Annotated in this window: 52 protein-coding genes (1 of these 52 running past the window's edge); 37 read left to right on the forward strand and 15 right to left on the reverse strand. The window is 50.9% G+C overall.

Features of this window, described 5'->3' with window-relative positions; all coding sequences use genetic code 11:
• Nucleotides 1-618: 618 nt before the first annotated feature.
• Together groL and D515_RS22495 are read right to left on the reverse strand one after the other, a co-directional pair.
• Nucleotides 619-2,256 (reverse strand): chaperonin GroEL, encoded by a 1,638-nt coding sequence (groL, locus tag D515_RS22490; protein ID WP_002541973.1) that lies wholly within the window; start codon nucleotides 2,254-2,256, stop codon nucleotides 619-621.
• Between the two features lie 45 nt (nucleotides 2,257-2,301).
• The gene (locus tag D515_RS22495) at nucleotides 2,302-2,592 is read right to left on the reverse strand and encodes a co-chaperone GroES (protein WP_002541974.1); all 291 of its coding nucleotides are present in this window, start codon (nucleotides 2,590-2,592) and stop codon (nucleotides 2,302-2,304) included.
• Nucleotides 2,593-2,902: 310 nt separating this feature from the next.
• Here D515_RS22495 and D515_RS22500 point away from each other — a divergent pair, with 310 nt between their 5' ends.
• Entirely contained in the window at nucleotides 2,903-4,252 is a 1,350-nt protein-coding gene (locus tag D515_RS22500) for an MATE family efflux transporter (protein ID WP_039850574.1), read from the forward strand.
• 5 nt (nucleotides 4,253-4,257) lie between these two features.
• Here the strand turns inward: D515_RS22500 and D515_RS22505 are convergent, their stop codons facing one another.
• On the reverse strand, nucleotides 4,258-4,728 hold the full coding sequence (locus D515_RS22505) for a MarR family winged helix-turn-helix transcriptional regulator (RefSeq protein WP_002541976.1): 471 nt from the start codon (nucleotides 4,726-4,728) through the stop codon (nucleotides 4,258-4,260).
• A 157-nt stretch (nucleotides 4,729-4,885) separates the two neighbouring features.
• On the opposite strand from D515_RS22505, the gene D515_RS22510 reads away from it, so the two are divergent.
• Genes D515_RS22510 through D515_RS22525 form a run of 4 tightly spaced genes read left to right on the forward strand, consistent with a single transcriptional unit; the run spans nucleotide 4,886 to nucleotide 9,637 of the window.
• Nucleotides 4,886-6,025 carry a homogentisate 1,2-dioxygenase gene (locus D515_RS22510; RefSeq protein ID WP_002541977.1) on the forward strand — a complete coding sequence of 380 codons (1,140 nt, stop codon included), beginning with the start codon at nucleotides 4,886-4,888 and terminating at the stop codon, nucleotides 6,023-6,025.
• Between the two features lie 29 nt (nucleotides 6,026-6,054).
• Nucleotides 6,055-7,035 (forward strand): fumarylacetoacetate hydrolase family protein, encoded by a 981-nt coding sequence (locus D515_RS22515; RefSeq protein WP_002541978.1) that lies wholly within the window; start codon nucleotides 6,055-6,057, stop codon nucleotides 7,033-7,035.
• A 17-nt stretch (nucleotides 7,036-7,052) separates the two neighbouring features.
• Nucleotides 7,053-7,673, forward strand: coding sequence for a maleylacetoacetate isomerase (maiA, locus tag D515_RS22520; RefSeq protein ID WP_002541979.1), 621 nt, complete (start codon nucleotides 7,053-7,055; stop codon nucleotides 7,671-7,673).
• Nucleotides 7,674-7,681: 8 nt separating this feature from the next.
• A complete protein-coding gene (locus D515_RS22525) occupies nucleotides 7,682-9,637 on the forward strand; it encodes an acetoacetate--CoA ligase (protein WP_002541980.1) in 1,956 nt (651 codons plus the stop codon).
• Between the two features lie 61 nt (nucleotides 9,638-9,698).
• On the opposite strand, the gene D515_RS22530 is transcribed toward D515_RS22525, so the two are convergent.
• Nucleotides 9,699-10,211, reverse strand: coding sequence for an FxsA family protein (locus D515_RS22530; RefSeq protein WP_002541981.1), 513 nt, complete (start codon nucleotides 10,209-10,211; stop codon nucleotides 9,699-9,701).
• 418 nt (nucleotides 10,212-10,629) lie between these two features.
• Here D515_RS22530 and aspA point away from each other — a divergent pair, with 418 nt between their 5' ends.
• The 8 genes from aspA to D515_RS22570 all read left to right on the forward strand — a co-directional run bounded on the left by aspA (nucleotide 10,630) and on the right by D515_RS22570 (nucleotide 19,932).
• A complete protein-coding gene (gene aspA, locus D515_RS22535) occupies nucleotides 10,630-12,090 on the forward strand; it encodes an aspartate ammonia-lyase (RefSeq protein WP_002541982.1) in 1,461 nt (486 codons plus the stop codon).
• Nucleotides 12,091-12,302: 212 nt separating this feature from the next.
• The gene (locus tag D515_RS22540; RefSeq protein ID WP_002541983.1) at nucleotides 12,303-13,610 is read left to right on the forward strand and encodes an anaerobic C4-dicarboxylate transporter; all 1,308 of its coding nucleotides are present in this window, start codon (nucleotides 12,303-12,305) and stop codon (nucleotides 13,608-13,610) included.
• A 128-nt stretch (nucleotides 13,611-13,738) separates the two neighbouring features.
• The gene (locus tag D515_RS22545; protein ID WP_002541984.1) at nucleotides 13,739-15,553 is read left to right on the forward strand and encodes a protein-disulfide reductase DsbD; all 1,815 of its coding nucleotides are present in this window, start codon (nucleotides 13,739-13,741) and stop codon (nucleotides 15,551-15,553) included.
• Nucleotides 15,554-15,688: 135 nt separating this feature from the next.
• Nucleotides 15,689-16,327: a response regulator transcription factor gene (locus D515_RS22550; RefSeq protein WP_002541985.1), complete on the forward strand. Its 639-nt coding sequence runs from the start codon at nucleotides 15,689-15,691 to the stop codon at nucleotides 16,325-16,327.
• A 138-nt stretch (nucleotides 16,328-16,465) separates the two neighbouring features.
• Complete coding sequence (locus D515_RS22555) at nucleotides 16,466-17,098, forward strand: MarC family protein (RefSeq protein WP_002541986.1); 633 nt, start codon at nucleotides 16,466-16,468, stop codon at nucleotides 17,096-17,098.
• Between the two features lie 191 nt (nucleotides 17,099-17,289).
• The gene (locus D515_RS22560) at nucleotides 17,290-17,562 is read left to right on the forward strand and encodes a DUF4212 domain-containing protein (RefSeq protein ID WP_002541987.1); all 273 of its coding nucleotides are present in this window, start codon (nucleotides 17,290-17,292) and stop codon (nucleotides 17,560-17,562) included.
• Nucleotides 17,563-17,574: 12 nt separating this feature from the next.
• Nucleotides 17,575-19,302: a sodium:solute symporter family protein gene (locus tag D515_RS22565; RefSeq protein WP_002541988.1), complete on the forward strand. Its 1,728-nt coding sequence runs from the start codon at nucleotides 17,575-17,577 to the stop codon at nucleotides 19,300-19,302.
• 138 nt (nucleotides 19,303-19,440) lie between these two features.
• A complete protein-coding gene (locus D515_RS22570) occupies nucleotides 19,441-19,932 on the forward strand; it encodes a hypothetical protein (RefSeq protein ID WP_002541989.1) in 492 nt (163 codons plus the stop codon).
• Nucleotides 19,933-19,959: 27 nt separating this feature from the next.
• On the opposite strand, the gene D515_RS22575 is transcribed toward D515_RS22570, so the two are convergent.
• The 3 genes from D515_RS22575 to D515_RS22585 all read right to left on the reverse strand — a co-directional run bounded on the left by D515_RS22575 (nucleotide 19,960) and on the right by D515_RS22585 (nucleotide 24,905).
• Complete coding sequence (locus tag D515_RS22575; RefSeq protein WP_002541990.1) at nucleotides 19,960-20,178, reverse strand: hypothetical protein; 219 nt, start codon at nucleotides 20,176-20,178, stop codon at nucleotides 19,960-19,962.
• A 1-nt stretch (nucleotide 20,179) separates the two neighbouring features.
• Nucleotides 20,180-23,629, reverse strand: coding sequence for a hybrid sensor histidine kinase/response regulator (locus D515_RS22580; RefSeq protein WP_002541992.1), 3,450 nt, complete (start codon nucleotides 23,627-23,629; stop codon nucleotides 20,180-20,182).
• A 109-nt stretch (nucleotides 23,630-23,738) separates the two neighbouring features.
• Nucleotides 23,739-24,905, reverse strand: a complete 1,167-nt coding sequence (locus tag D515_RS22585) for a 3-phenylpropionate MFS transporter (protein WP_002541993.1) — start codon at nucleotides 24,903-24,905, stop codon at nucleotides 23,739-23,741.
• A 183-nt stretch (nucleotides 24,906-25,088) separates the two neighbouring features.
• Here D515_RS22585 and D515_RS22590 point away from each other — a divergent pair, with 183 nt between their 5' ends.
• From D515_RS22590 to acs, 3 genes are all read left to right on the forward strand, one after another.
• The gene (locus D515_RS22590; protein ID WP_002541994.1) at nucleotides 25,089-26,891 is read left to right on the forward strand and encodes a DUF294 nucleotidyltransferase-like domain-containing protein; all 1,803 of its coding nucleotides are present in this window, start codon (nucleotides 25,089-25,091) and stop codon (nucleotides 26,889-26,891) included.
• 1 nt (nucleotide 26,892) lies between these two features.
• Nucleotides 26,893-27,513, forward strand: a complete 621-nt coding sequence (locus D515_RS22595; RefSeq protein ID WP_002541995.1) for a 3'-5' exonuclease — start codon at nucleotides 26,893-26,895, stop codon at nucleotides 27,511-27,513.
• Between the two features lie 236 nt (nucleotides 27,514-27,749).
• Nucleotides 27,750-29,699: an acetate--CoA ligase gene (gene acs / locus D515_RS22600; protein WP_002541996.1), complete on the forward strand. Its 1,950-nt coding sequence runs from the start codon at nucleotides 27,750-27,752 to the stop codon at nucleotides 29,697-29,699.
• A 27-nt stretch (nucleotides 29,700-29,726) separates the two neighbouring features.
• Here acs and D515_RS22605 read toward each other — a convergent pair whose 3' ends face one another.
• A complete protein-coding gene (locus D515_RS22605) occupies nucleotides 29,727-30,287 on the reverse strand; it encodes a cytochrome b (RefSeq protein WP_039850566.1) in 561 nt (186 codons plus the stop codon).
• A gap of 640 nt (nucleotides 30,288-30,927) precedes the next feature.
• On the opposite strand from D515_RS22605, the gene aroQ reads away from it, so the two are divergent.
• The 9 genes from aroQ to D515_RS22650 all read left to right on the forward strand — a co-directional run bounded on the left by aroQ (nucleotide 30,928) and on the right by D515_RS22650 (nucleotide 38,872).
• Nucleotides 30,928-31,383 carry a type II 3-dehydroquinate dehydratase gene (gene aroQ / locus D515_RS22610; protein WP_039850575.1) on the forward strand — a complete coding sequence of 152 codons (456 nt, stop codon included), beginning with the start codon at nucleotides 30,928-30,930 and terminating at the stop codon, nucleotides 31,381-31,383.
• A gap of 26 nt (nucleotides 31,384-31,409) precedes the next feature.
• Entirely contained in the window at nucleotides 31,410-31,871 is a 462-nt protein-coding gene (gene accB, locus D515_RS22615; protein WP_002541999.1) for an acetyl-CoA carboxylase biotin carboxyl carrier protein, read from the forward strand.
• 12 nt (nucleotides 31,872-31,883) lie between these two features.
• Nucleotides 31,884-33,230 carry an acetyl-CoA carboxylase biotin carboxylase subunit gene (accC, locus tag D515_RS22620; RefSeq protein ID WP_002542000.1) on the forward strand — a complete coding sequence of 449 codons (1,347 nt, stop codon included), beginning with the start codon at nucleotides 31,884-31,886 and terminating at the stop codon, nucleotides 33,228-33,230.
• Nucleotides 33,231-33,382: 152 nt separating this feature from the next.
• Nucleotides 33,383-33,664 (forward strand): YhdT family protein, encoded by a 282-nt coding sequence (locus D515_RS22625; RefSeq protein WP_002542002.1) that lies wholly within the window; start codon nucleotides 33,383-33,385, stop codon nucleotides 33,662-33,664.
• Nucleotides 33,657-35,111, forward strand: a complete 1,455-nt coding sequence (gene panF / locus D515_RS22630) for a sodium/pantothenate symporter (RefSeq protein ID WP_002542003.1) — start codon at nucleotides 33,657-33,659, stop codon at nucleotides 35,109-35,111. The genes D515_RS22625 and panF overlap by 8 nt, the downstream gene beginning before the upstream one ends.
• A 134-nt stretch (nucleotides 35,112-35,245) precedes the next feature.
• Nucleotides 35,246-36,130 carry a 50S ribosomal protein L11 methyltransferase gene (prmA, locus tag D515_RS22635; protein ID WP_002542004.1) on the forward strand — a complete coding sequence of 295 codons (885 nt, stop codon included), beginning with the start codon at nucleotides 35,246-35,248 and terminating at the stop codon, nucleotides 36,128-36,130.
• 147 nt (nucleotides 36,131-36,277) lie between these two features.
• Nucleotides 36,278-37,243: a tRNA dihydrouridine synthase DusB gene (dusB, locus tag D515_RS22640; protein WP_039850576.1), complete on the forward strand. Its 966-nt coding sequence runs from the start codon at nucleotides 36,278-36,280 to the stop codon at nucleotides 37,241-37,243.
• A 22-nt stretch (nucleotides 37,244-37,265) separates the two neighbouring features.
• Nucleotides 37,266-37,562, forward strand: a complete 297-nt coding sequence (gene fis / locus D515_RS22645) for a DNA-binding transcriptional regulator Fis (RefSeq protein WP_002542007.1) — start codon at nucleotides 37,266-37,268, stop codon at nucleotides 37,560-37,562.
• A gap of 158 nt (nucleotides 37,563-37,720) precedes the next feature.
• The gene (locus D515_RS22650) at nucleotides 37,721-38,872 is read left to right on the forward strand and encodes a glycosyltransferase family 4 protein (protein ID WP_002542008.1); all 1,152 of its coding nucleotides are present in this window, start codon (nucleotides 37,721-37,723) and stop codon (nucleotides 38,870-38,872) included.
• A gap of 60 nt (nucleotides 38,873-38,932) precedes the next feature.
• Here the strand turns inward: D515_RS22650 and ppnP are convergent, their stop codons facing one another.
• The gene (gene ppnP, locus D515_RS22655) at nucleotides 38,933-39,211 is read right to left on the reverse strand and encodes a pyrimidine/purine nucleoside phosphorylase (RefSeq protein ID WP_002542010.1); all 279 of its coding nucleotides are present in this window, start codon (nucleotides 39,209-39,211) and stop codon (nucleotides 38,933-38,935) included.
• 191 nt (nucleotides 39,212-39,402) lie between these two features.
• Between ppnP and tpx the strand changes: the two genes are divergently transcribed.
• Nucleotides 39,403-39,903 (forward strand): thiol peroxidase, encoded by a 501-nt coding sequence (gene tpx, locus D515_RS22660; RefSeq protein ID WP_002542012.1) that lies wholly within the window; start codon nucleotides 39,403-39,405, stop codon nucleotides 39,901-39,903.
• A 51-nt stretch (nucleotides 39,904-39,954) separates the two neighbouring features.
• Here the strand turns inward: tpx and zntR are convergent, their stop codons facing one another.
• Nucleotides 39,955-40,368 (reverse strand): Zn(2+)-responsive transcriptional regulator, encoded by a 414-nt coding sequence (gene zntR / locus D515_RS22665; RefSeq protein ID WP_039850570.1) that lies wholly within the window; start codon nucleotides 40,366-40,368, stop codon nucleotides 39,955-39,957.
• A gap of 180 nt (nucleotides 40,369-40,548) precedes the next feature.
• Between zntR and purH the strand changes: the two genes are divergently transcribed.
• Nucleotides 40,549-42,141 carry a bifunctional phosphoribosylaminoimidazolecarboxamide formyltransferase/IMP cyclohydrolase gene (purH, locus tag D515_RS22670; RefSeq protein ID WP_039850577.1) on the forward strand — a complete coding sequence of 531 codons (1,593 nt, stop codon included), beginning with the start codon at nucleotides 40,549-40,551 and terminating at the stop codon, nucleotides 42,139-42,141.
• Between the two features lie 53 nt (nucleotides 42,142-42,194).
• The gene (gene purD, locus D515_RS22675) at nucleotides 42,195-43,484 is read left to right on the forward strand and encodes a phosphoribosylamine--glycine ligase (protein ID WP_002542015.1); all 1,290 of its coding nucleotides are present in this window, start codon (nucleotides 42,195-42,197) and stop codon (nucleotides 43,482-43,484) included.
• 78 nt (nucleotides 43,485-43,562) lie between these two features.
• Here purD and D515_RS22680 read toward each other — a convergent pair whose 3' ends face one another.
• Entirely contained in the window at nucleotides 43,563-44,243 is a 681-nt protein-coding gene (locus D515_RS22680; protein WP_002542016.1) for a DUF1481 domain-containing protein, read from the reverse strand.
• A 42-nt stretch (nucleotides 44,244-44,285) separates the two neighbouring features.
• A complete protein-coding gene (hupA, locus tag D515_RS22685; RefSeq protein ID WP_002542017.1) occupies nucleotides 44,286-44,558 on the reverse strand; it encodes a nucleoid-associated protein HU-alpha in 273 nt (90 codons plus the stop codon).
• Nucleotides 44,559-44,793: 235 nt separating this feature from the next.
• Here hupA and D515_RS22690 point away from each other — a divergent pair, with 235 nt between their 5' ends.
• Nucleotides 44,794-45,972, forward strand: a complete 1,179-nt coding sequence (locus D515_RS22690) for a hemolysin family protein (RefSeq protein ID WP_002542018.1) — start codon at nucleotides 44,794-44,796, stop codon at nucleotides 45,970-45,972.
• 61 nt (nucleotides 45,973-46,033) lie between these two features.
• Here D515_RS22690 and D515_RS22695 read toward each other — a convergent pair whose 3' ends face one another.
• A complete protein-coding gene (locus tag D515_RS22695; RefSeq protein WP_002542019.1) occupies nucleotides 46,034-46,621 on the reverse strand; it encodes a YjaG family protein in 588 nt (195 codons plus the stop codon).
• 93 nt (nucleotides 46,622-46,714) lie between these two features.
• On the opposite strand from D515_RS22695, the gene D515_RS22700 reads away from it, so the two are divergent.
• Nucleotides 46,715-47,620 (forward strand): D-2-hydroxyacid dehydrogenase, encoded by a 906-nt coding sequence (locus tag D515_RS22700; RefSeq protein ID WP_002542020.1) that lies wholly within the window; start codon nucleotides 46,715-46,717, stop codon nucleotides 47,618-47,620.
• On the forward strand, nucleotides 47,620-48,204 hold the full coding sequence (locus D515_RS22705) for a uracil-DNA glycosylase family protein (protein ID WP_002542021.1): 585 nt from the start codon (nucleotides 47,620-47,622) through the stop codon (nucleotides 48,202-48,204). The genes D515_RS22700 and D515_RS22705 overlap by 1 nt, the downstream gene beginning before the upstream one ends.
• Before the next feature lie 366 nt (nucleotides 48,205-48,570).
• Here the strand turns inward: D515_RS22705 and hemE are convergent, their stop codons facing one another.
• On the reverse strand, nucleotides 48,571-49,635 hold the full coding sequence (gene hemE, locus D515_RS22710; protein WP_002542022.1) for a uroporphyrinogen decarboxylase: 1,065 nt from the start codon (nucleotides 49,633-49,635) through the stop codon (nucleotides 48,571-48,573).
• Nucleotides 49,636-50,018: 383 nt separating this feature from the next.
• Between hemE and D515_RS22715 the strand changes: the two genes are divergently transcribed.
• The 3 genes from D515_RS22715 to D515_RS22725 are packed head-to-tail and all read left to right on the forward strand — an operon-like array spanning nucleotide 50,019 to nucleotide 52,960.
• Nucleotides 50,019-51,683 (forward strand): pyrroloquinoline quinone-dependent dehydrogenase, encoded by a 1,665-nt coding sequence (locus D515_RS22715; RefSeq protein WP_002542023.1) that lies wholly within the window; start codon nucleotides 50,019-50,021, stop codon nucleotides 51,681-51,683.
• A 12-nt stretch (nucleotides 51,684-51,695) separates the two neighbouring features.
• Nucleotides 51,696-52,094, forward strand: a complete 399-nt coding sequence (locus tag D515_RS22720) for a c-type cytochrome (RefSeq protein WP_051997549.1) — start codon at nucleotides 51,696-51,698, stop codon at nucleotides 52,092-52,094.
• Nucleotides 52,091-52,960 (forward strand): substrate-binding periplasmic protein, encoded by an 870-nt coding sequence (locus D515_RS22725; protein WP_002542025.1) that lies wholly within the window; start codon nucleotides 52,091-52,093, stop codon nucleotides 52,958-52,960. The genes D515_RS22720 and D515_RS22725 overlap by 4 nt, the downstream gene beginning before the upstream one ends.
• 7 nt (nucleotides 52,961-52,967) lie before the next feature.
• On the opposite strand, the gene D515_RS22730 is transcribed toward D515_RS22725, so the two are convergent.
• Nucleotides 52,968-54,875 carry a sigma-54-dependent Fis family transcriptional regulator gene (locus tag D515_RS22730; protein ID WP_002542026.1) on the reverse strand — a complete coding sequence of 636 codons (1,908 nt, stop codon included), beginning with the start codon at nucleotides 54,873-54,875 and terminating at the stop codon, nucleotides 52,968-52,970.
• Between the two features lie 292 nt (nucleotides 54,876-55,167).
• Here D515_RS22730 and D515_RS22735 point away from each other — a divergent pair, with 292 nt between their 5' ends.
• The 3 genes in view from D515_RS22735 to D515_RS22745 are tightly spaced (at most 14 nt apart) and all read left to right on the forward strand, a layout consistent with a single transcriptional unit that may run on beyond the window.
• Nucleotides 55,168-56,226 carry an ATP-NAD kinase family protein gene (locus tag D515_RS22735; RefSeq protein ID WP_002542027.1) on the forward strand — a complete coding sequence of 353 codons (1,059 nt, stop codon included), beginning with the start codon at nucleotides 55,168-55,170 and terminating at the stop codon, nucleotides 56,224-56,226.
• A complete protein-coding gene (locus D515_RS22740) occupies nucleotides 56,223-57,212 on the forward strand; it encodes a thiamine pyrophosphate-dependent dehydrogenase E1 component subunit alpha (protein WP_002542028.1) in 990 nt (329 codons plus the stop codon). Before D515_RS22735 ends, D515_RS22740 begins: the two co-directional genes overlap by 4 nt.
• Nucleotides 57,213-57,226: 14 nt before the next feature.
• Nucleotides 57,227-57,671, forward strand: the start of a protein-coding gene (locus D515_RS22745; RefSeq protein ID WP_039850572.1) for an alpha-ketoacid dehydrogenase subunit beta. The gene runs 569 nt beyond the window's last position; 445 of the gene's 1,014 nt are visible here — the first part of the coding sequence; the start codon lies at nucleotides 57,227-57,229; the stop codon falls past the right edge of the window.

Genomic DNA, 57,671 nt, shown 5'->3' on the forward strand with positions numbered 1-57,671 from the left:
CAAACTCTTCAATTAAAGTTTTTGGCTCGATGAAATACTGTTGTTGTTTTGTCTCCGCTTTTTATAAAAGCAGAAGCAAAACGAATTGACTGTGCCGATATAACCGAAGTTATTTCGTTTGGTCACTCAGTAAACATCGATAAATCTTTTGTCTATCAATCACGAGTGCCCACACAGATTGCATAGGTCAAATTGTTAAAGAACGTTGACTTGGTAGCTTGCTCTGCGAGCCGCTTGCCGTGTCGATGTGGCGCAGTATAGGGACTTCGAAATTTGGCGCAAGTGGTTTTTTGAAAAAAATCACACTTTCGCGTTCAAGTGTTCAAATAACGCCCAAAAACAGCATTTTTGTATAAAAGATAAACAGATTTCTGCAGATCTTTGATGATCAGGATCAGAGGCCACGATCCAGATTTCGACAATATGTCGTTTCAATGACTGTTTTGTTTACCGCAAGACTATTCAGTAAAGCACATGTTGAAGAATCCGCACGGTTATTTTTGACTCATTTCTGTAAGTCGCTAGCCCAGTAAATACGGGGGATGCGTTAAGACACTCTTTAAAAACAAAAAAGCCCGCTTGCGCGGGCTCTTTCTATTTTGCATGGAAACGGGATGATTACATCATACCGCCCATACCACCCATGCCGCCCATGTCAGGCATTGCTGGGGCATCTTGTTTTGGCAGTTCAGTTACCATTGCTTCAGTAGTGATCATCAGACCTGCTACAGAAGCTGCGAACTGAAGTGCTGAACGGGTCACTTTAGTTGGATCCAGGATACCCATTTCAATCATGTCGCCGTATTCGCCAGTCGCTGCGTTGTAGCCGTAGTTGCCTTCACCACCTTTAACTTGGTTAGCTACTACTGAATCTTCGTCGCCTGCGTTCAGTGCGATTTGACGGATAGGAGCTTCCATTGCACGCAGTGCAACGCGAATACCTACGTTTTGTTCTTCGTTGTCACCTTGCAGGTCAACAACTTTGCTTGCCGCGCGGATAAGTGCAACACCACCACCAGCAACCACGCCTTCTTCAACAGCTGCGCGGGTTGCGTGCAGTGCATCTTCTACGCGGTCTTTCTTCTCTTTCATTTCAACTTCAGTTGCTGCGCCAACTTTGATTACCGCAACACCGCCTGCCAGTTTCGCAACGCGCTCTTGCAGTTTCTCTTTGTCGTAGTCTGAAGTTGCATCTTCGATTTGCTGACGGATTTGAGCAACGCGACCTTGGATAGAAGCTTCGTCACCCGCGCCATCGATGATGGTAGTGTTTTCTTTAGTAATAGAAATACGCTTCGCCTGACCCAGATCTTCCAGCGTCACTTTTTCCAGCTCCATACCGATCTCTTCAGAGATAACGGTACCCGCAGTCAGTGTCGCGATGTCTTGCAGCATTGCTTTACGGCGGTCGCCGAAGCCAGGTGCTTTAACCGCTGCAACTTTCACGATGCCACGCATGTTGTTCACAACCAGTGTTGCCAGCGCTTCACCTTCTACGTCTTCTGCAATGATCAGCAGTGGACGTGAAGATTTCGCTACCGCTTCCAACGTAGGGAGCAGTTCGCGGATGTTTGATACTTTCTTATCAACCAACAGGATGAATGGGCTTTCCAGATCAACAGAACCAGACTCTTGGTTGTTGATGAAGTATGGAGACAGGTAGCCACGGTCGAATTGCATACCTTCAACCACATCCAGCTCATCTTGAAGAGACTGACCTTCTTCAACAGTGATAACACCGTCGCGGCCTACTTTTTCCATCGCTTCTGCAATGATGTTACCTACGGTTTCATCAGAGTTAGCAGAGATAGTACCTACCTGTGCGATAGCTTTAGTGTCGTTACACTCAACAGACAGCTCTTTCAGTTGCTCAACGGCAGCGGCTACTGCTTTGTCGATACCACGCTTCAGGTCCATTGGGTTCATGCCTGCTGCAACAGCTTTCAAGCCTTCAGCTACGATTGCCTGCGCCAGTACGGTTGCGGTAGTCGTACCGTCACCCGCTGCGTCGTTTGCTTTAGACGCAACTTCTTTAACCATTTGAGCGCCCATGTTCTGGAATTTGTCTTCCAGTTCGATTTCGCGCGCGACAGACACACCATCTTTAGTGATGGTTGGTGCGCCGAAAGACTTGTCCAGAACAACGTTACGGCCTTTAGGACCAAGGGTCACTTTTACAGCGTTTGCCAGAACGTTTACACCTTCCAGCATTTTAGTGCGTGCATCATTGCCAAATTTAACGTCTTTAGCTGCCATTTCTCTCTTCCTTTTTAAATCTGTTCTTCAGTGATGAAATAGAAATTACTCAACGATAGCCATGATGTCGTTTTCTGACAGGATCAGGACTTCTTTACCGTCGATTTTCTCAGTCTTCGTGCCGTAGCCTTCTGAGAAGATCACAGTGTCGCCAACTTTAACGTCCAGTGGCTGCACATTGCCGTTTTCAAGAATACGGCCCTTACCTACCGCCAGCACAACGCCACGCGTAGATTTTTCTGCAGCAGAACCAGTCAAAACGATGCCACCAGCAGATTTTGATTCAACTTCCTGGCGTTCAACGATTACTCGATCGTGTAGTGGACGAATGTTCATTGGTCGTCTCCTGAATAAATGTAGTGATCCATGTGATAAATGAAGTGGAAGCTGCCACACAATGCAGGTTCCAAATTTCTGAATCCTTGATAGACAGCGTCTCATCAAGGATTAAGTCAATTTGCGTATAAAGTGGGGGTGGGTTATCTCAATCCCAAGGGGCTAAGTGCAAATTTTTTCCATTTTTTTACCCAATACCTTTTGCTCCATCACATTCTATGAATTAGGGTAGCCGTGCCTTAGCAAACATAACGATATGCAACCTTGGCGTATTGTTGACTTCCCAGCGCTACCTCTTATCGAGATTGGAATGAAGGACAAACACGGCCTGCTTTCTGGCCCCATTGACCAAACGCTTAAAAACATGACCATCCCTATGGTGTTTGGTCTTGTCGCAATCCTCGCGTTTAACCTGGTCGATACCTTCTTTATTTCCTTGCTGGGCACAGAAGCATTGGCTGCGGTGAGTTTCACCTTCCCGATCACCTTTGCGGTGAATTGCATCACCATGGGCATTGGTGTGGGTATCTCTACTGGCGTTGCCCGATTACTGGGTCGAAGCGCCCAAATTGATGCCGCCCGTCTTTCAGGGCATGGGTTGATGCTCGCGGTCATTTTGGTGATTGCAGCAAGCGCATTGGGTCTGGCAACGATCAATCCCTTATTCCGGGTGCTTGGTGCGCATGAAAACCTGTTGCCACTGATTCATGACTATATGTCGGTGTGGTATCTCACTATCCCTCTATTAGTTATCCCCATGGCAGGCAACTCCGCCATCCGTGCCACGGGTGACACCAAAACCCCTGCCAAGATCATGATCGTGGCTGGCTTTATTAATGGTCTTCTCGACCCGTTGTTGATTTTCGGGCTGGGCCCAATTCCCGCGCTGGGTGTAAAAGGCGCGGCAATTGCCAGTGCGATCAGTTGGGCTGGCGCGCTGGTTTGCTCGCTGTACGTATTAATAAAGAGAGAGAAACTACTGGCTTGGCCGTCACCAACGAAAATTGTGCAGGATTGGAAAGATATCCTCGCCATTGGCACTCCGGCTGCGCTGTCTAATGCGTTGAACCCAATTTCCGGTGCGATTTTAATGGCCATGCTCGCGGCGCAAGGCACTGCGGCTGTTGCTGCTTATGGTGCGGCGCAACGGGTTGAGTCTTTGCTGTTGATTGTTATGATGGCGCTGACCTCTGCCCTGACGCCTTTGATGGCACAGAATTTCGGCGCCAATAACCCAACACGCTCATTCGAAGCGCTATTCCGGGCGATGCGTTTTTCTATCCTGTTTCAGTTCATCGTGTTTCTGGCCATGGTGCCACTCAGCGTGCCGATTGCGGCTATTTTCAGTCAGGAACCAGCCGTACAAAACAAGCTGTGGCATTACCTGATTGTTGTACCCGTCAGTTACGGCATGCAAGGCGTGATGATGATGCTGGTCAGCGCATTAAACGCAATGAAGAAACCGGTTCATGCCTTCATCATGAACCTGATTCGACTGTTTGTGTTACTGCTTCCTATGGCCTGGCTTGGTAGCCTAATTGATGGTACGGAAGGGATGTTTATTGGCATTGCAGTCGCCAATGGCATCACGGGTATTTTTGCCTACCTTTACGCCGTAACGCTTCGCAAACAGATGAAACTTGAGCCCCTCAAGCACTGACCGGATTAAGGTTCGCGAATGGCTCTTGCCGGATCAGCATCGCTTTTCTCCAACAAAGCATCCAATGTACGAAGAAAACTTTCGTACTCTTTTTCTGAAATGCCATCTAACATCGCACTTTCCCACGCTTTTGCTTTCGGCAATATGGTGAGATACAGCCCTTCCCCTTCCTCTGTTAGATGTAAATAGGCCGCGCGCTGATCGGCTTCATCTTTGACTTTCACCACCAGCCCTTTTTCCTCTAACACCTTTAACGTGCGTGAGACCCGAACCTTATCCATACTGGTTTCCGTCACCAAAGATTTGGCATTGAGACCATCTTTCGCCCCCATTGAGGCGAGTATCCGCCACTCAGGACGACTGATCCCAAACTCAGTTTCATAAATCCGAGCCAAAGAATCCGACACATGGGCAGCAGCTTTTACCAGCTTATAGGGCAAAAAGTCATCCAGATAAAACGGTAGAGGTGACGCCATCAACATACTCCTTCAAACACTTAACTCACTTCCCATGCGCCAGCGCACAAAACACCCACATAAGTTGCCATTTTGTTATCAGTGCAGCTAGACTAAATTTAGTTTCAAATGAAACTATAATTCAATTCCTCACTCATTGCATAGTTCAGGAGGAGAAATGCGAAAGTGGTTTTCATTTCCTATCGTGGAAGGCAAAGCATCACATCAGGCTCACTGTGATTTGCCCGATGGCACCTTTGAGCGTGAATGTGGCAAGGAAGGATTTTTTGGCCCAGCCACCCACATGTATCATCAACATGCCCCGACAGGCTGGACAGAATGGGAAGGCGATCTCCGCCCTCATGCGTTTGATACCAACAAAGTCGAAGATGTGGGTGATAACCCGCTGACTGCGCCACTTTTGCTCTCCAATGCCAATGTGAAAGTCAGGATCTGGCGCTGCGACACAGCGATGGAGTATCTGGTACGAAATGGTGACGGTGACGAGTGCCTGTTTATCCACGAAGGCTCCGGTTCACTCTTTTGTGATTACGGCCACCTGCGTTTTCGCGATGGTGATTACCTGATCTTACCGCGTTCCACCAATTGGCGTATTGAGCCTGACTCTCCCGTTACTGTGCTGATGATTGAAGCCACTCATGGATCCTATATGACAGCTGAACGTGGGATCGTCGGCGATCATGCTGTGTTTGATCCAGCAGTGCTGGAATATGCCAAGATCGACGATGCGTTCATCGCTCAGCAGCAAGAAGAAAAATCGTGGCAGGTATACCTGAAATCCCGTAATGCAATGAACCGCATTACCTATCCATTCAATCCGCTTGATGCTGTGGGCTGGAAAGGGAACCTCACCGTATTCCGGCTCAACTGGCGTGATATCCGACCGCTGATGAGTCATCGCTATCATCTGCCGCCTTCCGCGCACACTACCTTTGTTGCCAATGGCTTTGTGATTTGTACCTTTGTACCACGCCCAATTGAGTCCGATCCCGGCGCGCTCAAGGTGCCCTTCTATCACAACAATGATGACTATGATGAAGTCATCTTCTATCACAAAGGCGAGTTCTTCAGCCGCGACAACATTCACCCCGGCATGGTGACTGTGCATCCTTGCGGCTTCCCGCACGGCCCGCACCCCAAAGCTTTTGCAGCTGGCGCTAAAGCCACCAAAAAAGAAACTGATGAAGTCGCGGTGATGATTGATACCCGAATGCCGCTCGATTTGGGCGAAGCAGCGAAACAAACCGAACTCGATGATTACGTCCTGTCCTGGCGCACGCCGCCCCGTGGCGAATAGATCGCAGACATTAGATTAAGGAGTAGATGATGAAACTGGCTTCCCTAAAACACCGCCGAGACGGAAAACTCATCCTGGTCTCACGCGATCTGACTCAGGCAGTAGACGCTTCTGATATTGCACTCACCCTACAGGATGCACTGGATGAGTGGGATACCCTCTCGCCACTCTTACAGGCTCGTTATGACGCTTTGAATGACAATAATGTCGGCGAACGCTTTCCTTTTAATCCCGCTGACTGCGAGTCACCGCTGCCTCGCGCATTCCAGTGGGCGGACGGCAGCGCTTACGTGAATCATGTCGAGCTGGTGCGTAAAGCCCGCGGCGCAGACATGCCAGAGAGCTTCTGGACAGACCCTTTGATGTATCAGGGTGTTTCTGACAAATTTATCGGCCCGCGCGACAACATTGAGCTTTGTGATGAAGCCTGGGGCTGTGATTTCGAAGCCGAAGTCGCCGTGATCACGGATGATGTCGCCATGGCGACGTCCAGTGAAAAGGCTGGTAGCCACATCAAACTGCTGATGCTGGTGAATGATGTCTCGCTTCGAAACCTGATCCCAAGTGAGCTTGCCAAAGGCTTTGGTTTCTTCCAATCCAAACCGGCCTCTTCATTCTCTCCGGTGGCAGTGACACCTGATGAGCTGGGTGAAAGCTGGCAGGAAAACAAAGTGCATCTGCCACTGGAAGTATTCCTCAATGGCGAACAATTCGGCGCCCCCAATGCAGGCGTGGACATGACGTTTGATTTTGCAGAACTCGTTGCCCACGCAGCCAAAAGTCGTCATTTAGGCGCTGGCACCATTATTGGGTCAGGAACGGTATCAAACCTTGATCGATCAAAGGGTTCCTGTTGCATTGCAGAGAGACGAATGTTGGAAATTCTGGATCTTGGGTCACCGAAAACGCCGTTTCTACTCTATGGTGATAAGGTCAGTATCGAGATGCATGACAAGGAAGGTCGTTCAATCTTTGGCAAGATTGATCAGGAAGTTGTCCCGTATAGGTAATAAAGGGAACGCACGCAGTGAAGCTTTATGACTACAGTAAATCCTCGGCGTCATACCGTGTTCGCATTGCGCTGAATCTCAAGGGGCTGAATTATCAATCACAGGTCGTCTCTTTGCTGGACGGCGATCAACGTGGCGACAATTATCTGGCCCTGAACCCTACCGGGCTGGTACCGACACTGGTTGATAACGGTCAGGTTCTAACCCAGTCGCTGGCTATCATTGAATATCTGGAGGAGGTTTACCCTTCTCCTTCGCTGTTGCCTGCCGACCATGCAGCCCGGGCGAAATGCCGTGCCCTTGCGCTCGACATTGCCTGTGACATCCATCCGCTTAACAACCTTCGGGTACTCAAACACCTCACCGGTTCCATGGGCCACAGCGAGGAAGAAAAACTGGACTGGTATCTGCACTGGCTGAAAGCCGGGCTGGCGGCGGTTGAAAAGAAAGTAGAAAGCTCACAAACGGCTTTCTGCTGTGATGACATTCCCACCCTTGCTGATATTTGTCTGGTTCCTCAACTGTTTAACGCCCGCCGGTTTTCACTCGATCTGACTCCTTACCCGACACTGAAAGAAATAGAACAGCGCTGCCAAGGGTTACCCGCCTTTGAGCAAGCGCACCCAGACAATGTTTAGGAGACAGCATGTCAGAGCAGCCTCTTTGGCGACCCAGCGCATCGCGTATCGCCAATGCCAACCTCACTGACTTTATCAATGAGGTCAACAGACAGTACGCGCTAAGTCTGACCAACTACGACCAGCTTTATGACTGGTCGGTCAAACACAGTGAAGCGTTTTGGGAAACACTGTGGACCTTTGCGAGCGTGGTCGGTGAACGCGGAGAGCGTGTTATCAGCCGCCCGGAAAACGACCCGAATAAAAACAGCATCTGGTTCCCGGATGCTGAAGTCAACTTTGCCGAAAACGTGATGCAATGGGTGAAAGACATGCCCGGAAAAGACGCCATCGTGTTTTCTGGTGAAGACGAATCCGCTATTCGTCTGTCATGGGCAGATATTGAACGTCAGGTCAGCGGCATCGCAGCCTACCTAAAAGAATGCGGTGTGGAAAAAGGCGATGTCGTGGCAGGGTATCTGCCGAACATCGCAGAAACCGTAGTCGCCATGCTGGCGACGTCTTCCCTTGGGGCAATTTGGACCTCGACCTCGCCGGATTTTGGTATCGATAGCGTGCTCGACCGTTTCGGCCAGACTCAACCCAAAGTGCTGTTCACCACCGATGCTTACCACTACAACGGCAAAACCCACGATAACCTAACCAAAGCGCGCGCCGTGCGTGAAGGCGTGGAAAACATCACCCACATGGTGGTGATCCCGTATGTAGGCGGCACTGCTCCCAACAGCGATGAAACCTGCTGGAAAGCCATTGTTTCCAAACCGGCTGAGCCACTGACGTTTACCCGCGTAGGCTTTAACGACCCGATGTACGTGCTGTATTCCTCCGGCACCACAGGCAAACCAAAGTGCATCATCCACAGTGTGGGCGGCATGTTGCTCAACCACCTCAAAGAGCACCAACTCCATTCTGATGTCAAACCGGGCGACAAGGTTTTCTACTTCACGACCTGTGGCTGGATGATGTGGAACTGGCTCGCCAGTGGCCTTTTAAGCGGCGCGACGCTGGTGCTGTTTGACGGTTCACCGTTTTATCCCGATGCCGGCGTACTCTGGCGTTTGACCGATGCACAAAAAGTGACGCTTTTCGGCACGTCCGCCAAATACCTCGAAGCGCTGGAAAAGCAAGAATACAGCCCAATGGACGAGCACAGTCTTTCGTCGCTCCGCGCACTTTGTTCTACTGGCTCAGTACTGGCACCTGAGCAGTTCGACTGGGTCTACAGCCACATCAAACAAGACCTACAATTAAGCTCCATCGCAGGTGGCACAGACATCTGCGGTTGCTTCGTGCTCGGCAGCCCGATTTCCCCTGTTCACCGCGGTCAAAGCCAGGTTAGGGGGCTGGGCCTGGATGTCGAAGTCTTCAACAATGAAGGCAATCCGGTTCAGGGTGAGAAAGGCGAATTGGTGTGCTGTAACAGCTTCCCCAATCAGCCGGTAGGATTTTGGAATGACAACGACGGCACCCGTTACCACAAGGCTTATTGGGACAAGATTGAAGATATCTGGTTCCATGGAGATTATGTCGAACTCACTCACGAAGGCGGAATGGTGTTCTTTGGGCGCTCAGACGCAATCCTCAATCCAGGTGGCGTGCGCATCGGTACCGCAGAGATTTACCGTCATGTGAACCAACTGGATGAAGTACTCGATTCTGTCGTGATTGGGCAGGACTGGATGAAGGATGTCCGTGTGGTTCTGTTTGTGAAACTCAAGCCTGGTGTCGACCTCAACGACAATCTGGAGCGCAAAATTCGCAGCACTATCCGCACCAGTTGTACGCCGCGCCATGTGCCGGCAAAAATTATTCCTATCACAGACATTCCGCGCACCAAATCAGGAAAACTCGCCGAACTGGCAGTTCGCGATGTGGTTCATGGCCGCGCGGTCGCTCAGCTCAGCGCGCTGGATAACCCAGAGTCGCTGGAACAATACAAAGAGCGTCCTGAGCTGCAGGAATAAGAAAAAACCACAACGCAAAACGCCATCCCGAAGGATGGCGTTTTTCATGAATTCCGTAGCATCAGTTCAAGCGATCGCGATCTTCATCTTTTCGCTGATATTCACCTTCGAAGGTGTTGCCACCATCATTCGAACCTTGATGAGGGCCGCGGTTAAACGGGTCCTGTCCGCCAAATGGCCCCTGACCTGGTTGACCACCAAATCCACTTTGAAATCCAGCCACTTTCACCTTACTCATAAACTGTTTTGCCAACCAAGCTCGCGGCCAAGGCAATAACACCGCCATACCCATAGCATCGGTCATAAAGCCGGGAGTCAGAAGCAGCACGCCTGCCACTGCCAGCATCACACCTTCAATGATTTGCTGTGCCGGTAACTCGCCCTGATTCATGCGCTGCTGCACTGTCAGTAAAGTCTGCAGCCCCTGACTGCGCACCAATGAGGCGCCCACCACAGCGGTCAGTAAAATCAGCGCAACCGTCGGCCAAAGTCCCAACACGCCACCGACCTGAATAAACAGAGCAATTTCAATCACAGGGACAGTAATGAACATCAACAGCAAAATTGGAAACACAGCAAAACCTCATATTCGTGTCGAACCATCATAGTAACACTGGACTCAATGATTGCATCGACAGCGTCGTTATTTCCCCTCATTAAAGGAGATCTGTTTGTAGCTTGGTTTTAAACAATGTACGCGGGTATTGTACAGAATTTAACTGTATCAATACTTTTCGGCTGACAGATAAAACAATAGGAAACAAAGACAAACAAGCTGTCTAACGATCTGGATCACAGTTCTATGCAAATCGTTCCGCTTTGCTTTGATTGGTGATCTTTCTCATGTTTTTACCGCAACGGAGGAGTAGAATCATCCAGCATAAACCGGGTGTAAAACATCGATCACCCAGCCAAAATCTCTGATGAATGGACTCTACAGCGAAATTGTTGGCTACAGAATAACCAATATAAATTTCATTTAGGGCCAAATCATGTCTCAGACGATTGATTTCGAAAATAACCTGACCAACCCTCTTTTAGCGACCCGTATCGAAGAAGACTTGCTTGGCGAACGCCATGTGCCGTCTGATGCGTATTACGGTATTCATACCCTTCGCGCTGTTGAGAACTTCAATATCTCCCGTACCACGATTTCTGATGTACCAGAATTTGTGCGTGGCATGGTCTTCACCAAGAAAGCCGCTGCGATGGCGAACAAAGAACTGGGTGTTATCCCAGCTGAAGTGGGCGATTACATCATCAAAGCGTGTGATGCGATTCTGGAAACCGGCAAATGCATGGATCAGTTCCCATCTGACGTTTACCAAGGTGGCGCAGGCACGTCTGTGAACATGAACGCGAACGAAGTGATCGCGAACCTGGCACTGGAACTGATGGGTAAAGAAAAGGGTGACTACGACGTTGTTAACCCTAACGACCATGTGAACAAGAGCCAGTCGACCAATTGTGCTTACCCAACCGGTTTCCGTATTGCGGTTTACAACAGCATCCTGAAGTTGATCGAATCCATCGACTATCTGCAAAACGAATTCGACGGTAAAGCAACCGAATTCAAAGGCGTGCTGAAAATGGGCCGTACCCAGCTTCAGGACGCAGTACCTATGACAGTAGGTCAAGAATTCCACGCATTTGCCGTTCTTCTGAAAGAAGAAGTGAAGAACCTGAAATACACCGCAGAACTACTTCTTGAGGTGAATCTGGGCGCGACCGCTATCGGTACAGGCCTCAACGCTGCAGCAGGTTACCAACAACTGGCGGTTCAGCGTCTGGCAGAAGTGACGGGTCTGAACTGCACCCCTGCGGAAGACTTGATTGAAGCGACTTCTGACTGTGGCGCTTATGTGATGGTTCACGGCGCACTGAAGCGTCTGGCGGTGAAACTCTCGAAGATCTGTAATGACCTGCGTTTGCTGTCTTCTGGTCCTCGCGCTGGCTTCAACGAAATCAACCTGCCGGAAATGCAGGCGGGTTCTTCTATCATGCCAGCGAAAGTAAACCCGGTGATCCCAGAAGTGGTTAATCAAGTGTGCTTTAAGGTGATCGGTAACGACACCACGGTGACCTTCGCGGCAGAAGCCGGTCAACTGCAGCTGAACGTGATGGAGCCAGTAATTGGTCAAGCGCTGTTCGAGTCTATCGAAATCCTGTCTAACGCCTGTGTGAATCTGGGCGAGAAGTGCATCAACGGCATCACAGTCAACAAAGAAATCTGTGAAGCCTTCGTTTACAACTCCATCGGTATCGTCACTTACCTGAACCCGTTCATTGGTCACCACGAAGGTGACATCGTCGGTAAGATTTGTGCCGAAACCGGTAAGAGCGTCCGTGAAGTGGTCTTGGAAAGAGGATTGCTGACGGAAGAGCAACTCGATGATATCTTCTCCGTCGAAAACTTGATGCATCCGCAATATAAAGCGAAGCGCTATAACTAAGCGTTGAAAGAATGGGTACTCACGATGAGTACCCTTTTTTAGTTTTCTGCCCAGCTGTTTTGAACATCTGGGCTTTAAAGCCCAAACGTAGGTACTTTTTTACATTCACTGCGCCCTAAAAACCCTAGTTTTTACAAGGCAATGAACACCTTAAGACAGTGACTCCGTTTGGTTTTTATTTTTTGTATTAATAATCTGAACAGGAGTTACCCATGGTAGCAGTGGAGTTGTTCGTCGTTCTTGCGTTCATCTATCTGGGCGCACGGATTGGCGGTATTGGTATCGGCTTGGCCGGTGGCGCGGGTGTTGTTGCTCTGTCCTTATTCTTGGGAATGCCAACCTCGCAAAGCTATATCCCTATCGACGTTATCTTGATCATCATGTCTGTGATCACCGCAATTGCAGCAATGCAGGTTGCTGGCGGTATGGACTGGTTGGTTGAGAAAGCCGAAGATTTTCTTCGTAAGAATCCTAAACAAATTACCTTCTACGCACCGATCGTCACTTATCTGATGACGCTGATGGCAGGTACTGGCCACACTGCGTTCTCCACCCTTCCGGTGATTGCAGAAGTGGCGAAAGAGCAAGGCATCCGTCCATCACGCCCACTTTCTATCGCGGTTGTTGCGTCTCAAATCGCGATCACAGCGTCTCCAATCTCTGCGGCTGTGGTGTTCTTCTCTGGCATTCTTGAGCCGCTGGGTATCGGTTACCTGACTCTGCTGGCTATCTGTATTCCAACCACATTCATCGCTTGTATGGCAGGCGCATTTGTGGCGAATTTCCTGGGTTGTGAACTGAAAGATGATCCGGTTTACCAGGAGCGTCTGGAAAAGGGTCTGATCAAACTGCAGGGCACCACCAAGCGTGAGATCGCACCTACTGCGAAAAAAGCAACGTACATCTTCCTGGGTGCCATCGTGCTGGTGGTGGCTTACGCCGCAGCGATTTCAGGCTCAATCGGCCTGATCGAAAACCCAACGCTGGGTCGTAACGAAGCCATCATGACCTTCATGCTGGCGGCGGCGGCGCTGATTGTTGCAACTACCAAAATCGACGCATCGAAAATCCCATCTGCACCGACTTTCCGCTCAGGTATGACAGCGTGTGTGTGTGTACTGGGTGTGGCTTGGTTAGGTTCAACCTTTGTGAACGCCCATGTTGAAGGCATTAAAGAAGTCGCGGGCACCTTGCTGTCTGACTACCCATGGATGCTGGCTATGGTGCTGTTCTTTGCTTCGATGCTGCTCTACTCACAAGGTGCGACCACGGTTGCCCTGATGCCTGCAGCATTGGCGATTGGCGTTGCCCCTCTGACAGCGATTGCTTCGTTTGCGGCAGTGAGTGCACTGTTCGTTCTGCCAACTTACCCAACACTGTTGGCCGCGGTTGAAATGGACGATACAGGTTCAACCCGTATCGGTAATCTGGTCTTCAACCACCCGTTCTTCATTCCAGGCGTGGTCACCATCGCCACTGCTGTTGTTCTGGGCTTTGTGGTAGGCGGCATTGTGCTGTAACCCAAAACAAAGGCGATGAAAAAGGACGCTTTGGCGTCCTTTTTCATTATGCGATCTTCGTTGGAAACGAATTCGGGCTTTCCCGGTCTCAGTGATATAGTTCATTCAATTTTTAAGAAACCGTTTTGATGAAGGCTATGTCCAAAATAGGCTCACGACTTTTTGCGATTTTTGCGCTGGCGCTGATAAGTGCCCTTCCCGCCAAGGCGGAATTTACCCTTTTCAATTCTCCGACACCGGCGGCGGGCAATGCGCCTGCGTTCGTTCCGGTAGATCAGGCATTTACTTTCAACTTTACCCAGCAAGGCGATCGGGTATATCTCGATTGGCAGGTTCTGCCTGGTTACTACCTCTATCAGGACAAAATAGAAGTCGTTCCCAGTGAAGACGCCAGAATTGGCGCGCTGGATATGCGTCAGGGACAGCCTTACGAAGACGAGTTCTTCGGCGAGGTCTCGATTTACAAAGAGCCGCTGACAGTATCAGTACCTTTGCTTGAAGCGACGGATAACTCGCTGCTGAAAGTGACCTACCAAGGCTGTGCAGAAGCGGGATTCTGTTACCCGCCAGAAACTGTCACCGTCCCATTAATCGCAGTAGCCGCTGGCAGTGAAGCGCCACCAGCACCTGTTGTCAGCGCACCAGTTGAACCCGCAAAACCAGCCACCTCTGGCTCAAGTTCGTCTTCCACAGAAGTGAGCAGCCTCGCCGATAACTGGTGGCAGCCTTTGCTGTTTTTAGGCTTGGGCATTGGTTTGGCGTTTACACCATGTGTGCTGCCGATGTACCCGATTTTGACCGGTATCGTATTGGGTGGCGGTAAGAAAACTCATGGGCAGACCTTCCGTCTTTCCATGCTCTATGTACAGGGTATGGCGCTGACTTACACCCTGCTAGGACTGGTTGTCGCTTCGGCTGGCTTACAGTTTCAGGCGGCTTTCCAACACCCTTATGTGTTGATTGGCTTGAGTGCGCTCTTTGTGCTGCTGGCACTGTCGATGTTTGGCGTGTTTAACCTGCAACTTCCGGCCAGTCTTCAAACCAAGCTAAGCGAAATCAGCAACCAGCAAAAAGGCGGAAGCAACCTTGGTGTGTTCACCATGGGCGCGATCTCCGGGTTGATTTGCTCGCCATGTACCACTGCGCCACTGTCCGGAGCACTTTTGTATGTCGCTCAAAGCGGTGATCTTCTGACAGGTGCAGTTACACTCTACGCACTGGCATTGGGTATGGGCATTCCACTTATCATCGCGGCGATGTTTGGAAACAAACTGCTGCCAAAAGCTGGCGGCTGGATGGACAGAGTCAAAGTCTTCTTCGGTCTGGTGCTCTTGGCAGCGCCTATCTTCCTGCTGGAGCGTCTGCTGCCAGAAAGCGTCAGCGTGTGGCTGTGGGCAGCATGGATGTTGATATCACTCGGCTGGTTGTATCACATCAGCCGTACACTCCAGCCAGGCAAGCTCGCCAGTGCACTCGGAATTATCGCGATCCTCGGCCTGAGTGGGGGCGCAGCTTACACCTATAACGCCGTATTTACGCCTGCTGCGAAAGCCGAAGTGCCATCGGTCGGGTTCATTAAGATTGCCAATATCGACGATCTAAACCGAGAACTCGCGGCAGCCAAATCCGCAGGCAAGCCTGTGATGCTGGATTTCTACGCCGACTGGTGCGTGGCGTGTAAGGAGTTTGAGAAGTACACCTTCCACGATGCGAACGTGGCACCGGAGCTTAAAAACTTCGTTTTGCTGCAGGCTGATGTGACGGCCAACCGCCCGCAAGACATCAAAATGCTGACTTCCCTTAACGTGCTGGGCTTACCCACTATCGATTTTTGGGATGCCAACGGGAATCCACTTCCTGATGCGCGTTTGACCGGATTTATGGAAGCTAAACCCTTCCTTTCCCATCTTGAGCAAAATCAGTTGATTAACAAACAAGGCTGATTGCACACAAACTTGATCGCCTCGACATTGCCCACAAATGACGGGGGATCAAGCTCTTACTTCCCACCTATGCAAATTGATCAATCCCTACCCCGGTGTTAGCGTTTTTGTTAAAGAGGTATTAACGAAATCGCCATGGACGCTCAATACACCATTGTCATCGCTGACGACCACCCTTTGTTTCGCAATGCACTGTTTCAATCTGTGCATATGGCGATCAGTGGTGCCAATTTGCTGGAAGCAGACTCGCTAGACAGTCTGACTGCCCTGCTTGAAAAAGAACCCGACATTGATTTGCTGCTGCTGGATCTGAAAATGCCCGGCGCTAATGGCATGTCCGGTCTTATCCACCTTCGTGTCCAATACCCAGAGCTCCCCATCGTAGTGATTTCAGCCAGTGAAGAGGCCAGTGTGGTCCGTCAGGTGAAAGCCAATGGCGCGATTGGTTTTATTCCGAAATCCAGCGACATGCGCGAGCTGATTAACAGCCTCAACCACGTGCTTGAGGGTGAAACCTGTTTCCCTGCCGGGATTGATTTCAGTGATGACAGCGATGAAGAGTCACTGATGGATAAAATCTCTTCTCTCACGCCGCAGCAATACAAAGTACTCAACATGCTCAATGATGGCCTGCTGAACAAGCAGATTGCCTATGAACTAGATGTGTCTGAAGCAACGATTAAGGCTCATATGACAGCCATTTTCCGCAAACTTGGGGTGAAAAACCGCACTCAAGCGGTCATTCTCTTGCAGCAAATGGACCAAGACGCTTAACGTCTCCCCGCACACTAAATCGAAGATTTTCTCAATCCCCTTCAGGCGCCGTTCAGTCAACTCGTGTACAATCACGCCTCATGGCTCGTCGTCCTGACGAGCCCTAATTGACCTTCTCTTGGTTCCAAGGAGGCCAACATGTTAAGCGCACTTATCACCCAATTTGTTGTTCTCTGGGCTGTTATCGATCCTATTGGCTCAGTCCCTGTTTATCTCTCACAAACCAGCCATATGACTGAAAAGCAACGGCGAATCGTGGCTTTGAAAGCCGTTGGTATTGCAACGCTGATACTACTGTTCTTTCTGATTGCCGGGCAGTTTTTACTGGAAGCCATGCAAATCCCTTTACCTGCCTTTCAGGCAGCAGGTGGGCTTGTATTACTACTGTTTGCCTTGAGCATGATTTTTGGTGAAAGCAAACCCGATCAGGAAACCAAACTATGCAGTCACTCACTCTCACATTCTGATCTGGCCGAAGCGGCGGTATATCCTTTGGCGGTGCCTTCTATCGCCTCACCAGGTGCCATGATGGCGATTGTCATGTTGACCGACAATCATCGTTTCGCCGTAATGGAACAAGTTGTCACCGCAGGCATTATGCTACTGGTATTAATCGTCACTTTATTACTGCTTTTCAGCGCTGGATTTATCCATCGAATCATCGGCCGCGTGGGCGCTTCGATCATAAGCCGCGTTATGGGTCTCATCCTTGCAGCCGTTGCAACAAGTAATTTGCTACAAGGCATACTCGACTTTTACACCTTAGCCTAAAGCCTATTAGACCTTGGTCTAGCTTAACATTTCATTAACACGATATTTCCTTGTCTCAAATCACAGAAACCCCCTGATAGCAGGGGGTTAGCCTCATTTCTCAGTCGACTAAAGTTGCAGTGTCTCCTTGTACCTTGGCTGCTATTGTCGAATCGTAACAATCCGTTAACTCGTCACTTAAGGAGATGGTGATGTCTGAGGAACAGAAACAAGATAACGCCAAAGCCTATTGGCAAAAGAACGTCAGGCTGATGATTTATTTGCTTGCCGTTTGGTTCGTGGTGTCGTTTGGATGCGGCATCCTGTTTGTTGATCAACTCAATGAAATTCGTATCGGCGGCTATAAGCTGGGCTTCTGGTTCGCACAACAGGGGTCAATTTATACCTTCTTGGCCATCATTTTTATTTACGCCTTTCAGATGCGCAAACTCGATAAAGAGTTTGGCGTAGATGATGACGAGTAAGGAGCAGTAGTCATGGATTTGAAAACCGTTACTTACCTTGTCGTAGGTTTCACATTCGTTCTCTATATCGGGATCGCAATCTGGGCCCGCGCAGGTTCTACCAAAGAGTTCTATGTTGCTGGCGGTGGTGTAAACCCTGTTGCAAACGGTATGGCAACGGCAGCGGACTGGATGTCTGCAGCTTCGTTTATTTCAATGGCAGGTCTGATTGGCTTTATGGGATACGGCGGTTCTGTATTCCTGATGGGCTGGACAGGCGGCTACGTACTTCTGGCACTGCTGCTTGCGCCTTACCTGCGTAAGTTCGGTAAGTTCACTGTTCCAGAGTTCATCGGTGAGCGTTTCTATTCGAACACAGCACGTGTGGTAGCCGTAATCTGTCTGATCATCGCATCGGTGACTTACGTTATCGGTCAGATGAAAGGTGTGGGCGTGGCATTTGGTCGCTTCCTGGAAGTTGACTACGCAACAGGCCTTTACATCGGTATGGCTATCGTATTCATGTACGCCGTACTTGGCGGCATGAAAGGTATCACCTACACCCAGATTGCTCAGTACTGTGTCCTGATCCTGGCATACACCATTCCAGCTATCTTTATCTCGCTGCAACTGACTGGCCACCCTCTGCCACAAATTGGTTTGGGTAGTACCATGTCCGGTACGGATACCTATTTGCTCGACCGGCTCGATCAGGTGGTCTCTGAACTTGGGTTCAGTGAATACACCACATCAGTCCGCGGTGACACCCTTAACATGTTCGTTTACACCATGTCACTGATGATCGGTACTGCAGGTCTACCACACGTCATCATTCGTTTCTTCACAGTACCAAAAGTACGTGATGCGCGTATCTCTGCAGGTTGGGCACTGTTCTTCATCGCGATTCTGTACACCACTGCACCAGCAGTTGCAGCAATGGCGCGTCTGAACTTGATGGACACCGTTAACCCTGCACCAGGCCAGCACCTTGCTTATGACGAGCGTCCTGACTGGTTCAAGAACTGGGAAAAAACGGGTCTGCTTGGCTTTGATGACAAGAACAACGACGGCAAGATCAACTACACCTCTGATAAGTCTACGAACGAGCTGAAAGTTGACCGTGACATCATGGTTCTGGCGAACCCTGAAATCGCGAAACTCCCTAACTGGGTTATCGCGCTGGTTGCAGCGGGTGGTCTGGCAGCGGCACTGTCAACAGCAGCAGGTCTGCTTCTGGCTATCTCGTCGGCGGTATCGCATGACTTGTTGAAAGGGGTCTTCAGGCCTGATATTTCAGAGAAAAATGAGCTCATGGCGAGCCGGATTGCGATGGCGGTAGCGATTGCCTTCGCGGGTTATCTGGGTCTCCATCCACCGGGCTTCGCAGCCGGTACGGTCGCCCTCGCCTTTGGCTTGGCCGCCTCGTCAATCTTCCCTGCACTGATGATGGGTATCTTCTCCAAGTCCATCAACAAGGAAGGTGCGATTGCCGGTATGATCGCAGGTATCAGTGTGACACTGTTCTACGTATTCCAGCACAAAGGCATCCTGTTCATCGCGGACTGGAAATACCTGGAAAGCTGGGGCAGTAACTGGTTCCTGGGCATTGAGCCAAATGCATTCGGTGCTATTGGTGCGCTCGTGAACTTCACAGTAGCTATCGCGGTTTCCCGCGTTACCGCAGAAACCCCACAACACGTTAAAGATCTGGTTGAGCACGTTCGTATCCCTGGCGGTGCGGGTGAAGCGCAAGACCACTAATCAATAACGCTGAGCACTTAGATAAGAGCGTCACGTTAACGCTAAAAAGCCCCGCTCAGGGGCTTTTTTTATCCTCGAGGGACTACCGCACTATGGTATGTTACCCCTTAGCCCAAGGACGAAAGCGAACTCTTTATCATGTTAAAAAACAAACACGTAATTGCCGCCATGCTCGTGGCCCCAATTCTGGCCTTGATAGCCTATTTTGGCGTGGACTTAGCAGTCAGTGAGAAACCCCACGCAGCCAAAGAAGGGGAAACCTACAAACTCGCTGCCGACTCAAACTGTCGATACACCAGTGGTATTTGCTCGCTTGAAAATGGCGACTTCAAACTCAAGCTGCGTTCAGAAAGTCTGTCTGACAGTGAAGTGGTGTTAAAGCTGACGTCAGAATACCCATTGGAAGGGGCAAAAATCAGTCTTATCCAGAAAGAAGGCGACCGTTCAAATCCGGTCGATATGGATGTTAACGGTGCAAACACAAAAGAATGGTGGGTTGATCTGCCAGCACCGAACTCAGAAGACAGTGAAATCCATCTGGTCGTGAAATCAGACGGTACGCTGTATTACGGTGAAACGACGGCAGTTTTCGTCGAGTACAAAACACTGTTGAACGAGGAGCAGCAATAAGCCGCTCCTAGGTTTCCAGCAGTCATTTTACTGAGTGACGAGGTAGAGTTTGGTGGCGGTTAGAATTTCCGCCACTCTCGCTTCGTGTTCTTGCTCTGACAGCCAAAAAGTCACATCCACCCAGCCATCTGTGCCCATCTGATCAATTTCAACCAGTTGGATTTCTCCAGTCACTGGATCCCAGGTCCCTTCGACCCGTACCAAGCCCACATCGGTATCTAATCGGGGAATCGTAAACGCTTCCATATCAGCTTACCCCTTGTTGAAGCAGCGCTCTTAGTTTCAGCGGTTTCACGGGTTTGGCGATATAACCAAAGCCTAGCTCCCGCACCAGATTTCGTGTTTCTTGTGTTCTGTCGGCGGTGATCACTGCACCGACGAAGTCATCTCCCAGCATTTCACGGCAACGTTGCAAAACATCGAGCCCCGTCAGTTCCGGCGCCAAGTGATAGTCACTGAGGATGGCATTCGGCCTCTGGCCTTGTTCAATCAACGCAACAACGCCATCGAGATCTTCTGCCACATCAACCTGACACCCCCACCGTGTCAGCAGACTTTCCATACCCGCCAGGATGTCCCTTTCATTATCTACACAGAGCACGCGAACCCCAGCGAGTGGCTCACTATTTTTGTCCTTTTCTTCACGCTCAACGCCAGTGTCACAAACCTGAGGCGCAGATTCGATGCGGGCTGTAATGGAAAAAACGGTGCCTTCTCCCGGCCAGGAACGCAGGTTGAGAGGCTGGTTCAGAATACGGCTGATCCCGCGGGCAATCGCCAGACCGAGGCCTAAACCGAGCTCAGCACCTTTACGGTCAATGCGGGTAAATTCATTGAAGATGTCCTGCTGCATTTCTTGTGGAATGCCCGGACCGTTATCCCACACCTCGATGCGGCACTGCGAACCATGACGACGCACACCCAACAGCACACGGCCATTCGGGTTGTAGCGAAAGGCATTGGTGAGGAAGTTCTGCAATACGCGGCGTAGTAATCGTCTGTCAGAGCGAATGCGAAGGCCCGTTGGCTGAACACGGAAATCGACGCCCTGCTCGTTAGCGATAACGCCAAATTCTGCGGCCAGCGTTGAGAAGACTTCATCTAGCTCGAAGTTGGTGATTTTGGCCTTCATCTTGCCCGATTCAATGCGGGAAATATCCAGCAAATCACCAATAAGATCTTCTGCCGCTCCTAACGCACTCTCGATGTGACCCGCCATTTTTTGGGTTTCTTTTTCTTCAGCCATTTCGTTCAGGGAGGACGCAAAAAGACGCGCGGCGTTCATCGGTTGCATCAAGTCATGACTTACTGCCGCCAATAGCCGGCTTTTCGATTGCGAGGCCTGCTCGGCCTTGGCGGTGGCACTGATAAGGCGACGGTTCAAGGTTTCAAGCTCTTTGGTCCGCTCTATAACCCTTGCTTCCAGTGTTTCATTGGATTGCTTCAGCGCTTCTTCTGCATCTCGGAAGGCGGTGATGTCAGTAAAGCTCATGACGAATCCACCGCCCGGCATCGGATTACCCTGCACCTCAATCACCCGGCCATCAGGGTGAACACGGGAAGAAGTATGCGGCGAACCTTGACGCAAATAGCCCACGCGTTTTTTTACGTGCTCTTCAATATCACCAGGGCCACACAAACCGCGCTCGGCGTTGTAGCGGACCACATCCGCAATCGGTCTGCCAACCTGAATCAAATCCGGCGGGAAATTGAAAAGCTCCACATAACGCTGGTTCCATGCCACCAGCCTGAGTTGTTTATCGACAACGGAAATACCCTGACTGATGTGTTCGATTGCGCCTTGAAGCAAGCCACGGCTGAAATCGAAAAGCTCGGAAGCTTCATCCACGATGGTGGCGATTTCCTCCAGCTGCATGTTCCTGCCCTGCAGCGCAGAAGTCAGTACCAGCTTGGCAGACGATGCACCGAATACACCAGCCAATACACGTTCGGTATGACGAATCAGCGCAGCACTCGCCTGCTGCTGTGGCAACAAGACTTCACCGCGTTGCTCGCCGAAGGTGCGGAACGTCTGGCGCATGCGGGTGCGTCCAACAAAACGGGCGGCCAGCATTTCAAGCTCCGCCACTGTCACACGGCTTTGATACAGGCTGGAATCATCTCCTTCCGGGAGCGGCGTACCAACAAAACTCGCTGCTTGCAGACGTTCACTGAGCGAAGGTCTCGTCGCCATCGACACCAGCACAAAGCAGAAGGTATTGACCATCACACTCAGGATCATGCCCCAGTTCACCGGGCTTAATGACTGGAAGAACGGGATATCCGGCGGTGCCAGAATCCAGAGCACCAGGTTGGTATCTTCGTTGCCGGCCAACATGCCCGTCTGCATCATCAGGGTCATCAACCAGACAATAAAGCCGGCGAAGAGCCCGGCATATACGCCTTTCTTATTGGCCTGACGCCAGTAAATTCCCGCGACAAGCGGCGGCGCGAACTGGGCAATTGCAGCAAAGGAGAGAAAACCAATCGCCGAGAGCGACGGTACTTCGAGGATCAGTTGATAGAAGCCCCAAGCCCCGATAAGTAAGAGGAAAATCAGCGCGCGGCGCACGTTCAGCAACAAACCGGAGAATTGCGTAAAGTTGCGATTCGACACCCGCATGCGGCGCAGCAGTTGTGGCAGTACCAGATCGTTCGACACCATGATCGCAAGGGCAATGGTCGACACAATTACCATGCCGCTTGCCGCCGATGCACCACCCAAGAATGCCAGCAGTGCAATGCCCTCATTGCCGGTGGAAAGCGGCAGCTGAATAACATGGGTTTCAGCAGACATATTAGGCAGGAAGGCCTGACCTGCATACGCCAATGGCAAAACGAACATGCCCATCAACACAAGGTAAAGCGGAAACACCCAGCGTGCGGTGTGCAAATCCTGCGCACGGGCGTTTTCTACTACCATGGTGTGGAACTGGCGTGGCAAACAGATAATCGCCGCCATGGTCAGCAGAGTATGAACCAGCAATGCGCCCCAATCCGGTGCTCCGACGACATTGGCTTCTTTCAATGTCGGCAATGGCCCTGGAGCATCGAGTAACAAGCCCACAGCAAAGAAGCCCACAACCAAAAACGCCACTAGCTTGACGATGGACTCAAAGGCCACCGCCATCATCATGCCGCGGTGGTGCTCGGTAGAGTCGATATGGCGGGTACCAAACAACACGGTAAACATCGCCAGTGACATGCAGACCAGCCAGGCAATTTGTCCTTCGTTAAGCCCTGCACTCTCGCCAATGTCAGGCGCAATCACATCCAGTCCCATGGTGATCCCGCGAAGCTGCAGCGCGATGTATGGCAGAATACCAACCACCGCTATCACAGTGACCATCACCGCTAGGCCTTGGGATTTCCCATACCTGGCGGCAATAAAGTCGGCAATCGAGGTGATGTGCTCGCGCTTGGCGATCAGGATAATCCGGGCGAGAAACCGCCAGCCAATGGTAAAAACAAGAATTGGCGCAAGGTAGATAGGCAGGAATGACCAAGGCTGACTCGACGCCTGCCCCACGGTGCCAAAGAAGGTCCAGGAGGTACAATAAACGGCGATAGAAAGGCTGTATATCCATGGACGCCAGCCACGTAGCCAGCGCGGTCGACTATCTCCATACCAGGCGATAAGAAACAAAACGCCCAGGTATGCCAGTGCCACAGGCACCACTATCCATCCCGCCGACATAATCCCTTCCATGACAAACTTTTAACTAGAGTCTGTTTACCATGCTCTCAGTTGTACAACAACGCGCCACTTTATCTCCGTGAGCGAGCTCTAAATGCGTACCGCAAATTCAGGACCTTACTACTTCTTCCGCGGTGTCGGCTTTCAATGTCAGCAGGAGAACAGGCAAGCCAAGAAGCGCCATGGCATAGAAGCTGTCCCCGCCTAACTGTTCGTAGAGTTCACCGCTCACGACCGTCAGCAGTGCCATGACCACCCCCATGGGGATTGCGCTATACAATGCCTGCAACGCCATGATCTTGTCGCTTGCCTGCTGCTGGATATAGCGCATCGCAGCGATATGGGCGACGCCAAACGTCAGGCCATGAAGTGACTGTGCCGTAAACAGCACACCGAGATCGGTGCTCCACCCAGTCAAACACCAACGCAGAATCACCGCCAGCGCTGCCAGTCGAAACAGTGATTGTACCTGCCAACTTCCGAATACCTTTGCGGCCAGTGCAAACATCATCACTTCCACCACTACGCCAAAGCTCCACAGGTAGCCCACCATCACGTCGGAAACGCCTGCCTGGGTCCAATGAATCGCGCTGAATGCATAATAAGCGGCGTGGCTGCCTTGAATGAAGGAGACGATAGCAAGAAACACCAACACGGATTTCACGCGAAGTACCTGAAGCAATGGCGTTCTAACCATCGCTTGGGTTTCTTCCTTCGCGGGTAGTTGCTGAGGCGAAGACAGGCTCCAACACCAGGTCAACAGTAACGCCCCAGCAGCGAGAGGTACAATGATTGGCGGCCCAAATCGCTCCACCAAGGTTCCTGCCATCATGGAACCCACCACAAACGCCAGCGAGCCCCAGAGCCTCGCCCGCCCGTAATCAATCAGCTTCCGGCGGTTGTAATGATTGGCTAATGCATCTGAAACGGGAATAGACGGCCCTATCACGCTGTTAATCGCAATAGAAAGCGCGGTTAGCCAGAGTAAATCCGGCGTTGCCATCAAATGCAGAAAACCAATCACTGTGGCTAAAAATGACAGCCACCGAATAGCGGGAAGCAAATGCTCAGGTAAGTGAAAACGAGGCGTGAGGGTCAGGTTCACCACAAAGCGCGCCATAACGCCTGCGCCCAACACGATACCGATGTCATCTGCAGAGAGGCCAAGCCACGCCAGCCATACTGACCAAAAAGGCAGATAAACCCCGAACGCAAAGAAATAGGCGCCGTAATAAATAGATAGCCAATGGTAGGGGGTGGGACGGGGGTAACTCATTCTGGCGCATCCTTTCTGCCGCAACGAGGATGGCTATTTTGACAGCGATTCATCCAAACTTACAGTCTCAACTTAGCATGGATTAATAGACTAAAGTCGGCTGGCAAGGCAACGGGTCGTACGACACACTGAGAGTTGCAAAGACGCGCTGCGCGCGTGGTTAATAACACGGAGTTTGCCGCCATGCCTGAACCGTTCGACACTTCCTCTCCCCCATTTGACCGCCTTGATGCCAAGCAAGCAAAGCATCTGCTGTCCTCATTGGATATCGCCTATTACCGCCGTGGTGATGTACTGATAGAAAAAGGGGAAGGCAATAATGCCCTTTATATCGTCATCAAAGGACGCGTTCAGGAGGTCAATCCTGATACCAAGGAAGTGCAGGCGCAGTATATTAAAGACGATCTGTTTGATGCCCGTGCGCTGCTGAAAGGCCATGCACACCACAGATACCGCGTGGTAGAAGACACGCTTTGCTATGTACTGCCCAAAGCCGTGTTTCTCGAACTCTATGACCAAAACCAGTCGTTTGCTGACTACTTCAATACCAGTTTCAGTAAACGAAAACGCATGCTGGAAAAGGCGCAACAACAGCAGAACCTTGCCGAATTCATCCTGACTCAAGTGGATGAAACCAACATCCAGCCCATCATGACCATGCCCCACGGCACCTCGATTCAGGATGCCACGTTAAACCTTCGCCGCGAGCGTCAGGACTGCGCACTGGTCGCCCTCGAAGGCAAGCCGCACGATATTGGCATCATTACCCGAACCAACTTGCTGCACGCATTGGTTGAGGATGGCTGCACCTTAGCATCTCCTATCGGAGAAGTTGCAACTTCTCCGGTCATCAGTGTCGAGATGGGCGAGTACCTGTTCAACGTGATGATCCTGATGACCCGCGACCGGGTAAAACGGGTGCGCGTCACCGAAGATGGCGAGACGGTCGGCATGCTGGATATGACTCAGGTGCTGAGTCTCTTTTCCACGCACTCTCACGTACTCACACTCCAAATCAACCGCGCACACTCGATTGAGGAACTGGCGCTCGCAGCCAATAACCAACATCAGCTCGTCGCCAATCTCACGAATAACGGCATCCACACCCAATTTGTCATGGAGCTGATTTCCGCCGTCAACGAACAGATCATCGAAAAAGCCTTCCGTCTCACCATTCCAGAAAGCTTCCACAATCTATGCTGCCTGTTTGTGATGGGCTCGGAAGGGCGCGGTGAACAGGTACTGAAAACCGATCAGGACAACGGACTTATTCTCGCTGACGATGCCGATTGGCCCGACGTTCAACATTACATGGAAAGATTCAGTGAAGTGCTGAGTCGTCTCGGCTACCCGCCCTGCCCCGGCAATGTCATGGTTAACAATCCGCGCTGGGTGAAAACCCAATCTGAGTGGATGAAAGAAATGGTCGCCCTGAGCAAAATTTCTGACGAACGCACCCTGATGGACCTAGCCATCATTGCTGACAGTCATGCGGTAGCTGGCAATAAAACGTTGCTGGAGCCTGTGATGGAAAAGCTTCATGCCACACTCAAAAACAATATGCTGACGCTCAATACCTTCGTCCGCCCCTGCCTTGCGTTCCGTGTTCCTCTGACGCTTTTCGGTAGCCTAAAGGCGGATAAAGAAGGGTTGGATGTCAAAAAAGGCGGCATCTTCCCGCTGGTGCATGGCGTTCGCACCTTGGCACTGGAAAAAGGGCTCACCGAAACCAATACCTTTGAGAGACTGGATGCACTGGTCGAATGCAAGGCACTGGATCAGGAAACCGCCAATAACCTCTCTGAAGCGCTAAAGCTTTTCGTGAAGGTGCGCCTGAAACAACAGCTCGACAGCGATGCCAGCACGGGCAACCAGTTAGACGTCACCCAGCTTTCACGCACAGAACGGGATTTGCTGCGAGATTGCCTCGGCGTGGTGAAAAAGTTCAAAGAACGGCTGGCTTCGCACTATCAGGTAAGGGACTAGCATGAACCTGGTGGAAAGGCTATGGCTCAGGTACAAGTGGCGCGACAGCGAGTATGCCCCCCTGTTTTCTTCGCCCAGTGATGAAGAGTTGGTGTCATTGGATTGCGAAACCACCAGCCTGGACCCACACAAAGCCGAACTGGTCACCATCGCTGCGACTAAAATCCGCGGCAATAAGATTGTCACCAGCGAGCCTTTCACCATTTCCCTTCGCGCGCCCAATTCACTGAGCGCCCAGTCGGTAAAAATTCACGGCATCCGACATCAGGATCTGAGCGATGGCGTCTCAGAAAAAGAAGCCATGCTCAAGCTGATCGAGTTTATTGGTAATCGGCCTATTGTGGGTTACTACATCCAGTACGACAAAGCGATCCTTGACCGCTATGCCAAAAAGCATCTTGGCTTCAAACTGCCCAACCGCACGATAGAAGTGAGTGACATATACCGTCGCAAGCTGGAACACATTTTGCCGAATGCCTATTACGACCTGAGTATGGAGGCGATAGGACACCACCTCGACCTGCCCCTTTCCGGGCGGCATGACGCCCTCGATGATGCCATTAGTGCGGCTCTGATCTATGTTCGACTAAAGTACGGTGATGTACCAATGCCCACTTATTGATAATTTCCCCGCAACCCGCTGCATGTAAATGAGAGCGACGCCTCACTGTGACTGTTGAAAGGTCACAAAACCCAGAGAAAACGGCCTCTTCATCCTAAAGTCTAATTGTCGAGAATCCCTAACTATCCGACCTTAATGGAACAAGACCGTTAGACCGTACCCTATATTCTAATTTGTCGTGGTCGAATATTTGACGATGCCAGACAGCATCACGCAGGAACACAAGGAGAAAGATAATGAGTGAGGTTCACCTGCATCCGGTTATGCCGGAAATCGAAGCCAAAGCGCACGCAAACAACGACACCTACCGCGAGATGTATCAGCAGTCTGTTGTTAACCCAGAAGGATTCTGGCGTGAGCATGGCCAGATCGTAGATTGGATCAAACCTTTCACTAAGGTGAAGAACACCTCTTTTGATACCGGACACGTCGACATCAGATGGTTCGAGGACGGCACACTAAACGTTTCTGCCAACTGTATTGACCGCCACCTTGAGACAAAAGGCGACCAGGTTGCCCTGATCTGGGAAGGCGATGACCCGAACGACGACAAATCGCTGACTTACAAAGAGCTGCACACTGAAGTGTGTAAGTTCGCCAATGCACTAAAAGGCCAAGGCGTGCGCAAAGGCGATGTAGTGTGTCTTTACATGCCTATGGTAATGGAAGCGGCGATTGCGATGCTGGCATGTACCCGCATCGGTGCCGTTCACACCATCGTATTCGGTGGCTTCTCTCCAGAAGCACTGGCTGGCCGTATCGTCGACTCCAACGCAAAAGTGGTTGTCACTGCCGATGAAGGCGTGCGCGGCGGCCGTGCGGTACCATTAAAACAAAACGTGGATGCAGCGCTTGCAAACCCATCAGTCACGTCAGTTGAAAAAGTCGTTGTTTACCAACGCACTGGTAACACCATCGAGTGGAACTCAGACCGCGATGTATGGTGGCACGAAGCAACAGCCGTGGTGTCTGCGAACTGTGAACCAGAAGAGATGAACGCAGAAGACCCGCTGTTCATTCTGTACACGTCAGGCTCTACCGGCACACCAAAAGGTGTTCTTCACACCACCGGTGGTTACCTGGTTTACGCGACCATGACCTTCAAATACGTGTTCGACTATCAGGAAGGCGAAGTCTTCTGGTGTACTGCTGATGTAGGTTGGATCACTGGTCACAGCTACCTGATCTACGGGCCGCTGGCAAACGGTGCGAAAACCATTCTGTTCGAAGGCGTGCCTAACTACCCATCAACTGCCCGTATGAGCGAAGTGGTTGATAAGCATCAGGTGAACATTCTGTACACCGCTCCAACCGCAATCCGCGCCCTGATGGCGAAAGGTAACGAAGCGGTTGAAGGCACCAAGCGTGACTCACTGCGCATCATGGGCTCTGTGGGTGAGCCAATCAACCCAGAAGCGTGGGAGTGGTACTACAAGACAATCGGTGACAGCAAGTGTCCTATCGTGGATACCTGGTGGCAAACTGAAACCGGCGGCATCCTGATCACTCCATTGCCAGGCGCTACCGCATTGAAGCCAGGTTCGGCAACTCGTCCGTTCTTCGGTGTTCAGCCTGCACTGGTTGATAACATGGGTAACATCATCGAAGGCGCGACCGAAGGTAACCTGGTCATGCTAGATTCTTGGCCGGGCCAGATGCGTACCGTTAACGGTGACCACGAGCGTTTCGAGCAAACCTACTTCTCAACCTTCAAAGGTATGTACTTCACCGGTGACGGTGCACGTCGTGATGAGGACGGTTACTACTGGATCACAGGCCGTGTAGATGACGTACTGAACGTTTCCGGTCACCGCATGGGTACCGCAGAAATTGAATCTGCACTGGTGGCATTCGACAAGATTGCAGAAGCGGCAATTGTTGGTGTTCCACACGACATCAAAGGCCAGGCTATCTATGCCTACATCACGCTGAATTCAGGTGAAGTGCCAAGTGCAGAGCTGACCAAAGAAGTGAAAGACTGGGTACGTAAGGAAATCGGTCCTATCGCGACACCGGACTTCATCCATTGGACAGACGCACTGCCGAAAACCCGCTCAGGCAAAATCATGCGTCGTATCCTGCGTAAGATTGCAACCGGCGATACTGGCAGTTTGGGTGACACTTCTACCCTGGCGGACCCAAGCGTGGTCGACAAACTTATCGCAGAGAAATCCAGCGTGGTATAACCACCAAGGTTTGATCCCGAAGGGCCGCTATACGCGGCCCTTTTTTTGGTTGAAATGCATGACCACAGGCTTGGGTGGCATCAATCGCGCTAACAGGTTATCGCGCAGCCAGAACTGGTGATACAAAGCGGCACCGATGTGCATGACCACGATAATCCCCAACACCGCACAACTTGCCCGGTGAACAAAGAAGAAGAAATCATTAATGACCATATCAGTGACCGGATTAGGTATCTTCACCAGCCAGAAGAACCAGTAAGGCTCTTTAAGCATCAAATAACCGGAAACAAACACCAAGAACATTAAAAGGTAGATAACACTGTGGATGAACTTGGCGATGTTTTTTTCAAACGTAGTCGTTGAGTTAACCGACTCAACTTTTGGGCGAAAATAACTCCAAACCCATCGCATGATGAACAAGACAGTACCTATCGTTGCAAATGACATGTTCAGCACAGATAGCACATCAAACGCCTTCGTCCCCACGACCAAATGCATGACATAACCCGCCACCGTCGTATAAATGATGATGGCCGCCATACTCCAATGTAACAATCGACTCAATGAGTCATAGCGCTTCTGAATCATATTCCCCTCCCAATAATCTTGGGGCTCGCACCCAATGACGCTTGCTAAAACGAGGTGTTGCAGCACCTCAATGCCTTAATTATCGTACAGGTGAATCATTTTTTGAGCACTTAATTGATTAGTTTTTAGATAGTGCGGTATCGCTTCCGTAAACAGAACGGCATCCCATTTAAAAACCTAAAACCCCGCTACATTGAGCCAGAAATAAAAAAATAGTGGATTATATGGCATGAAAATTGAGCCTAACTACTCACCTTGACTAACTATTTCATCCTTAAGGTATTTCGATTTAATGTCTCAATAATTAGACAAAAAGAGCACCAAAGAGGTCGGTAAGATGAGTGGCGAAAAACAGTGCGTTTAAAACGCCGGATGAGATCTGCCTAACAGATTCACCCTCCTAACTGGTCATTTCGTGAACTACTGCCACGAAATGTCTGTCATATCTGCGTAATCTGTACGCTGGATTGTCAGATTTTGTCTGATAAGACCAGTATTTTGCTGCCATTTGCGGTGAATTCTCTATAATTGCGAATCAGCAGATGGCTGGAGTGCCATTTTTCAGGTTCTCGCACCCTTGGGTGCTGAAAAGCAGAAGTTAACGCCTTTTCGCAACAAGAACAGGAACAAAGCGATCAATATGACGACAAATCGCAAAGTTTTACTTATCAATGGTCCGAACCTGAACATGCTTGGGGTTCGCGAACCAGGCCATTACGGACAGCAATCGTTAGATCAGATCGTCGCCGATCTGACGACACTAGCAGCATCTTTCAATATCCAACTTGAACACGTGCAGTCCAATGCGGAGCACGTCCTGATTGATACCCTCCATCAGGCCATGGGAAAGGTTGATTTCATCATTATCAACCCAGCCGCGTTCACGCACACCAGCGTGGCGTTGCGAGATGCCATTCTCGCTGTCGGCATTCCCTTTATTGAGGTGCACCTTTCAAACGTTCACGCCCGTGAGCCATTCCGTCATCACTCTTACTTCTCTGATAAAGCAGAAGGCGTGATAGTCGGACTGGGCGCTGACGGTTACGAATTTGCTCTACGTGCGGTCGCCAAGCGTCTGCAAGCAGAGAACAACTGAACAATAATTTCAAAGAGATAGACATCATGGATATTCGTAAAATCAAAAAACTGATTGAGCTTGTTGAAGAATCTGGCATCGCTGAGCTGGAAATCTCTGAAGGTGAAGAGTCAGTACGCATCAGCCGAGCAACCGCGCCAGTTGCCACTCAGGTATACGCAGCACCCGCAGCCGCTCCTGCTCCAGTAGCGGCACCAGCAGCGCCTGCGGCGGCTCCGGCAGCAGAAGCACCAGCAGTTGAAGCAGAAGTTGCGGGTCACCAGGTTCTGTCTCCAATGGTGGGTACTTTCTACCGCTCTCCAAGCCCAGAAGCGAAGTCTTTCGTTGAAGTGGGTCAATCAGTCAATGTTGGCGATACCCTTTGCATCGTTGAAGCGATGAAAATGATGAACCAAATCCAAGCAGACAAAGCGGGTGTAGTGAAAGCTATCCTGTGTGAAGACGGCCAAGCAGTAGAGTTTGACCAAGCTCTGGTCATCATCGAGTAATCGAGGACAGCTATGTTAGATAAAATTGTCATCGCTAACCGCGGTGAAATTGCGCTTCGCATCCTTCGTGCGTGTAAAGAGCTCGGCATCAAAACGGTTGCCGTTCACTCCACCGCCGATCGCGATCTGAAGCACGTATTGCTGGCAGACGAATCTATCTGTATCGGTCCTGCATCAAGCGTTGAAAGTTACCTGAACATCCCACGCATTATCAGTGCTGCAGAAGTGACTGGTGCGGTGGCTATCCACCCAGGTTACGGCTTCCTGTCAGAGAATGCAGATTTTGCAGAGCAGGTAGAGCAATCAGGCTTCATTTTCGTTGGTCCTCGCGCTGAAACTATCCGCCTGATGGGTGACAAAGTGTCTGCCATCAACGCGATGAAAAAAGCGGGCGTACCTTGTGTACCAGGTTCTGATGGTCCGCTTGACGACGACGAGTCTAAGAACAAGGCTTTCGCAAAACGCATCGGCTACCCTGTGATCATCAAAGCATCCGGTGGTGGTGGTGGTCGCGGTATGCGTGTGGTTCGTTCTGAAGCAGAACTGACTGACGCTATTGCCATGACCCGCGCAGAAGCAAAAGCTGCCTTCAACAATGACATGGTTTACATGGAGAAATTCCTAGAAAACCCACGCCACGTTGAAGTGCAGGTTCTGGCTGATGGTCAGGGCGGTGCGATTCACTTAGGTGAGCGTGACTGTTCGATGCAGCGCCGTCACCAGAAGGTTGTTGAAGAAGCGCCAGCGCCGGGTATCACTGCTGAAATGCGCAAGTACATCGGTGAACGTTGTTGCCGCGCGTGTCTGGAAATCGGCTACCGCGGTGCAGGTACGTTTGAGTTCCTGTACGAAAACGGTGAGTTCTACTTCATTGAGATGAACACCCGTATTCAGGTTGAACACCCTGTGACCGAAATGGTAACCGGCGTTGACCTGATCAAAGAGCAGCTTCGCATTGCCGCTGGCCAGCCTCTGTCATTCACGCAAGATGACATCCAAATCCGCGGCCACGCGATTGAGTGTCGTATCAACGCGGAAGACCCAGAGCGCTTCCTGCCAAGCCCAGGCAAAATCGATCGCTTCCATGCGCCAGGCGGCATGGGTGTGCGTTGGGAATCTCATGTGTACTCAGGCTATTCAGTGCCACCACACTATGATTCCATGATTGGTAAACTGATCTGCTTTGGTGAAAACCGTGACGTGGCCATTGCGCGTATGCGTAACGCCCTGCAGGAAACCATCATTGATGGCATCAAAACCAACATTCCTCTTCAGCTGGAAATCATGAAAGATGAGAACTTCCAGCACGGTGGTGCAAACATCCACTACCTGGAGAAGAAGCTGGGCATTCAGAAGTAATTCTGAGCCAAAGCCAAAAGGTCGCGTTTACGCGGCCTTTTTTGTTTTTCGCGCCCAAACCCTGCACGTATAAATCTGTCACATTCTCCGTGGTTTTGTCACAATAGCCCCCTTATCAACACTCTCTTATCGCGTTAAGTAAGAAGGCTCTAATGAAGACACTTAGCAGCCGATACCGCCAGGCTCACAAGGAAGCCAAATGGGCGATTGCACTCGCACTCGCGTATTTTGCATGGTGGTACGGATTTGCCTATGGTCTGGCCCCAGAAGGAATTGAACAGACTCCCCCGACGCTCTATTTCGGTTTGCCACTTTGGTTTTTAATGGCATGCGTTATCGGCCCCCTTTTATTTACCCTGCTGTGCGCACTGATGGTGAAAATCCTCTACAAAGACATGCCACTCGACATCGAAGAGGAGGAGTCTGATGAATAGTCAGCTTCTTATCCCGATGGCGTTGTATCTGGTCGCCGTGTTTGCGCTGGCCATTTATTCGCGCAAACAAGGAGATCGCAGCGGCGGGTTCCTGAATGAATACCTGCTCGGCAGCCGAAGCATGGGCGGTTTTGTACTCGCCATGACGCTCGCGGCCACCTATGCCAGTGCAAGTTCATTTATCGGCGGCCCCGGTGCGGCATACAAAATGGGGCTCGGATGGGTGCTGCTGGCGATGATCCAGTTACCTGCAGCCTGGCTGACGCTCGGTGTGCTCGGGAAGAAATTCGCCATTGAATCTCGTCGTCACAATGCACTCACCCTAAATGACATGCTCTATGCGCGCTACAAAAACCGCGCCGTAGTGATATTTTCCTCTCTCGCGTTGTTGCTGGCCTTTTTCGGCACCATGGTGGTTCAGTTCGTTGGTGGCGCACGCTTGCTGCAGACTGTCACTGGGCTTTCCTATACCCACGGTCTGATGCTGTTTGCCTTGACGGTGGGCGTTTACACCACCATCGGCGGATTTCGCGCTGTAGTCATGACCGACACCGTGCAGGGCATCATGATGATCATCGGCACTATTGCGTTGCTGGTTGGCATCATCCACGCCGGTGGCAGTCTGGGTGAGATGATTACTGACCTTCACGCTATCGACCCTGCACTTGTAACGCCTTACGGGCCGAATAACTTCCTGTCAGAGCCGTTTATGCTGAGCTTCTGGGTATTGGTCTGTTTTGGTGTTATTGGCCTTCCCCATGCAGCGGTGCGTTGCATGTCTTACAAATCCAGTAAATCGCTGCATAAAGGCATGGTGATCAGTACAGCGATGGTAGCCCTTCTGATGCTGGGCATGCATTTGGCCGGTGCGCTGGGCCGCGCCATTGTTCCGGAAATTGCTAACCCGGATCAGATCATGCCGACCCTGATGATGACGGTTTTGCCCCCAGTCGTTGCCGGTGTGTTCCTGGCAGGCCCAATGGCGGCGATTATGTCGACCATCGACTCGCAACTCATTCAGGCATCTGCGACGCTGCTGAAGGACTTGTATCTCAACTACATCAATCCTAATGCCGCCAAAGCACCGGATGCAGAAAGCAAATTACCCAAACTCTCTTTATGGGTAACGGGTATTTTCTCGCTGCTGGTATTTGTCGCGGCCACCAACCCGCCTGACATGATCATCTGGCTGAACCTGCTCGCCTTTGGCGGTATGCAGGCCGTGTTCCTGTGGCCTTTGGTGCTTGGCCTTTACTGGAAGAAAGCCTCCGCTTCAGGTGCGTTAGCATCCATGATTACAGGCCTTGGCAGCTATGCCGCGCTTTCGACCTTTAAACCGGACATGAGCGGTGTACACGCCATTGTGCCTTCACTAGCCATCAGTCTGTTTGCCTTCCTGCTTGTTAGCAGCCTGCAATACAGGAAGGCGCACCCAGCAACCGCATAACTCCTCAGGGCAGCATTCGCTGCCCTTTTTCTTCCTTTCTTAACCCTGACAGTACTAAGGCTATGCGGTCTGACTACTTTTTATGCTAGACTCCGCGCCTTAAAATCGTCGTTAAACGAAGAAGTGAAGAAACCATGCCTTGGATTCAAATCAAACTGAACGCAACCGCAGAAACGGCTGAAGCCATTGGTGACATGCTGATGGAAGAAGCTGGTGCGTTGTCAGTCACTTTCCTTGATGCCAAAGACACCCCAGTGTTTGAACCTATGCCGGGAGAAACCCGTCTGTGGGGCGAAACTGACATCGTCGCACTGTATGACGCAGAAACCGACATGAATGCAGTAGTGGCTATCCTGAAAAACAGCCCGCTGCTGGATGAAAACTTCACGCACAAAATTGAACAGTTGGAAGACAAAGACTGGGAACGCGCCTGGATGGATAACTTCAAGCCGATGCGTTTTGGTCAGCGTCTTTGGGTTTGCCCAAGCTGGTGTGATGCACCAGAGCCAGATGCCGTCAACATCATGCTTGATCCTGGTCTGGCATTCGGTACCGGTACTCACCCAACGACAGCACTCTGCCTCGAGTGGCTGGACGGGCTGGACTTGTCTGGCAAGACAGTGATCGACTTCGGTTGCGGCTCAGGCATTTTGTCGCTGGCTGCACTCCTGCTGGGCGCAGAGAAAGTCATCGGTATCGATATCGACCCACAAGCACTGCAAGCATCTAAAGCCAATGCAGAGCGCAATGGCGTCGCAGATCGCCTTGAGCTTTACCTGCCTCAAGATCAGCCAGAAAGCCTGCAAGCAGAAGTCGTGGTTGCCAACATTCTGGCAGGTCCACTTCGTGAGCTTTCTCCAATCATCAAAAGCCTGATCGCCCCACAAGGTGTACTGGCGATGTCCGGTGTATTGGATAGTCAGGCTGAGTCTGTTGCCGACTGTTACCGCGATGAACTCAGCGTTGACGCGATTGTCGAAAAAGAGGAATGGTGCCGCATCACTGCGTGCAGAGCCTAACCCAGTGATAATTGAACAATTTTTGTACTAAAAAATTGAATTATCTGGATTTTTGAAAAATCAAGGCAAAACGCTCAAATATTGGCCTTTTCAGAGCAGGAAAAAATGCGTAAAATGCGCGCCCTTGCTGACATAGAAGGTATCCCCTTGCAAATCGGACCATACAAACTGGAAAACCAACTTATCGTGGCGCCTATGGCAGGCGTAACTGACAGACCTTTCCGCGAACTCTGTTTGCGCTACGGGGCTGGCATGGCGGTAAGTGAAATGATGTCTTCCAATCCGGCGATGTGGCACACGGCCAAATCAAGAAACCGGATGGTTCATCTCGATGAAAAGGGGATCCGTTCTGTTCAGATCGCTGGCGCTGAGCCAGCACTGATGGCAGATGCCGCACGCTTCTGTGTTGAAAACGGCGCGCAAATCGTCGACATCAACATGGGTTGCCCGGTAAAGAAGGTCAATAAGAAACTGGCTGGATCAGCATTGCTGACCCGACCGGATATCATTGAGCAAATCCTGAAAGCAGTGGTTTCTGCAGTGGACGTTCCCGTCACGCTGAAAACCCGGACAGGCTGGGATCCGGACAACAAGAATTGTGTCCAGATCGCCAAAATGGCCGAAGACTGTGGCATTCAGGCGTTGGCCCTTCACGGCCGCACACGCGCTTGCATGTATAAAGGGGAAGCTGAGTACGACAGCATCAGAGCGGTCAAAGAAGCTATCTCTATCCCGGTTATCGCCAACGGGGATATCGATTCGCCTCAGAAAGCCAAATTTGTGCTCGATTACACAGGTGCCGATGCCTTAATGATTGGCCGCCCTGCACAAGGGCGTCCTTGGATTTTCCGCGAAATCCAACATTACCTTGCCACGGGTGAAGCACTCGATGCGCCACCGATGGAAGAGGTAAAAGCAATTTTGTTGGGCCATGTTCAGGGGCTTCACCAGTTTTATGGTGAGCTAAAAGGACTGCGTATCGCGCGTAAGCACGTGAGCTGGTACCTGAAAGAACATGACCAAATTGGCGATTTTCGCCAGACTTTCAACGCAATCGAAGACGCTCACGAGCAGATCGATGCGCTGCAAGATTACTTCGAAAACGTTGCATAAATACGAGAAGAGCTGACAGAGTATGTTCGAACAAAACCTGACTTCAGAAGCATTGACAGTGACTACTGTGACTTCACAAGATCAAATCACCCAGAAGCCACTGCGTGACTCAGTAAAAGCCTCCCTGAAAAACTACCTAGCGCAGTTGAATGGCCAGGAAGTCAATGACCTGTACGAGCTGGTACTGGCAGAAGTTGAGCAACCACTGCTGGACACCATCATGCAATACACTCGCGGTAACCAAACCCGCGCAGCAACCATGATGGGTATCAACCGTGGTACTCTGCGTAAGAAACTGAAAAAGTACGGCATGAACTAAGTTCCGCTAACTTAACAGTTTTCAGTAAAAGCCAGGCTGCGAAGTCTGGCTTTTATGTTTTCTAGCCCAACGCAGAATCACACTGCCCCTCTGATGCTCCTTCGTTATATACTCCCTGCTGTATCCGGCCGCACGATAGACTTTTTCGGGAGAACACCATGGCTCAGGCTAACGCCTCAACAAACACCGCAGACAGCAAACCGGGCATTTTGCATATTTGCCTGTCAACGGGCTGGGGCGGTCTGGAAATGTACCCATCACGTATGGGCAAAGAGTTTATCGATAAAGGTTACCGAGTCTTTGGTCTTGCCTCGGAAAACTCCCGTGTAGCCAACGCGATGAAAGATGCCGGCATGGACGTTTTTACCGTGCCGAAGAAAGCTGCGCTTTTCGGTCCAACACTCTTCGGCCTCAATAAGTGGCTAAAAGCGAACAATGTGCAAATTGTGCATTGCCACAAATCTGGCGACATCCTCGTTTCTGCACTTCTAAACATACTGACCCGCCGCTACACCCTGTTTACCGAACACATGGGTGTGAAACGCCCGAAAAAAGACATCTATCACCGCTGGGTTTACCGACACGTTGATCAGGTACTGTCTATCAGTAATGAAACTTATCAACGTAATATCAAGGCACTGCCCGTAGCAGAAAGTAAAATCGAGAGACTGTGGCTTGGTACCTACATCGAGCAAAAGCAGTTTAGCGAAGACAATCGCCCTCACCTGTTAGCCGATGAATATGAGCTATCTCACGACACCACGTTTATCGGCTCCGTAGGGCGGATTTGTGATGGTAAAGGCCAGGCAGATTTGTTGGCAGGCTTTGAGCTTATCGCTGCCGATTACCCGGACGCCCATTTAGTGCTGATTGGTGGACTGAACCCTGATGAGGGTGCAGACGAAGCCTTTTCACAATTGCTGCAAGAAAAAGCGAAGGCTTCTCCTTTCTCTGACCGCGTCCATCTGGCCGGTTACTGTAAAAACGTTCCGACTCTGTTGGAAGAAATTCAAATTGTCTGTCTGCCGTATTGGAACGAGGCATTTGGTCTGACGGCCATTGAAGCTATGGCGCAACACTGTGCTTTAGTGGTATCCAACACAGGTGCGCTGCCAGAAATTCTTGAAGAGACTGGTGTGTACTGCACACCAAAGGATGCCGAATCAATCGCTGTAGGGCTCAAGCTCTATCTGGATGACGAGTCATTGCGTGCATCAAACGCTGCCAATGCCTATCAACGCGCGCTGGAACATTTCTCCATGCAGGGTCATGCAGATAAGCTAGAGCAGATTTACCTTCGCGGTCTTTGATAGATCTCAGAAACAGAAAAAGCGCCGTTTAGGCGCTTTTTGCTTATCATTTGCAGTGAATTACAAGTATTCACAAAGGTATGCGGTCGTTTGCTCTACCTTCACCTGGAAAGACGACTCACCCGGGACTTCGAAGTTATCACCTGAACCGAAGGTTTCCCACTCAATGTGGCCTGGCAGCTTCACTGTCAGTTCACCTTTCACGACATGCATACGCTCAGGTGCCGCAGTACCGAAGGTGTATTCACCGACTTCCATCACGCCCACGCTCAATGGACCTTTGTTTTCAAAGCTGATGGACTTTACGCCACCATCAAAATATTCGTTAACCTTTAACATCTGTTTCCCTACTTTCGTACTCCTGTCGAGTTTCTCCGACGCTACCATACAATTTTCACGTTCCCAAACAAATTTTCCGGGTTACCGGGTCTATTTTCACGTGGCTGAGGTAAGTTGCTTATTTCTCAGTCATACCGTGATAAATCTGGCTATGATTGGCTAAAAGGAAAATTAACTAAAAGGAGAGCAAAATGTCTCAAATCCTATTTCAGGGTCAACCAATACCGCTAAATGGCTCGCTCCCCCAAGCTGGCTCAGAAGCTCCTTCGTTTGTACTGACAGCGGGCGATTTGTCAGACCTCACTTTAGACACCTTTCGTGGTAATAAAGTGGTACTGAATATCTTCCCAAGTATCGACACTCCAACGTGCGCAAACAGCGTGCGTAAATTCAATGAAAAAGCCGCCTCACTTGGTAATACCAAGGTCGTTTGTATCTCAGCGGACTTACCTTTTGCTGCCAGTCGATTTTGTGAATTAGAAGGGTTGGAGAATGTGCAGCACGCATCAACCTTCAGAAGTCCATCTTTCATCGAGGACTATGGCTTAGCCATTGCAGAGGGGCCACTTAGAGGGCTATCAGCCCGCGCGGTTGTCGTGCTTAACGAAGGTGGTGTCGTTAAACATGTTGAGCTGGTTAATGAGCTGGCGGATGAACCTGATTATGATTCAGCGTTGGCCGCGCTAGCTTAACTATATGTAAACAGGGAAAGGAAGAGGCACCTCTTTCTTTCCCTCTCTTAGTTAGCTATCTGAGCCAAGAGCCTCCAAAATCGAACAGTGGCTGGCATCGTCGTCCACATGCCCACAGCAAGCATCATTGAGCTTTTTCAACGCAGCGCGGATCTCAGTCAGCTCAGCGATTTTCTCATCCAGTTCATCAAGTTTTTTCTGGGTAATGCCCTTCACCTCTGCACAGCTGTGTTGGGTCGCCTCTAAACGGATTTCAAGCAGTTCCTGAATCTCTTCCAACGTCAGTCCAATGCGTTTGCCTTTGATAATAAAGTGTACTCGAGACACTGCATCTTCATCATAAAGACGGTAACCACTTTCACTTCGGGATGCTGGCTGCAACAGGCCGACTTTTTCGTAAAACCGCAGCGTATCACCCGACACGCCTGCGCGTTTGGCTAACTGCCCGATTTGTAACATTTTCATAGATCCCTTCTCGCGTATTTTTGTGACAAAACCACAAAAGCAATCGATTGCGTCAATAAATTAGGTTAGAATGTGCGCCGATTCAATCAAGGCTTCGCCGTAGCGGGTATTTGGCAAAGCGGCTCTCACAGCGGCGGTTTTGCCAAATATCCTATCCCCACATTTAAAGAGATGGTAGCAATGGAAAACGCTCGTCCTATTCGTCGCGCATTGATTAGCGTATCTGATAAAACCGGCATTGTAGAATTTGCCAAAGCTCTCGCAGAAAAAGGTGTCGATATCCTGTCGACTGGCGGTACCGCTCGCCTGCTGGCAGAGCAAGGCCTGGCAGTGACTGAAGTATCTGACTATACCGGTTTTCCTGAGATGATGGATGGGCGCGTGAAAACCCTGCACCCGAAAGTACACGGTGGCATCCTTGGCCGTCGTGAAACAGACGATGCTGTGATGAACGAGCACGGCATTTCACCTATCGACATGGTTGTCGTCAACCTGTACCCATTCGCGGAAACCGTCGCCAAAGAAGGCTGTACGCTGGAAGATGCGGTTGAAAACATCGATATCGGTGGCCCAACCATGGTTCGCTCTGCGGCGAAAAACCACAAAGACGTGACCATCGTGGTGAATGCATCAGATTACGACCGCGTGCTGGCTGAGCTTGATGCCAACAACGGTTCACTGACACTGCAAACCCGTTTCGATCTGGCTATCTCTGCATTTGAACACACGGCTGCTTACGACGGCATGATCGCCAACTACTTCGGTACCATGGTGCCGTCTTACGGCGACAACAAAGAAGGCGATGAGGAGTCGAAATTCCCACGCACCTTCAACCAGCAGTTCATCAAAAAACAGGACATGCGCTACGGCGAGAACAGCCATCAGGCTGCGGCGTTCTACACCGAAGCGAATCCGGAAGAAGCGTCTGTCTCTACGGCTACCCAGCTTCAGGGTAAAGCACTGTCTTACAACAACATCGCAGATACCGATGCCGCGCTTGAGTGTGTGAAGGAGTTCATCGAGCCAGCGTGTGTGATTGTTAAGCACGCCAACCCATGTGGTGTGGCACTCGGCGAAAACATCCTTGAAGCATACGACCGTGCTTACAAGACTGACCCAACTTCCGCGTTTGGCGGCATCATCGCGTTTAACCGTGAACTGGATGCGGAAACCGCACAAGCCATCGTTGACCGTCAATTCGTAGAAGTCATCATTGCACCAAGCGTGTCAGACGCAGCGGTAGAAGTGGTTAGCGCGAAGAAGAATGTTCGCCTGCTGGTATGCGGAGAGTGGAGCACACAGACAACTGGCTTTGACGTGAAACGCGTTAACGGCGGTCTGCTGGTTCAGGATCGTGACCAAGGTATGGTCTCTCTGGATGACCTGAAAGTAGTCTCCAAGCGTCAGCCTTCTGACGAAGAACTGCGCGATGCGCTGTTCTGCTGGAAAGTCGCGAAATACGTGAAATCTAACGCGATTGTCTACGCGAAAGGTAACATGACCATCGGTGTAGGCGCAGGCCAGATGAGCCGCGTTTACTCGGCGAAAATTGCGGGCATCAAAGCCGCTGACGAGAATCTGGAAGTGGCAGGCAGCGTGATGGCGTCTGATGCATTCTTCCCATTCCGCGATGGTATCGATGCCGCTGCAGAAGCCGGCATTACCTGTGTCATCCAGCCAGGCGGTTCAATGCGTGATGACGAAGTGATTGCCGCTGCTGACGAGCACGGCATGTCAATGGTCTTCACTGGCATGCGCCACTTCCGCCACTAAGCATTTTTCACAGCCCAGAGTCACTCTGGGCTGCTTTGATTGAAGGATTCAAAATGGACGTATTGGTTATTGGCAGCGGCGGCCGTGAACACGCTCTGGCGTGGAAAGTCGCACAGTCTGCAAAAGTTGAGACCGTTTTTGTCGCACCGGGCAACGCAGGTACCGCGCTGGAGCCAAAGCTGGAAAATGTCGCCATTGGCGTCGAAGACATCGCAGCGCTGGTCGCTTTTGCTCAGGATAAAAATATCGGCCTGACCATTGTCGGCCCGGAAGCCCCACTTGTGATTGGTGTGGTTGATGCTTTCCGTGAAGCGGGCTTGCCGATCTTCGGTCCAACCGAAGCTGCCGCGCAACTGGAAGGCTCAAAAGCGTTCACCAAAGACTTCCTCGCCCGTCACCAAATCCCGACAGCGGAATACCAGAACTTTACCGAAATTGACCCAGCACTGGCGTACGTGCGCGAGAAAGGTGCACCTATTGTTGTTAAAGCAGACGGTCTGGCAGCAGGTAAAGGCGTTATCGTTGCGATGACTCTGGAAGAAGCGGAAAACGCGATTCGTGACATGCTGGCAGGCAATGCTTTTGGCGATGCAGGCAGCCGTGTGGTTATCGAGGAGTTCCTTGATGGCGAAGAAGCGAGCTTTATCGTTATGGTTGACGGTGAAAACGTTCTGCCAATGGCCACCAGCCAGGATCACAAGCGTGTCGGGAATGGCGACACGGGCCCGAACACTGGCGGTATGGGCGCGTACAGCCCAGCACCTGTAGTCACAGCTGAAATTCACGATCGCGTGATGAACGAAGTGATTTACCCAACCGTTCGCGGCATGGCGTCAGAAGGCCACCCATACACAGGTTTTCTCTATGCAGGCCTGATGGTGATGGCAGACGGCACACCGAAAGTGATTGAATACAACTGCCGCTTTGGCGACCCAGAAACCCAGCCAATCATGTTGCGTCTGCAATCTGATCTGGTTGAACTATGTGAAGCGGCGGTAGCCGGTAAGCTGGATACCGTGGAGTCCAAGTGGGACCCACGCGCATCAATCGGTGTTGTACTGGCAGCGGGCGGCTACCCTGCGTCTTACAACAAAGGCGATGTCATTTCTGGCTTGCCAACCACTGAGTTGGATGCAGCGAAAGTCTTCCATGCCGGTACCGCAGAAAAAGACGGTAATGTTGTGACTGCTGGCGGTCGCGTGCTATGTGCGACTGCGATGGGTGACACTGTTTCAGAAGCGCAAAAACGTGCTTACGAGCTGGCATCACAAATCAGTTGGGACGGTATGTTCCACCGTGATGACATTGGCTACCGTGCGATTGCACGTGAGCAGGGTGAGTAATCCCTCAAGCTAAAATGCTGTACTAAAACGTCAAAACGCGCCAATCGGCGCGTTTTTTCTTTCTGGGAGAAGCAAACTTTAGAATTCCGGTCTTTCGAAACAATCCGCACTGTCGTTATCCAGCACGATAATGGTTTCTGCCGTATTGGTGTTACGGCCGACTTTGCCGACAGCTGCGATGAAATTATCTTCTTTCTTCAGCCTGTGCAGAATGTAATCTGGAAACTCTGCACTGAACTTCAGTGTCTTTACTTCACCAGAGCCACACTCTTCAAACACCCCTTCATTCCAGTAACCTTGGAAGAAGCTTTTGTTGTTCTTTCCGAGCGCCTTAGCGGTCTCTAAGGCCTTTTCTGCTTGCTGGTAATACCTTATCAGCTCAGTGCTCCGTATTGGCAGCAACGCACCATCGAGGCGATATTGCTGATACACCGCTTGCCCTTCAGAGTCATAGCGGATCAGAATCGACTGATGCTTTCGCTCACCATCAATCAAAGCATTCCCTTCGCGCTGAATCTCACGCACGACACCTTTGCGCCAGCGGTATTCAGATGAATACTGACCATAGTCACCCATCATCACTGTTTCACTGAGGGTTTCGGGAAAGCGTTGACGTTCATCAAGCCAGAAAATACTGGTGGCGTCACCCTGCACAGAGGCAGTGACGGTTTGAACAGGAGGTTGGATTTTCTCTGTCGAGCTACAGCCCGCCAAAGTAAGAATAAGAGATGAAACGAGGAGAGACGCTTTAACGCGCATAAATATCCGCCAAAACAAAAAATTGCTTTGGCGGAGTATAACTTACTTAACTGCGTCTTTAAGCGCTTTGCCCGCAACAAACGCAGGAACGTTTGCAGCTGCAATTTGGATTTCCTGACCAGTTTGTGGGTTACGGCCAGTGCGCGCAGCACGGTGGTTAACTTTAAACGTACCGAAACCGATCAGTTGAACCTGGTCACCGTCTTTCAGTGCACCTTCGATACCCGCCAGAGTTGCTTCCAGTGCAGCTTTAGCTTGTGCTTTAGACAGGTCTGCTTTTTCAGCAATCAGGTCGATCAAGTTGGTCTTGTTCATTAGGTCTTCCCTTCTTAGGTTTTCTTGAGACAAGTGAACTCTAATTCAAAAGAAGCCTAGCTGGCAAAGGTTTGTGGCGCTACAAGTGACTGTATGCAGAGTCTTTAACCACAAACTGAGCGCATCCTCACAAAATATTGGGTATATTTTGGCGGCAACTCTTGTATTTACTGCCCTCAGACCCGATCTTTGGCGCTACTATTGGTTCTGTTTATTACATTTACGCTGGAAAAAGATGATCCTGCTATTCATGTTTGTGGCACTTTCTATTGGTGTCTCATTTATCTGTTCGGTGCTCGAAGCGGTGCTTTTGAGTATTACCCCGAGTTATCTCGCCCAAATGCGACAGCAAGGTCACCCGGCTGCCGGACGTCTGTCTTCGTTGAAAGATGATATCGACCGTCCTTTGGCTTCTATTCTGACCCTGAACACCATCGCTCACACCGTAGGTGCAGCAGCATCCGGTGCACAAGCGGCAAAAGTCTTCGGTGATGCCTGGTTAGGCGTGTTCTCCGGCGTGCTTACGCTAGCGATTCTGGTGTTGTCTGAAATCGTGCCAAAAACCATTGGTGCAACCTACTGGCGTCAACTAGCGCCGGGCGCAGCCACCGTGCTTCGTTGGATGGTATGGGCATTGACCCCTTTCGTTTGGGCTTCGGAGCAACTGACCCGTCGACTGGCGCACGGTAAAGAGCAGCCAAAGCTGCGTGATGAAATTTCTGCCATGGCGATGCTGGCGAAAGAAAGCGGCGAGTTGGAAGACGACGAGTCAACCATGCTGACTAACTTGCTGAGTCTTCGCGACGTACCGGTAACCAAACTGATGACACCGCGCCCTGTGCTGTTCCGTGTTGATGCCACCATGACCATTGAGGACTTCCTGCGTGAGCACCACGACACGCCGTTCTCCCGTCCGCTGGTTTACGCAGAGTCACGTGACAATATTCTGGGCTTTGTTCACCGTCTTGAGCTGTTCTCCGCCAGCCAGCACGGTAAAGGTCAGAAGCAACTTGGCAGCCTGATGCGCCCAATCCCAGTGGTTCATGATTCCACTATCGTGCCGAAAGCGTTTGACCGTCTGATGGCACAGCGCTCTCAACTGGCGCTGATTGTCGACGAGTACGGCGACGTTCAGGGCATCATCACGCTGGAAGATATCTTCGAGCACCTGATGGGCAAAGAAATCATGGATGAGGCAGACAAGACTTCAAACATGCAGGCATTGGCCCATGAACGCTGGGAAGACTGGAAAGAAGCCCACGGCGTGATTGAAAGCAAAGATGATGACGAAGAAGAAGCGGATAAAGCGGTGGAAGAACTAGCAGAATCCTCAGAAAAAGAAGAGGCCTCGGAAAAGAACAGCGAGGACGGGAAATCGACTTCGCTGAACGATGAAGAGAAAACCTCAAAGTAATCGTCACCAAAAGAAAACGGGCCATCAGGCCCGTTTTTTATTTCATCAGTGCCATGCTGGCTTAGAGTGATAAACCGAGGTTACTCACGCCTTCTTCACGCAGTTCATTGCGAATGCCGCGAATCATCTCAACATCACGCTCTTCTGCTTCTTTCAGTGCACGGAAGATAGCCCACTGCATGTCCCACTCGGCACACACAGATTCCATTTCTTTCTGGTTCTCGTTCGTCACTTCAACGCCGGTTTGCGCTTCTTCAAGCTGCGCCACACTTGCCACCGATTGCTGGCTGACTTTCAGCACAGATTCCAGCAGCAGGTCGCGGTCCAGCAGCGTATGGATCAGCGTCGACATCGACACACAGGCATCAATCGCTGGGTAAACCAGATAAATATCGAATTCTTCCGTGGTCGGGATCAGCTCTTCCAACTTCTCCAGTTGACGCTCAAAGTTGATTTTGGCGTTCTTAACCGTCAGCACTTCCCATACTGCATCCAAAAGCTGGCGGAATGCCTGAGGCTCCGCAAACTCTGTTTGTTGGCAAAAAGCCGCGTAGTTGGGATACATGCGCTCCACCAGCGCCGTCATAAAAGTGATATGCTGCCATGAGTCGAGTTTTTCGAGTCGCAGCTGGATCGGATTCTGTAACATGGTCTGCCGTCTACAGTGATTGCCGACGTGTAATGCCGGATAGGATTTCCGCGCAAGTGTACTTTATATACTGCAATAGCAAAAGGAACAGATTTGAACCATCTTTATCTTTGCTCAGCCCAACAAAAACGTTATCTGGCGTTATTGGAAGACGCCGCCCTACCCAATCTGCAAATCACCGAAGATATCAGCAAAGCCAATATCATCCTCGCAGACCCGCCTAAATTCGCCCCGAAGCTTGAAAAGGCAGACAACCTTCAGTGGTTACAGTCGACCTTTGCAGGTTGTGATGCCCTGCTGGCCAAACCAAAAAGTGACTATCAACTTACCAATGTGCGTGGGATTTTCGGCCCCTTGATGTCGGAGTATGTTATCGGTCAGCTTCTGACATTAACCCGCCATTTTGCCCATTACCACGATGCGCAGCTGGAAAGCAAATGGTCACCAGTGCCTTATCAGGGTCTGACCGGAAAATGCATGGTGATACTTGGAACCGGCTCGATTGGTGCGCATGTTGCCAAGACCGCACGTCATTTTGGGATGCAGGTGATGGGTGTGAGCCGCTCGGGAAAAGCCGTAGAAGGGTTCGATAACGTCATCACCAACGCCAACATGACAGACGCTTTTGCCAAGGCAGATGTGATTGTCTCAGTATTGCCTTCCACGCCGGAAACCAAAGGCCTGCTCAACCGGGATACGCTGTCTGCTTGCAAACAAGCCATTCTGTTTAACGTTGGCCGTGGGCCTGTGCTGGAAGAAGAAGGTCTCCTCGACGCTATCAAAGATGGAAATATCCAACATGCGGTGTTGGATGTATTCAGCAAAGAGCCGCTCGCACCTGAGCACCCGTTTTGGACGCATCCATCTATCACGGTCACGCCCCATGTTTCTGCCGAGAGCTTCCCGGAACAAGTGTTTGGTATTTTCGTCGACAACTACACACGCTGGCTAAATGGCGAGCCATTAAACTATCAAATGGATTTCACGCTGGGGTATTGATGACAAACACGCCTTTGGGAATCTTGTTGAAAGAGGTGCAAGAATGCCGCCACTGCGAAGCCCATTTACCATTGGGTCCGCGTCCTGTGGTGCAGGCTGAGTCTTCCGCTAGGTTGCTGATTATCGGTCAGGCACCGGGAACCCGCGTGCATGAAACCGGGATTCCGTGGAATGATCCCAGCGGTGATCGGCTGCGCGAATGGCTTCAGATGGGTAAAGAAAGATTCTATGACCCTGCTCAGGTCGCCATCATGCCGATGGGGTTTTGCTATCCGGGGCGCGGCAGTTCCGGCGACCTGCCGCCAAGACCCGAGTGCGCGCCAAAGTGGCACGCTGCGATTAAGTCCCATCTTCCCAATGTGGAATTGACCCTTTTGATTGGCGATTATGCGCAGCGCTATTATCTGGAAGGGAAGCCCAAAACCCTGACTGAAACGGTGAAAGCCAACGCTAACTGGTCACCGGACTTTATAGCGCTACCCCACCCTTCTCCCCGCAATAATCTGTGGCTGAGGAAAAATCCATGGTTCGACGCAGAGAGCCTGCCTATCTTGAGAAAACGTATTGATCAGCTTTTCTTATGACAATCAGCTTTTTTCTGAACACCAAATAATGTTAAACAACTTATGACTTTTAATTGATTGATTTTTAAATCATTAACTGGAGCGTACAGCTTTGCGAGGAATTTTCCCGGTGAACCTGTTCGATGCAATTTCGGTTAAATAACCAAAAATTTTCATCCATCAATAACTTGATCAGCATTTAACAAGTCAAACAGCTTTAACCTGTACGCCATTTTTGAAATGAAATAGCACTCCATCTAATCATTTGTTTTTAAATGAAATAAGCATCATGTACAGCTTTCTTAGGAAAATTCCCGACGAACCCTGTACAGGACGGCAGAAACGAAAAAGGCCAGCATCTGCTGGCCTTAATAAACGTGTACTGTGTTACTTGTGGTAAGGCTTGGAAAGCTCGTGTACCGCATCCACAAACACACCTGCATTTTCAGGCGGCACATCCAAGTGAATGCCGTGACCCAGGTTGAACACATGGCCAGTGCCGTTGCCGAAACCTTCCAGAATCGTCGCCACTTCCTGACGAATACGCTCTGGTGATGCGTAAAGCATGGATGGGTCCATGTTGCCTTGCAGCGCCACTTTGTCACCGATGCGGCGTTTGGCGTCAGCCATATCAATGGTCCAGTCCAGACCCACACCATCACAGCCTGTTGCCGCGATTTTCTCCAGCCACATCCCGCCGTTTTTGGTGAACAGGGTGACTGGTACGCGACGACCATCGTTTTCACGGATCAGGCCATCAACAATCTTGTGCATGTATTGCAGCGAGAAGTCGTTGTAATCACGCGGGGTCAGCACACCGCCCCAAGTATCAAAGACCATTACTGACTGTGCACCCGCTTTGATTTGCGCATTCAGGTACTCAATCACGCTGTCTGCCAGCTTATCCAGCAACAGGTGCAGGGTTTGTGGCTCGGCGTACATCATCTTTTTGATTTTGGTGAAAGCTTTTGAGCTGCCGCCTTCAACCATATAAGTCGCCAATGTCCATGGGCTGCCAGAGAAACCAATCAGCGGCACTTTACCTTCCAGACCTTTGCGGATAGTGCGAACGGCATTCATCACATATTGCAGTTCACCTTCCGGATCTGGCAGACCGATTTTTTCTACGTCAGCTTTACAGGTGATTGGGCGCTCGAATTTCGGGCCTTCGCCAGTTTCGAAGTAAAGGCCCAGACCCATCGCATCTGGAATGGTCAGAATATCGGAGAACAGAATAGCCGCGTCCAGATCGTAGCGACGCAGCGGCTGAAGGGTCACTTCACACGCCAGCTCAGCATTTTTACACAATGACATAAAGTCGCCAGCTTCCGCGCGGGTTGCCTTGTACTCAGGCAGATAGCGGCCAGCCTGACGCATCATCCATACCGGTGTGTAATCTACCGGTTCCTTCAACAGCGCACGCAAATAGCGGTCATTCTTTAGTTCTGTCATCGTCTACATCCTGCAAATTTGGTGGCGGTATTGTACCACCCTCGGAGGACAACAAAAGACACCCTTTGTGGAGGCGATCATAAATATTGTCTCTAGTGATACCGTACATTTGCCGGATCTTTAATGACATGTTAAATATTTGCACAAATAACAAAATGTCTGACAGACACTACCCATAATCGCATCTTACCCCCGCCTCCCTACGGCGGGTTTTTTTTGCCTATTACCCCCCTCCCTGTTGCGACACCTGAAGCGCGACACCTGTTGCATTCTGCTTCATCACCCTGACCAAGCAACCAATTAACCGATTGATTTAAAACAACACTCATGTTGGCACTTTACTTGCGATAGGCGAGCAAACCCATTGCAAAGGATGCAAAGTGATGACAAAAAATGCCACCTACTCATATTGGCTTGCTCTCCCCCTGCTATTCCTGCTGGCCATTTATTTTATTCCACCAGCTAACGCTGCAACATCAGACAGCGACTGGCCAAAATACCATCGACTGGATAATGGCTGGCGATACAGTCCTTTGTCAGACATCAATAAAGCCAATGTGGACAAACTCAAGGTGGCATGGATTCACCAGCCCGGGGACATTCAACATGGCTTACAGGCCACCCCTATTGTCCTTGATGGTGTCATTTATTACGTGGCAGCCAATAACAATGTCTATGCCGTGGATGGCGAAACAGGCGAAACACTGTGGCACTACCAGCCTGAACTCGACCCTATTGTGACCAGAGTGTTTTATCAAGCCGCCAGCCGCGGTGTGACGGTAGGGCATGGCATGGTTTATCTTGGCACTCTGGATGGACGTTTTATCGCCCTCAACCAGAAAACGGGTAAGCCCGTCTGGAAGCGCAAAATTACGGACCTGAAATCCTGCTACGGTTGCCTGTTTTCATCACCACCACAACTGGCGGGCGAGGTGCTGTATGGCGGAACAACAGGCGGCGACCAGCCTCAGCGGGGAAAAATTTATGCGGTCAATGCCCTTAACGGCCAACCGATTTGGGAGTTTGACACCATCAGTGATGATCCTGAAAGCTGGCCGGGCGACACAGGGAATGTCGGAGGCGGCGGAGCGTGGATGCCGGGTGTGTACGACGAGAAAACCGACCTCATCCATATTGGAACCTCCAACGCTGCCCCGGATTTTTTTGGTGAAGTGCGCAAAGGTGACAACAAATACACTGCGTCCTTACTGGCGATTGAAGCCAAGACCGGGAAGTTGAAATGGTTCTTTCAGGAGGTTCCTCACGATGTCTGGGACTATGACTCGGCGTATGAAATTGTCACCATTGAACACGAAAACCGGGATGTCATTTTCCATCTCAACAAAGGAGGATTCGTTTACGTTCTGGATAAAAAGACTGGCAAGCCTGTTAATATCTGGCCCCTTTCACAAACCTACAACTGGGTCGAATCAGTCAATCCAAAAACCGGAGAGTTGATAGGTCGCAACGAGCCTAAACTGGGTGAAGAAAAAGTTCTCTGCCCTTACCTTCTCGGTGCGCGCAGTTGGAACCACGGTGCCTATAGTCCGAAAACTGGGCTCTTGTATACCAATGCAATGGAAGTCTGTAACAAGATCATCGCCGCAGAGCAAAATCCCGAGAAAATTGGCATATCAGGTCTCTATCTAGGTGTTTCCCTGTTGGAAGCCGTAGCCCCACCGAATCAAAAAGCCAGTGCCCGACTCGATGCCCGCGACCCCATCACGGGTGAAGTCCGTTGGAGTGTTAATTATCCCATTCCTGGTTTAGGCAGTGTTTTAGCCACTGCAGGCGGGTTGGTTTTTAACGGAGATGTGTTTGGCAAAGTGTTCGCTTATGACGCTACTAACGGTGATGAATTGTGGTCTTTCAACACAGGGTCTGGTATTCGCTCAGGGATAATCAGTTACGGAAAAAATGGAAAACAATATCTACTCGTGCCAAGTGGCTTTGGCTCCCACGCCCCAGGCTTTATGGCAAGTGCGTTTCCTGAAGTCTCCGGCCTGCCCGGCGGGGCGGCGCTTATCGCATTCAGCATCGACAAATAAGGAGAATTTGCGATGAATAGGCCATTTACTTCCAACGCTCTAGGGCAATGTTTAGCATTGATAGGACTGGTATTGATGCTGCTCCTATCCAATGAAGCAATTGCTGTCGCCGTGCCAATCACACAGGAATCACCACTAAACATCCCCACCTTTGCTGCCGAAATAAAGCAGGGAGAAATCCGCTTCTACCAGAATTGTGCCTACTGCCATGGCGCAAAAGGAATTGGCGGGAAGTCTAAAAAGCTGCAATGCCGTGACTTTGAGGGTGATTACCTGTTTGACACCATTTCAAATGGGCTCCGAAGGGGCAGTCAGTTCATGCCCCCTTGGGGCGATACGTTTTCCGAGTCTGAACGGCTGGAGCTGGTCGCGTATATTCTTTCACTTCGCACCTTAGAGACCTGTCAGTGAAACCCATTTCAAAAAAGTACCTCCTTTGGCTGGTGATTGGCGGGCTATGGGCGATATCGCCCATAGCCCGTCCTTTTTCCCTTCTGGAGTCAGTGCAGCAAGCAGGGCTCCTTACCGTCTGTGCCTCCCGTGAGGCTCTCCCCCTTTCTGGCGAAGACAGCCCCAAAGGCGCATTCATTGAGATTGCCGAAGCGGTGGCCAAAGCATGGCATGTATCCCTGTCCGTTGAATGGATCTGGGCAAGGTATCAGATACGAAAGTCCGACTGCCAATTGATACTCGGTGTTGCGCTGGCACAAAATCCACAAACCCATGCCCGCTTTGCCCCAGCGCTACTTGAGCATAATCTTGTTTGGGTGCAGGCTGTGCCGAACTCCTATGAACTTGCCTCACTCCCAGACAACCTGCGAGTTGCAGTCTCTTCAGGGTCAGCCGCCCACCGGAAAATGCTGGAGCATCTGCCAAACAATCAACTCAGGGTAGGATTCGGCAATGACCAAGATATGCTGAGCGCAGTTATGGCTGGTGACGTGGATATGGCTATCGTCTCGAATCTCTCGTTTTCATGGTTTATCCATCAGTTGGCCAATAATAAGGGGCGGTTACGCGCTTCGCCATTTCCTGACACTGAGCAGGTCATTTCCTATCCCATGACCATAAGTATCCGCCATGCTGACTCGCTGGACGAGTCAGATGTTCGTGAAGTACTAGAGAATTTGGAAGAAAGTGGCACGCTAACCGAGATTTTAAGCCAGTATGGTCTGACATTGAGCCCAAGGTTTTCAGACGCCGATGCCAGCCTCCCCCGCCAATATCAGGAACCTATTGGGAAGTCGCCTCGCCACAACATCATTACTGGTCAATAACGTTGAATTAGCGTTTCCCTTGCGGTTGGTAGTGACGCCCGATTCTCTCTTTTTTCATCCTGCGATGGATAGTGGATCGATCCACTCCCAAAGCACGGGCAGTTTCTGAAATGTTCCAGTTGTAGGCTTCCAGTGTTGCCAACAGCTCTTGCGTGACGGAGGAAACACACTGTGGCCGCCCTAACCCTGTTTTAATCTCTTCGGGTAAATGCTCTGGCTGGATTTCACCCTCAACACAAAATGCCAACGCGAAGCGGAGCGTATTCTCTAGCTCCCTGATATTGCCCGGCCATGAGTACTTTTCAAGCAGATCGCCCGCCAGTGTTGAAACGTGTACTGGCTTATCTGTCAGTCCCGTTAGAATCTGTCCCGCCAACCACAATATATCCGAGCGCTCGCGCAGGGCGGGAATTGTAAGGGTCGCTCCGTTGATGCGATAGAAAAGGTCTTCCCTAAAACTGCCATTACTTACCAGATCTGGCAAAGCTTTATGAGTAGCTGCAAGCACCCGGAATGACACAGGGATCGCTTTGGTCGCTCCCACTGGAAGCAACTCTCTTTCGGCGAGAACCCTGAGTAACCTTGCCTGAAGCGACAAGGGCATATCCCCAATTTCATCCAAAAACAGGGTGCCGTTGTTGGCCTGTTCAATCAGCCCTCTTTTGCCTTTGCTGCGCGCGCCGGTAAAGGCACCGTCTGCATAACCAAAGAGCTCGCTTTCAATCAGACTTTCGGGGATCGCTGCACAATTGATGGCAATGAAAGGGCCGGATTTGCGTGACGAACTCTCATGAATGGCTTTAGCCAAAAACTCCTTCCCTGTGCCGGTTTCCCCGTTCAGCAGAAGTGGCAAGTCCGACATTGATAGCGTGGTCGCTTTGATTGCCAAATCCGCCATCTTGGCATCATCACCATAAAGCGATGCCAAACTGCCACTCACGACTTTTTTGCGCCGCTGTATTGAAGAAGGCTGCGGGGCTATAGCATGGGCAAACCACAAATCACCATGAATGGTGGCCAGCAACCTTTCTTCCGTGGGAAGTGCACGGCTGAGCGCGGGAAGCTCATTGATATCGAGATTGAAAAAGTCCGACAGCAAGCAGCCTAGTATTGCGTGTGGTTGCCGCCAGTCATTGCCTTTAATCCGCGAAAGCAGGCGTTGGGTACTATGTGTCATCCCAATAATCCGGCCTTCCGCATCCACCGCCATCGCGCATTCAGGGTCGACATCCAAAAACGCCGGAGATTGACTGAGCCGGATTATCCAGTCCCGCCTGAAGGTATTCATCAACGACGCCATCTCGATGCGACGCGTGCAGGAAGTGACAAGCTGCAAGGTCAATGCCTGGCTGGCTTTGGGCTCAGGGCTTTGGAGCGCAGAGATATCGAGCACAGCAGCAAGTGAACCGTCTACATCGTAAATAGGCGCAGCCGTGCAGGAGAGTGGCGAATGCGTGGCATCAAAGTGATCGCTCTGGTGCACCGTCAACGCTTCCCCGGTGTAGATACAGGAGCCCACACCACAGGTTCCTGCCCGCGCTTCAGACCACTCTGCCCCAAGGTAAAGCCCGGCTTTTTTGAGCTCCCAAGTGAGCGATGCATCACCCTGATAATCGACAGTGACTCCCTCAGCATCGGTCAGCATCAACACATAACCATGATCAGCCACCTGGTGATACAAGGCATCGAGTCCGTACTTTGCCGTGCGAATAAGCTTATCTAGCCGTTCCCTATGCTCCTTGAGCTGGGTATGGGGAACAATATATGCCTCCTGCATCACCACAGGATCAAGGTGATAATCGTCGATACACCGTGTCCAAGACGTGGCAATGACATCGTCACGGGATGTTTGACTCCCTTCAATAACGCTTTGCACTTCCTTGATGTGTTCACTGACTCGCATAGTGACTGCCATATGCTACCGCTCCTGTCATTTGGTTAATTATTAACCAACAACAAAACAGTCATACAACTCTGTACAACGATAAAGCCGACTTTCCTGCTCCGATTTCTCACTCACAACACAGAATTTATTTCCCTGTGACATCCACTACCTGATAACGCCACACCTGTTGCACGCCGAGGCATCAGTGCCACACATCACCGTAAGAATAAAAACAGTAAAACCATGATATTTATGAATATATTCAAGAGTCACTGGTTGGCACGCATCTTGTTCAGTCCCTTCCACCAGCCAAGGATGAGGAATGACTGTGACAGGATTGACAGTAGGGATCATTGCCAACCCCATTTCTGCCCGCGATATTCGCCGGGTGATTGCCAAAGGCGCAAACCTGCAACTGACAGACAGAGCCAACATGGTACTTCGCATTCTGACAGGACTTGCTCAGGGTGGCGTTGAGCATGTGGTGATGATGCCAGAACGGGCTGGCCTTAGAACGCATATAGAACGTGGATTACATCAGGCTTCGCTGGATAGTTTCCGAATGCCAGATGTGCGCTGGCTCTCCATGCCTGTTTCATCCACGGCGCAGGATACCCTTGATGCCAGCCATGCCATGCGCGAACTCGGTGTTTCCGCGATTGTCGTTCTTGGCGGAGACGGTACTCACCGTCTGGTGGTCAAAGCCTGTGGAAACATTCCCATTTCAGGCGTTTCCAGCGGCACCAATAATGCCTTTCCACCACTGACAGAGCCCACCATCACCGGCATCGCCACAGGCCTTGCAGTATCAGGGAGAATTCCACCCTCTCAGGCTTTTGAAGCCAATAAACTACTGGAAGTGAGGGTTAACAACACCCCTGACATTGCCCTTGTCGATGCCGCTATCGTGCAGGAGCGTTTTGTCGGTGCCCGCGCTGTCTGGCGGCCAGAAAGCCTTCGAGAGCTGTTTGTTACCTTTGCCGACCCATCACTGATTGGGCTTTCTTCCATTGCCGGTCTAATCCAGCCCATCGCACGCAAAGCGCCTATGGGCATGCACCTTACGTTTACCCGTCCACAAGAAGCACTTTATTCCGTCAATGCGCCACTCGCTCCCGGATTGCTGACGCCAGTTCATATTGAGCACAGCCAGCTTTTTGAACCCGATTTACTCATTACGCCTGTCAGCCAGCAGGGCTCTTTCGCCCTCGACGGCGAGCGGGAACTGCCATTTGGCCCTGACGATAAAGTCTCAGTCACCCTCAAACATGACGCTTTCAACACGGTCGATGTGCCGCGCTGTATGACCTTTGCCGCTGAGCATGGCCTGCTTCGCTTTCCATCGACACACACAACGACAACATTAAGGAGAAACTCATGAGTGATAATCCATTTCCACTCTCTCGTGAACAGTTGCTGGACGCATACCGGATGATGAAAACCATCCGCGATTTCGAAGAGCGCTTGCACGTCGATTTTTCCCGTGGCGACATTCCGGGTTTTGTACACCTCTATGCTGGTGAAGAAGCCACGGCCGTTGGCATCATGATGCATTTGAATGACAACGACCGCATCGCTTCCACTCACCGCGGACACGGTCACTGCATTGCCAAAGGCGTGGACGTGCACGGTATGATGGCCGAAATCTATGGCAAGGAAACCGGGTCCTGTCGCGGCAAAGGCGGCTCAATGCACATTGCGGATTTATCCAAAGGCATGATGGGCGCCAATGGCATTCTAGGTGCTGGCTCCCCATTAGTATGTGGCGCCGCCCTTGCCGCAAAACACCTTGGCCACGGCGGTGTGGGCATCAGCTTTACCGGTGATGGCGCATCCAACCAGGGCACCTTTCTGGAAAGCTTAAACCTTGCTGCCGTCTGGCAACTCCCAACCATTTTTGTGATTGAAAACAATGGTTATGCGGAATCAACCTCCGTGGATTGGGCGGTAGCCTGTGACTCCTATGTCGACCGCGCAACTGGCTTTGGACTGCCGGGCGTCACTGTCGATGGCACGGATTTCTTCGCTGTTTATGAAGCCGCTGGAGAAGTCATCAAACGCGCCAGAAACGGCGGTGGCCCCTCCATGCTCGAGTGCAAAATGGTGCGCTTTTTTGGCCATTTTGAGGGGGATGCCCAGACCTACCGGGCTGACGGCGAAGTGGAAGATATCCGTACCAACCGCTGTTGCCTGAAACTCTTCCGCCAGCGCGTGGAAGAAACTGGCCTTATCAACGCTGACGAATTCAACACCATTGATGGCGAAGTGGCCGCACTTATCGAAGATGCCGTTCGCGCTGCGATTGATGCGCCACAACCACCAGCAAGTGCCCTACTGACGGATGTTTACGTCAGCTATTCAGAATAACAAGGAGAGTGATGATGGCCAGAACACTATCAATCAAGGATGCAATTAACGAAGCAATTGATCAGGAAATGTCCCGTGATCCTAACGTCATTATGATGGGCGAAGACATTGTCGGTGGTACCGGCGCACCGGGTGAAGACGATGCATGGGGTGGCGTACTTGGTGTCACCAAAGGGCTTTATGCCAAACATCCTAACCAGATGATGGATACGCCTCTGTCGGAAAGTGCCTATGTGGGTGCTGCCATTGGCGCTGCTACCTGCGGGCTCCGTCCGATCGCAGAGCTGATGTTTATCGATTTTATGGGCGTCTGCTTCGATCAGATTTTCAACCAAGCCGCCAAGTTCCGCTATATGTTTGGGGGGAAAGCGGAAACGCCAGTTGTTATCCGCGCCATGTGCGGTGCTGGCTTCAGAGCCGCAGCACAACACAGCCAGATGCTCACGCCTCTTTTCACCC

This window comes from Grimontia indica (genome assembly GCF_000333895.2).
GTDB classification, from domain to species: Bacteria; Pseudomonadota; Gammaproteobacteria; order Enterobacterales; family Vibrionaceae; genus Enterovibrio; species Enterovibrio indicus.

What these genes read in the sequence shown, in the direction of transcription:
- groL (WP_002541973.1), bottom strand. Translation starts at nt 2,256, where the DNA reads ATGGCAGCTAAAGACGTTAAATTTGGCAATGATGCACGCACTAAAATG.
- D515_RS22495 (WP_002541974.1), bottom strand. Translation starts at nt 2,592, where the DNA reads ATGAACATTCGTCCACTACACGATCGAGTAATCGTTGAACGCCAGGAA.
- D515_RS22500 (WP_039850574.1), top strand. Translation starts at nt 2,903, where the DNA reads ATGAAGGACAAACACGGCCTGCTTTCTGGCCCCATTGACCAAACGCTT.
- D515_RS22505 (WP_002541976.1), bottom strand. Translation starts at nt 4,728, where the DNA reads ATGGCGTCACCTCTACCGTTTTATCTGGATGACTTTTTGCCCTATAAG.
- D515_RS22510 (WP_002541977.1), top strand. Translation starts at nt 4,886, where the DNA reads ATGCGAAAGTGGTTTTCATTTCCTATCGTGGAAGGCAAAGCATCACAT.
- D515_RS22515 (WP_002541978.1), top strand. Translation starts at nt 6,055, where the DNA reads ATGAAACTGGCTTCCCTAAAACACCGCCGAGACGGAAAACTCATCCTG.
- D515_RS22525 (WP_002541980.1), top strand. Translation starts at nt 7,682, where the DNA reads ATGTCAGAGCAGCCTCTTTGGCGACCCAGCGCATCGCGTATCGCCAAT.
- aspA (WP_002541982.1), top strand. Translation starts at nt 10,630, where the DNA reads ATGTCTCAGACGATTGATTTCGAAAATAACCTGACCAACCCTCTTTTA.
- D515_RS22540 (WP_002541983.1), top strand. Translation starts at nt 12,303, where the DNA reads ATGGTAGCAGTGGAGTTGTTCGTCGTTCTTGCGTTCATCTATCTGGGC.
- D515_RS22545 (WP_002541984.1), top strand. Translation starts at nt 13,739, where the DNA reads ATGAAGGCTATGTCCAAAATAGGCTCACGACTTTTTGCGATTTTTGCG.
- D515_RS22550 (WP_002541985.1), top strand. Translation starts at nt 15,689, where the DNA reads ATGGACGCTCAATACACCATTGTCATCGCTGACGACCACCCTTTGTTT.
- D515_RS22555 (WP_002541986.1), top strand. Translation starts at nt 16,466, where the DNA reads ATGTTAAGCGCACTTATCACCCAATTTGTTGTTCTCTGGGCTGTTATC.
- D515_RS22560 (WP_002541987.1), top strand. Translation starts at nt 17,290, where the DNA reads ATGTCTGAGGAACAGAAACAAGATAACGCCAAAGCCTATTGGCAAAAG.
- D515_RS22565 (WP_002541988.1), top strand. Translation starts at nt 17,575, where the DNA reads ATGGATTTGAAAACCGTTACTTACCTTGTCGTAGGTTTCACATTCGTT.
- D515_RS22570 (WP_002541989.1), top strand. Translation starts at nt 19,441, where the DNA reads ATGTTAAAAAACAAACACGTAATTGCCGCCATGCTCGTGGCCCCAATT.
- D515_RS22575 (WP_002541990.1), bottom strand. Translation starts at nt 20,178, where the DNA reads ATGGAAGCGTTTACGATTCCCCGATTAGATACCGATGTGGGCTTGGTA.
- D515_RS22580 (WP_002541992.1), bottom strand. Translation starts at nt 23,629, where the DNA reads ATGTCGGCGGGATGGATAGTGGTGCCTGTGGCACTGGCATACCTGGGC.
- D515_RS22585 (WP_002541993.1), bottom strand. Translation starts at nt 24,905, where the DNA reads ATGAGTTACCCCCGTCCCACCCCCTACCATTGGCTATCTATTTATTAC.
- D515_RS22590 (WP_002541994.1), top strand. Translation starts at nt 25,089, where the DNA reads ATGCCTGAACCGTTCGACACTTCCTCTCCCCCATTTGACCGCCTTGAT.
- D515_RS22595 (WP_002541995.1), top strand. Translation starts at nt 26,893, where the DNA reads ATGAACCTGGTGGAAAGGCTATGGCTCAGGTACAAGTGGCGCGACAGC.
- acs (WP_002541996.1), top strand. Translation starts at nt 27,750, where the DNA reads ATGAGTGAGGTTCACCTGCATCCGGTTATGCCGGAAATCGAAGCCAAA.
- D515_RS22605 (WP_039850566.1), bottom strand. Translation starts at nt 30,287, where the DNA reads ATGATTCAGAAGCGCTATGACTCATTGAGTCGATTGTTACATTGGAGT.
- aroQ (WP_039850575.1), top strand. Translation starts at nt 30,928, where the DNA reads ATGACGACAAATCGCAAAGTTTTACTTATCAATGGTCCGAACCTGAAC.
- accB (WP_002541999.1), top strand. Translation starts at nt 31,410, where the DNA reads ATGGATATTCGTAAAATCAAAAAACTGATTGAGCTTGTTGAAGAATCT.
- accC (WP_002542000.1), top strand. Translation starts at nt 31,884, where the DNA reads ATGTTAGATAAAATTGTCATCGCTAACCGCGGTGAAATTGCGCTTCGC.
- D515_RS22625 (WP_002542002.1), top strand. Translation starts at nt 33,383, where the DNA reads ATGAAGACACTTAGCAGCCGATACCGCCAGGCTCACAAGGAAGCCAAA.
- panF (WP_002542003.1), top strand. Translation starts at nt 33,657, where the DNA reads ATGAATAGTCAGCTTCTTATCCCGATGGCGTTGTATCTGGTCGCCGTG.
- prmA (WP_002542004.1), top strand. Translation starts at nt 35,246, where the DNA reads ATGCCTTGGATTCAAATCAAACTGAACGCAACCGCAGAAACGGCTGAA.
- fis (WP_002542007.1), top strand. Translation starts at nt 37,266, where the DNA reads ATGTTCGAACAAAACCTGACTTCAGAAGCATTGACAGTGACTACTGTG.
- D515_RS22650 (WP_002542008.1), top strand. Translation starts at nt 37,721, where the DNA reads ATGGCTCAGGCTAACGCCTCAACAAACACCGCAGACAGCAAACCGGGC.
- ppnP (WP_002542010.1), bottom strand. Translation starts at nt 39,211, where the DNA reads ATGTTAAAGGTTAACGAATATTTTGATGGTGGCGTAAAGTCCATCAGC.
- tpx (WP_002542012.1), top strand. Translation starts at nt 39,403, where the DNA reads ATGTCTCAAATCCTATTTCAGGGTCAACCAATACCGCTAAATGGCTCG.
- zntR (WP_039850570.1), bottom strand. Translation starts at nt 40,368, where the DNA reads ATGAAAATGTTACAAATCGGGCAGTTAGCCAAACGCGCAGGCGTGTCG.
- purH (WP_039850577.1), top strand. Translation starts at nt 40,549, where the DNA reads ATGGAAAACGCTCGTCCTATTCGTCGCGCATTGATTAGCGTATCTGAT.
- purD (WP_002542015.1), top strand. Translation starts at nt 42,195, where the DNA reads ATGGACGTATTGGTTATTGGCAGCGGCGGCCGTGAACACGCTCTGGCG.
- D515_RS22680 (WP_002542016.1), bottom strand. Translation starts at nt 44,243, where the DNA reads ATGCGCGTTAAAGCGTCTCTCCTCGTTTCATCTCTTATTCTTACTTTG.
- hupA (WP_002542017.1), bottom strand. Translation starts at nt 44,558, where the DNA reads ATGAACAAGACCAACTTGATCGACCTGATTGCTGAAAAAGCAGACCTG.
- D515_RS22690 (WP_002542018.1), top strand. Translation starts at nt 44,794, where the DNA reads ATGATCCTGCTATTCATGTTTGTGGCACTTTCTATTGGTGTCTCATTT.
- D515_RS22695 (WP_002542019.1), bottom strand. Translation starts at nt 46,621, where the DNA reads ATGTTACAGAATCCGATCCAGCTGCGACTCGAAAAACTCGACTCATGG.
- D515_RS22705 (WP_002542021.1), top strand. Translation starts at nt 47,620, where the DNA reads ATGACAAACACGCCTTTGGGAATCTTGTTGAAAGAGGTGCAAGAATGC.
- hemE (WP_002542022.1), bottom strand. Translation starts at nt 49,635, where the DNA reads ATGACAGAACTAAAGAATGACCGCTATTTGCGTGCGCTGTTGAAGGAA.
- D515_RS22715 (WP_002542023.1), top strand. Translation starts at nt 50,019, where the DNA reads ATGACAAAAAATGCCACCTACTCATATTGGCTTGCTCTCCCCCTGCTA.
- D515_RS22720 (WP_051997549.1), top strand. Translation starts at nt 51,696, where the DNA reads ATGAATAGGCCATTTACTTCCAACGCTCTAGGGCAATGTTTAGCATTG.
- D515_RS22730 (WP_002542026.1), bottom strand. Translation starts at nt 54,875, where the DNA reads ATGGCAGTCACTATGCGAGTCAGTGAACACATCAAGGAAGTGCAAAGC.
- D515_RS22735 (WP_002542027.1), top strand. Translation starts at nt 55,168, where the DNA reads ATGACTGTGACAGGATTGACAGTAGGGATCATTGCCAACCCCATTTCT.
- D515_RS22740 (WP_002542028.1), top strand. Translation starts at nt 56,223, where the DNA reads ATGAGTGATAATCCATTTCCACTCTCTCGTGAACAGTTGCTGGACGCA.